The following is a 57,118-nucleotide window of genomic DNA, read 5'->3' as shown; positions in this document are numbered from 1 at the left end:
CCGCGGGGTCACGGTCGACGACCTCGAGTGGGCGGTGCCGTACCTGCCGATCGACCCCAAGGACGTCGGCCGCTCCTACGAGGCCGTCATCCGGGTCAACTCCCAGTCCGGCAAGGGCGGTATCTCCTACGTCCTGAAGAACGACCACAAGCTGGACCTGCCGCGCCGGATGCAGATCGAGTTCTCCAGGCTCATCCAGGCCAAGACAGACGCCGAGGGCGGCGAGATCACGCCGAAGGAGATCTGGGCGGTCTTCCAGGACGAGTACCTGCCGAACCCGGACAACCCCTGGGGCCGCATCCAGGTCCGGACGGGCCAGTCGACGACGGACACCGACGGGGTCGACACCCTGACGGTCGAGGCGACGGTGGACGGCGAGGACACGGTCCTGACCGGTACCGGCAACGGTCCGATCTCGGCCTTCTTCGACGCCCTGGAGTCCATCGGCATCGACGTACGCCTGCTGGACTACCAGGAGCACACGATGAGCGAGGGCGCCTCCGCGCAGGCCGCCTCCTACATCGAATGCGCGATCGACGGCAAGGTCCTGTGGGGGATCGGCATCGACGCGAACACGACGCGTGCATCGCTGAAGGCGGTCGTCTCGGCCGTCAACCGCGCGGCCCGCTGACCGCGCTGACCGGGAGTTTCGGGGCCCCGGCCGCCGTATACGGCGGCCGGGGCCCCGGCTGTTATCGGCCATGGGGCCGGTGAGGTCACAGAAAGGTCTCTTACGGGGTACTGACTCAGCCTTGGTGATGTGGCTAACATCACGCCAGCGCGGCGATGTTGCCGCGTCGTTACGGAGGTGCGACGTGCTGCCAGTACGGGGACGAGACGGCCGTGCCACCGGGGCTGCGCACATCCTGCGCGTCCGCACCGCGTGGACACCGGTCGGGGACGGCGAGTTCTACTGCCCCGGCTGCGGAGGCGACCGCAACTACCAGCGGCTCACCGGCCGCCGCCGACTCACCCTGCTCGGTGTGCCCCTGCTGCCGCGCGGCACCGCGGGCCCGGTCGTGGAGTGCGCCGCCTGCCGCCACCACTACGGCACCGACGTCCTCGACCATCCCACCACCCGCCGCTTCTCCGCGATGCTCCGCGACGCCGTGCACACCGTCGCCCTCGCCGTGCTCGCCGCGGGCGGCACCTCCTCTCGTACGGCCCTGGAGACGGCCGCCGGCGCCGTGCGCGCGGCCGGTTTCGACGGCTGCACGGAGGAACAGCTGGCCGCCCTGGTCGACGCGCTCGCCGCCGACACCGGCCGGGTCCTCGGCGCCGAGTGCGGCACCAGCCTGACCATAGAGCTCCACGAGGCCCTGGACCCGCTCGCCCCGCACCTCGCGCCCGCCGGCCGCGAGTCCCTCCTCCTCCAGGCCGCCCGCATCGCCCTCGCCGACGGCCCCTACACCCCCGCCGAACGCGACGCCCTCACCACGGTGGGCGCGGCCCTCACCATCTGCGCCCCCGACGTGACCCGCCTCCTGGCAGCGGCGCGCACGCCGTCCTGACGCCAGCGGGGGCCCTGGCGCGCCGCGGCCCGTACACCCGAGCCGAACGCGGTGCCCTCACCACGGTGGGCGCGGCCCTCACCATCTGCACCCCCGACGTGACCCGCCTCCTGGCAGCGGCGCGCACGCCATCCTGACGGGGGGCCCGTGAAGCCGGGGGGCGCGCTGCACGCGGGGCCGTAAGGCGGGCGTGGCCATGGTGTGCGGGCGGTGTGGGTCCGTGGTGCCTCGGCGTGCGGTGTTGGGGTGCGCGGGGCGCAGGGCGTGCGGCGCTGGTATGTGCGGGCGGTACTCCCCGGGGAGTAACCGGGCCGCCCAGTCACCCCGTGCAGTACCGCCGAACTCGCTCCCGCGTCCGACGATCGTCGCCCCTTTCGCCGGAAGTCTGGAAGCCGTGTCCAGACATCCACTGCGGAGGGGAGGCCCGATTTCCATGGGGGCCGCGAAAACACGGAGGAGCCGGGCGCTGCCCTGGCTGGTGCTCGGACTGTGGGCGGTGCTGCTGGCCGTCGTCGGACCGTTCGCCGCCAAGCTGGGCGACGTCCAGCACGACCGGGCCACCGACTACCTGCCGGCGTCCGCCGACTCCACCCGGGTCGCCAAGCTGGAAGACCGGCTGCCCGGCGGCGAGACCACCGGGCTGGTCCTCGTCTACCACCGGCCGGCCGGTCTCACCGCCGCCGACCGGACCACGGCACAGGCCCAGGTTGCCGAGATCGGCAGGCGGCACCAGCTGACCGGGGGCACCCCGCACGGCATCCCGTCCGCCGACGGCACCACCCTCATGTACCCCGTCACCAGCAACGAGCCCGGCACGGACGAGAACAAGGGGAACACCTTCGTCGACGACGTCCGCCAAGTCGCCCACGGCCAGGGCGGGTTGGCCGTGCGCGTCGGCGGTCCCGCCGCCCTCGCCACCGACGCCTCCGGCGTGTACGCCTCGCTCGGCGGCCCCCTGCTCTACACCACGGTCGCCGTCGTCGCGATCCTGCTCATCCTCATCTACCGCAGCCCCCTGCTGTGGCTGGTCCCGCTCGTCGTCGCCGGCCTCTCCGACTTCCTCGCCCGCGCCGCCGCCTACGGCCTCAACCAGGCCTTCGGCACCACCGTCTCCGGCCAGAGCGCCGGCATCATGACCATCCTCGTCTTCGGCGCCGGCACCGACTACGCCCTGCTCCTCGTCTCCCGCCACCGCGAGGAGCTACGGCGCCACGAGCGCCCGTACGACGCGATGCGCGCCGCCCTGCGCGGCTGTGGGCCCGCCGTCCTCGCCTCCTCCGGCACGGTCGCCGCCGGTCTGCTCTGCCTGCTCGCCGCCGACCTCAACTCCAGCCGGGGCATGGGCCCGCTCGGCACGGTCGGCGTGCTGTGCGCGCTCGCCGCGATGCTCACCCTGCTCCCCGCCGTCCTCGTCCTGCTCGGCCGCCCCGTCTTCTGGCCGCTCGTCCCGGCGTACGGCAGCGAGCCCAAGGTCCGCCGGTCCCTGTTCGCGGCGATGGGCTCCTCCGCCGGGCGCCGCCCGCTGACCGTCCTCGCCTCCGGCGCCGTCCTGCTCGGCGCGCTCGCGCTGGGCACCCTGAACCTGCCCGGCGCGATCAAGCAACTGGACACCTTCGTGGACCGGCCCGAGTCCGTGACCGCCATGGAAACCGTCGCCAAGGCCTACCCGGAGCGGTCCGCGCAGCCCATCGAGATCATGACCCCGGCCCGGCGGGCCGACGCCACCCTCGCCGCCGTCAAGGGCACCGAGGGAGTGGCGGACGCCCGCGAGGTCCGTACCGGCGGAGGCTGGACCGAGATCACCGTGACCGCCTCCGCCCCGCCCCAGTCCGCCGCCGAGACCGCCACCATCGAGGCGCTCCGGCACCGGCTGCCCGGCTCCCACGTCGGCGGGCCCAGCGCCCAGCAACTCGACCTGAAGGACACAAGCGCCCGCGACCGCCTGGTGGTCGTCCCGATCGTGCTCCTGTCCGTGCTGCTGATCCTGGTCGTCCTGCTGCGCTCCCTGGTCGCACCGCTGCTTCTCGTCGCCGCCGTCGTCGCCGTGTGGGGCGCCGCCCTCGGCCTCGGCGGGCTCGTCTTCGGGCCCCTGTTCGGCTTCCCCGGCACCGACCCCGGCCTCGGCCTGCTGTCCTTCGTCTTCCTGGTCGCCCTCGGCGTCGACTACGGCATCTTCCTGATGCACCGGATGCGGGAGGAATCGATCAAGGGCGCCGAACCGGCGGCAGCCGCCCTCACCGCCCTGCGCACCACCGGCGGGGTCATCGCCTCCGCCGGACTGGTGCTCGCGGCCACCTTCGCGGTGCTGACCAACATGGGCCTGGTGCCGCTGGTCGAGCTGGGCTTCGTCATCGCCGTCGGCGTCCTGCTGGACACCTTCCTCGTCCGCACCTACCTGGTGACCAGCGCGAGCGTGGCGCTCGGGCGCAGGGTGTGGTGGCCGGGCCGGCTGTCCCGCCCGGCGCCGGACGCCGACCGCACGCCGGAGCCGGTGAGCGCGTAGCGGAAGATGAATCCCGTGCAGGCAACCGTCACGAACCCCGTGCAGGCAACCATCACCGCGTCCCGGCCCGGCCGGACCCTCGCGGCCCTGGATCCCCTGCGGCAGGACGCCCTCCTGGCCGCCGCGCTCGCCGCGCTCGCCTCCGCCATCGCCGTCACCGTCGGCAGCGGCCGGCACCCGGACGCGCTCGGCTGGGCCCTGCTGCTCGGCCTGCACGTGCCGCTGGCCTGGCGCCGACGGGCCCCGCTCACCGTGCTGGCGGTCATGATCACGCTGATCGCGACCTACCACCAGCTGGACTACAACCACTCGGCGCCCACCGCCGCCTCGATGGTCGTCCTCTACACGGTGGCGGTGACCCACGGCCCCCGGCGCACGGCCTTCATCGGCGCCGCCGTCGTCACGCTGATGCTGCTCCTGAAGATCCGTCACGGCATGGCCGGGGTCCAGGTGAGCTTCCAGATCACCGGCTGGATCGTCTCCATGCTCGTCCTCGGCGGCTACCTCCGCGTCCACCGGGAGAACGCCGCCGCGGCCGTGGAACGCGCCGAACGCGCCGAACGCACCCGCGAGGAGGAGGCCCGCCGCCGGGTCGCCGAGGAACGCCTGCGCATCGCCCGCGACCTGCACGACCTGCTCGCCCACACCATCACCCTCATCGGAGTGCAGACCTCGGTCGCCGCGCACGTCCTGGCGGCCGACCCCGAGCGCCTGGACCGCACGGCCGTCGCGAAGGCCCTCGACGACATCGCCGAGACCTGCCGCACGGCCCGCGGAGAACTCCGTACGACCCTGGAGGTGCTGCGCGACCCCGGCGCCCCGGACGCCCGCGGCCCGCTGCCCGGCCTCGACGGCCTCGCCGAACTGGCGAAGTCGGCGGGGGCCCGGGTGGAGCTGGCCGTGCGCGCCGACGGGGTACCGCCCGCCGTCGGCGCCGCCGCCTACCGGATCGTGCAGGAGGCGCTCACCAACGCGGTACGGCACGGCGGCCGGGCCGACCTGACCGTGCGCGTGGGCGTGCACCACGAGGAGGGCGGCCTGCGCGTGCGGGTCACCGACGACGGGCTGGGCGACGCCGGTGACGGTCCGCCCGGGTTCGGGCTCGTCGGGATGCGGGAGCGGGCCCGCAGCGTCGGCGGCACGGTCGACGCCGGACCGCGGGCCGACGGCCGGGGCTTCGAGGTGAGCGCCGTACTGCCGCTGGGACCGGGGGAGCGGAGATGATCCGGGTACTGCTCGCCGACGACCAGACCCTGGTGCGGGCCGCATTCGCGATGCTCGTGGAGTCGGCGCCGGACATGGCGGTCGTCGGGCAGGCCGGCACCGGGCGCGAGGCCGTCGACCTGGCCCGCGCCGAGCGCGCCGACGTCGTCCTGATGGACATCCGCATGCCCGGTCTGGACGGCATCGAGGCGACCCGGCTGATCGCCGCCGACGAGGACCTCGCCGGGGTCAGGGTCCTGGTGCTCACCACCTACGACACCGACGAGCACGTGGTGGAGGCGCTGCGCGCCGGTGCCTCCGGATTCCTGGTGAAGGACACCCGTCCGGCCGACCTCCTCGACGCGATCCGCACGGTCGCGGCGGGCGAGGCACTGCTCTCGCCGGGGCCCACGGCACGCCTGATCGAGCGGTTCCTGCGCAGCCCTTCGGCGCCCGTGACCGGTGGCCCCGAGTGCCTTTCGGACCGGGAGCGGGAGGTGCTGACCCTGGTCGCGCGCGGCCTCAACAATGCCGAGATCGCCGAGGTATTGGGCCTCAGCCCGCTCACCGCCAAGACCCATGTCAGCCGGATCATGGGCAAGCTCGGCGCCCGGGACCGGGCCCAGCTGGTGATCGTCGGCTACGAGTCAGGACTGGTGATTCCGGGGAGCATGGGTGGGTGACACCGAAGAGCCGCACCCTGTTCACCGCCCTGGCGCTCCTCACCTCGCTCACCGCCGGCCTGCCCGCCCACCCCGCAGCGGCGCGGGCGCTGCCCGGCTGCGTCTCCTCGGTGCCGTACGTCGCCGGCCGCGGCGGCTACGCCGCCTACCGGATCCCCGCGATCGTGCAGACCGGGCATGGCACCGTGCTGGCCTTCGCCGAGGGGCGGCGGGACGGCGTCGGTGACACCGGTGACATCGATATCGTCCTGCGCCGCTCCACCGACGGCGGCTGCACCTGGGGCCCGCTGACGGTCGTGACCGCCGGACACGGGGACACCCGGGGCAACCCGGCGCCGGTCGTGGACCCGCTCACCGGTGCCGTCGTCCTGGTGACCTGCGCCAACAGCGGGAAGGCGGCGGAGGAGCAGATCCGGCGCGGGGTGGGGGAACGCCGGGTGTTCGTGCAGCACAGCTGGGACGACGGCCGGCACTTCACACCTCCGGCGGACATCACGGCCCAGGTGAAGCGGCCCGGCTGGCGTTGGTACGCCACCGGTCCCGGCCACGCCGTCGCCCTCACCCGGGGCCCGCACGCCGGCCGTCTGCTCGTCCCCGCCAACCACACCGTCGCCGCGCCCGCCACGTCCTTGGGCCCCGGCTCCCGGTACGACGGCGGGCACGCACTCTACAGCGACGACGGCGGCCGCACCTGGCGGCTCGGCTTCGTGACCGAAGCCCACGACGGCGTGACCAACGTCAACGAGACGACTGCCACCCAACTCCCGGACGGCAGGCTCTACTTCAACGCCCGCGATCAGTACGGCACCGCCCCCGGCAACCGCCTCGACACCTACTCCGGCGACGGCGGCACCACCCTGGACCGCCCCTACGCCGCCCAGCCCACCCTGACCGACGTACCGGTCGTCCAGGGCAGCGTCCTCCAGCTCCAAGGCCGTCAAGCCCCGTTGCTGTTCTCGGCCCCGTCCGTACCGACCGCCCGCCGCGCCCTGGCACTCTGGTCCAGCACGGACAGCGGCCGCACCTTCACCAGGCTCCGCACCCTCTCGGACCGCCCGGCCGCCTACTCCGACCTGGTCCAGCTCGGGCGCGACACGGTCGGCGTCCTGTATGAAACGGGCACCATCCACAGCTACGACACCGTGGAGTTCCGCAGACTGACCCTGCCCTGAGGCCCTGTCGTCAAATTCCCGCCTGCTCGGCGGCGTCTGGCACGCACGCTTGCCGCGTTGCCGAACCGCCCACGTGGCTCCGCCACGAGGGCGCTCCGCGCCTTGCGATCGCACGCACCAGACGCCGCCGAGCCCACCCTGCGGGCGGACGACGGGAATTTGACGACAGGGCCAAGGCCCTAGAGAAGTCCGGCCGCCGCCAAGAACTTCCCGACCCGCTCGGCCTCCTCGCCCGACAGCGGCACCTGCGGCTCGGCCGTCACCGGGCAGTCGATGACGCCCCGCAGATGCAGTGCGGCCTTGAACGCGCCCAGGGCCGACGAGCTGCCGCCCATCCGCGCCGGGTCCCCGACCGTGACCATCCCGAACAGCGCGCACAGCCGCTCCTGCTCCACCCGCGCCCCCTCCCAGTCCCCGGCACGGCACATCCGGTACAGCCGGACGTACCCGTGCGGGTCGACGTTGGCCAGCCCGGGCACCGCGCCGTCGGCACCCAGCGCCAGCGCGGAGTCCACGATCAGCTCCGAGCCGGTCAGCACGCTGAACCCGGGGTGCACACGGGCGCCCGTGGCGATCTCGCGGAAGGCGGCCAGGTCCCCGCTGGAGTCCTTGATCCCGGCCAGCACCCGGTCGGCGGCGAGACCCAGCACCACGTCGGCGGGGAGCTTGGTGTGCACGGCGCCGGGAATGTCGTAGGCGATGACCGGCACCTCGGACGCGGCGGCGATCCTGCGGTAGTGGTGGACGATCTCGGAGCGGTGGGTGCGGGCGTAGAAGGGCGCGGTGACGACCACCGCCTCCGCTCCGGCCGCCGTCACCGCCGAGACGTGGTCCAGGACGCGCGGCGTGGTCATGTCGATGGCGCCGGCCAGGACCGGCAGCTGACCGCCCACATGGGCCACGACCGCCTCCACGACCTGCCTGCGCTGCCGGTCCGTGAGGAACGCCGCCTCGGAGGTGGACCCGAGCAGGAACAGTCCGTGCACCCCTCCCTCCACCAGATGGTCGACCAGACCGAGCAGCGAGGGCACGTCCACCTCGCGCTCCGGCGTCAGGGGCGTGCAGACGGGCGGGACGACACCGGTGAGCGGGGTGGGGAAGGGCATGTCAGGGCTCCTGGCGTGCTGGGTCGCGGATCGGTTCCTCCTCCTCGACAGGATGGTGGCACCGATAGCGGTGTCCGGGGCTTGACGCGGCCGAGAAGTCCGGCATCGCCTCGGCACACAACCCGTCCGCCCTCCAGCAGCGGGTGCGGAACGGACAGCCGCTGGGCGGCCGGGTCGCCGAGGGCACCGGACCGGTCAGCGGGATCGGGTCGATGGGGTCCAGCAGGCCGGGCGTGGCGGAGAACAGGGCGCGGGTGTACGGGTGCCGGGCACCGTCGGTGACCCGGTCGGCCGGGGTCTCCTCCACGATCCGGCCCAGGTACATGGTGATCACCCGGTCGCTCATCCGCCGTACCGTCTGGATGTCGTGCGAGACGAACACCAGGGCCAGGCCGAGGCGCTCCTTCAGGTCCAGCAGGAGGTTCAGGATCTGGGCGCGCACCGAGACGTCCAGGGCGCTGGTCGGCTCGTCGGCGACGACCAGCGCCGGGTCCAGGGCGAGCGCGCGGGCGATGGCGACGCGCTGCCGCTGCCCGCCGGAGAGCTGCCCGGGCAGCGCGTCGGCCAGCGCCCGGGGGAGCCCCACCAATATCATCAACTCCTTTACCCGGTCCTCCCGTTCAACCCTGGTGCCGCGGTCGTGAACGTCCAGCGGGTCGCGCAGGATCCGCCGTACGGTCAGCCGCCGGTTGAGCGCGGTCGACGGGTCCTGGAAGACCATCCCGACGCCCGCACCGACCGTGGCCCGGCGCTCGGCGGGCGGCATCGTCCACAGGTCACGGCCCCGGAACGCCACCGTGCCGGAGTCCGGCCGCTGGATGCCGACCAGTACCCGCGCCAGCGTCGACTTCCCGCACCCCGACTCGCCGACCACGCCCACCGTCTCCCCGGCGGCCACGGTGAGGCCGGCGCCGGTCAGCGCGTACACCCGGTCCCGGCGCAGCAGCCCGCCGCTACGGGCCTTGTGCACCACATGGGCGTCCTGCACCTCGACGACAGCGGTCACTGCAGCGCCTCCTCGCTCTCCGCCGACGTGAGGTCCACCGCCGGGTGATGGCAGGCGGCCGTGTGGGTGGCCGTACCGGCGAGGACGGGGGCGTGCGCGTGGCACACCTCGCTCGCCAGTGGGCAGCGGTCGGCGAAGCGGCAGCCCGCCGGGAAGTCGGCAGGGGACGGTACGACCCCCCTGATCTGCGTCATCCGTTCCTCGGCCGACTCCAGCGACAGCACGCTGCCCAGCAGCCCGCGTGTGTAGTGGTGGGCCGGCGCCGCCACCAGGTCGGCGGTCACCCCGCTCTCCACGATCTGCCCGCCGTACATCACCACCACCCGGTCGGTGACATCGGCGACCAGCGCCAGATCGTGCGAGACCAGGATCAGCGCGAACCCCAGCTCTTCGCGCAGCCGCAGCAGCAGCTCCATCACCTGGGCCTGCACGGTGACGTCCAGGGCGGTCGTCGGCTCGTCGGCGACGATCAGCCGCGGCTCGCGGGACAGCGCCATAGCGATCAGCACGCGCTGCCGCTGCCCGCCGGACAGCTCGTGCGGGTAGCTGCGCAGGGTCCGCTCGGGGTCCAGGCCGACCAGCTCCAGCAGCTCGCGCGGGCTACGCCGGCCCCCGCGCCGGACGAGCTGTTTCAGCTGCGCGCGGATGGTCATCGCCGGGTTCAGCGAGGACAGGGCGTCCTGGTGGACCATCGCCATCTCGTGCCCCAGCAGTCGCCGCCTGGCCCGCATCGGCTCGGCGAGCAGGTCCCGCTGCCGGAACCGCACCTGGCCGCCGATCCGCGTGTCCCTCGGCTGGAGTCCCATGACGGTCAGCGCGGTCAGCGACTTCCCGCAGCCCGACTCGCCCACCAGACCGAGCACTTCACCCGGGTACACCTCGAAGCTGACCCCGGCGACGATGTCCACGCCCCGGTGCCGGTACGGGAAGCCGATGGTGAGGTTCTCCACGGCGAGCACCGGCTGCCCGCTCCGGTCGGGCAGCGGCCGGGCCCGGGACCGCAGCCGCCGGGCGGCCTCGGTCAGCCCGGGCAGGTGCGGCACCTCACCGGGCGCGGCCTTCTCCAACCGGTCCTCGGCGGTTTCCATGTCGCGGGCGGCCGGCGCCGCCCACGCGTCGGACACACCCTCGGAGAGGATGTTCAACGACAGCACGGTCAGCAGGATCAGCAGTCCGGGGAAGACGGTCGCCCACCAGCCCCCGGTCAGCACCATGTTCTTGCCGTCGGCGATGACACTGCCCCAGGACGGGTCCGGCGGCCGCACCCCGGCGCCGATGAAGGACAGCGACGCCTCGAACACGATCGCCTCGGCGACCTGCAGCGTGCAGAACACCAACACCGGGGCGGCACAGTTGACGGCCACGTGCCGCGCCACGATATGGGGCGTACGGGCGCCGATCACCCGTTCCGCGGTGACGTAGTCCTCGCCGTACTGATCGAGGACGTTGGCCCGTACGACCCTGGCCACGGGCGGCGTGAACAGGAAGGCGATGGCACAGATCAGCACGCCGATCCCGCCGCCGAAGACCGCGACCAGGACTGCGGCGAGCGCGATCCCGGGGAACGCCATCACCACGTCCAGGCAGCGCATCAGCGTCTCGTCGACCGCCTTGCGGGAGGTGGCCGCGACCGCCCCGATGACGGCACCCACGACCAGGGCGAGCGCGGTGGCTCCCAGCCCGATCGCCAGCGACCACCGGGCGCCGTACATCAGCCGGCTCAGGATGTCCCGGCCGAGGCTGTCCTGCCCCAGCCAGTGCGCGGCGGACGGATGCCCGCTGCCGCCGACCGGGTCCTGCTGGTCGAGCGGATCGTCGGGGGCGAGGAGCGGGGCGAGTACGGCGACGAGGATGACCAGGGTCAGGAAACAGACGGCGACCTTCGACAGCAGCGGCAGCCGGCGCCAGCCCCGCAGCCGCACGCCGCCGGGCCGGGAGAGCCGCTCGGCAAGACTCGCGCGCGTGACCATCAGCCCGCCCTCAGACGTGGGTTGACCAGCAGATACAGAATGTCGATCACGAGGTTGACGACGACGAACCCGGTGGCGGTCGTCAGCACCACCCCCTGCACCACCGCGGGGTCGCCGTTCTGCACGGCGTCGATCATCAGCTTGCCCATGCCGGGCAGCGAGAAGATCGTCTCGATGACCACGGCACCGCCGAGGAGATAGCCGACCCGCAGCCCGAGCACGGTCAGCGGATTGACCAGGGCGTTGCGCAGGACGTTCCGCCCGACGACGACCCACGGCGGCAGCCCGCTCCCGATCGCCGTCCGCACATAGTCCTTGTCCAGCTCCTCCACCACCGAGGTCCGCACGATCCTCGTCAGCTGCGCGGCCACCGGCAGGGAGAGGGCGCAGGCGGGCAGCGTCATGGTCCTCAGCCAGCCGGTGACCGAGTCGGCCGGGTTGATGTAGCCGCCGGTCGGGAACCAGCCCCGGTCCACCGCCAGGTACTGGATCATCAGCAGCGCCAGCCAGAAGCCGGGTGCGGCCACCCCGACGAGCGAGACCACCCGGATGACCTGGTCCGGGATCCGGTCCCGGTACACGGCCGCCGTCACCCCACCCGCCAGCGCCAGCACCACCGCGAGGGCGAGCCCGAGGAAGGTCAGCTGGAGGGTGAGCGGCAGCGCGGTGGTGACCTGGTCGACCACCGGCGCGCGGGTCAGGGCGCTGGTGCCGAGGTCGCCGTGGAGCAGATCGCCGACGAAGTGGACGTACCGGACGGGCAGCGGATCGAGCAGGCCGTTCCGCTCCCGGAAGTCATGCAACTGCTGCGGGGTCGGATCGGCGCCCTGGAAGAACGCGGACGCGGGATCGACGTCGGAGAACCGCATCACCAGGAACACGAACAGCACGATCCCGAGCATCAGCGGCACGAGCAGCGCGATACGGCGGAGCAGGATCCGTACGACGGCCGTCATGTCGTCAGACCCACTTGGCCTGGAGGACGTTGATGCCGGGGTAGGGCTGCGCCCTTATACCCGTGAGCTTCCGGGGATCCCAGGCGGTCATCAGCTCGTTGTGGACGACCGGGTACAGCACGGCCTGCTCGGCGACGACGTCGATGTAGTCCTGGATGATCGCCTTCTTCCTCTCCGGATCCGGCTCCCGGGTCGCCCGGTCCATGTCCTTGAAGAGCTGCCTGGCGACGGGGTTGTCGGCCCACCGGGTGTACCCCATCCACAGGTTCTGCGGCCCGTAGTTGTAGTGCATGATCAGATCGGCGTCGAGCCCGAACTGATTGGGGTTGGAGGCCGCGGCGACGACCTGATAGTCCTGCTTCTGGTCCATCTTGGTGAACACGGCCGTGGTCTCCTGCGGCGCCAGGGTGGTCTCCACGCCGATCGCGTCCCAGGAGGACTTGATGGTCGGCAGGCAGTCCACGATCCAACTGACGTTCACGGCAAGGATGTTGACCTTGAGGCCGCTGACCCCGGCGGCTTTCAGCAGGGCCTTCGCCTTGCCGGGGTCGTAGTCGTAGACGGTCTTGGCCCGCCGGTAGGCCGGGTTGCCCTCGTTGAGGAACGAGGAGGCCGGCCTGCCGTGCCCCTTGAGGGCGACCCGCACCATCTTCTCGGTGTCGATGGCGTAGTGCAGCGCCTGCCGCACCCGTACGTCGTCGAAGGGCTTGTGCTGGGTGTTGAACATCAGGAAGAGGTTGTTCATCCCGGCGCCACCGGCGACTCTCAGGCCCCCCTGCTGCAGCCGCGCGATGTTGGCGTAGGGGATGTTGTCGGCGATCTGCGCCCCCGCATCGCTCCCCGAGATCTTCGCGACGCGCGGAGCGGCATCCACGATGGTCAGCCAGTTCATGCGCTTGAAGGCAGGCGGGCGGGGCCCGTTGTAGGCGGCGAAGGCCTCGAAGGTGGTGTTGGACTTCGGGTGGTGCGCGGTCTGCCGGTACGGCCCCGAGCCGACGGCCAGCCCCTTGATGGCGTCGTCCCAGGCGCCGGGCTTGGAGAAGACGTGCTTCGGCATGATCTTGGCGAGGGTGAGGCGGGAAAGCCCGTCGGGGAAGGGGAACTTGAGGACGAGGTCGACGGTGCGCGAGTCGACTTTACGGACGCCGCTCAGCCAGCCGGCGAAGAACCCCTTGGCGAGCGTCTGGGTCTTCGGATCGAGGATCCGGTCGAAGACGAACACGACGTCGTCGGCGGTGACGGGCTTGCCGTCGTGGAAGGTCGCGCCCGAGCGGAGGGTGAACCGCCAGACGGTGGCCTTCGGGTCCTTCGGCACCTCGGTGGCGAGCGCCGGATAGGGCACCCGGGTGATCGGATCGGTGTCCAGCAGTCCCTCGTAGACATGGTTGTTGGCGGCCATGCAGAACGCCGACGCCGTCTGCGTCGGATCCCAGCTGCCGTCGTTGCCGTAGCCGATCACGGCGGTCAGCGTCCGGTTCTTGCCGCTGCCGCCGCTCCCGGTGTCGTTCGTGGACTGCGGTCCCGCGGAGCAACCCGCCAGCACGGGCGGAAGAACGGCGGCCGCGCCCAGCGCACCCGAGTACTTGAGGAACGACCGGCGGCGCGGTGCCGGTACGTCGGGGTTCACGTCGTCGCGCACGGGTCCTCCAGCAAGTCGTTGGGGGGAGGGGGAGGAGGAGGGGCGGGGCTGGGAGATACGACGTCCTACGTCCTACGTCCGGTCGGTAGCGCGACCATAGGAGCGGGCGTGGGGGCGGTCAAGGCGGCGCACACGAATGGGCGAGCCGCCAGAGGTTGCACCATTGGCGGTCGACCTGTGCCGGGCCCGAACACCGCGACGACGAACTCGGGAGTGCTCGGCGGCTGGACCACCGCGCGCTTGCCGGGCTCGACGCCGCGCAGCCGCAGGCCGGCCGCCATCCGGCTCACCCGGCGGTCCAGCGTGCAGCAGCTCGGGCAGGGGACGGCCCTGCCAGTAGGCCGGCGCGGCGGTAGGCGAGGGAGGCGTCCTCGGGCCATGGAGTGAAGCCGTCGAGCGGCACGGTCTGCACCTTCTTCCCACATCGTGTCGCTGCCCACCTTCAACATATTGTTTAACGGCATCGGCGGGGGAGCGCTTGGGCGAGAATGGTGTCCATGAGTCTGTTCCGCGACGACGGCATCGTGCTGCGCACCCAGAAGCTGGGTGAGGCGGACCGGATCATCACTTTGCTCACGCGCGGTCACGGGCGGGTCCGGGCCGTGGCCCGGGGCGTGCGGCGGACGAAGTCGAAGTTCGGGGCCCGGCTGGAGCCGTTCTCCCATGTCGACGTGCAGTTCTTCGCGCGCGGAAGCGAGCTGGTCGGGCGCGGGCTCCCGCTGTGTACGCAGAGTGAGACCATCGCGCCGTACGGCGGCGGGATCGTGACCGACTACGCCCGCTACACCGCCGGGACGGCGATGCTGGAGACCGCCGAGCGGTTCACCGATCACGAGGGGGAGCCGGCCGTCCAGCAGTATCTGCTGCTGGTCGGCGCGCTGCGGACGCTCGCCCGGGGTGAGCACGCGCCCCACCTCGTCCTCGACGCCTTCCTGCTCCGCTCCCTCGCCGTCAACGGGTACGCCCCGAGTTTCGGTGACTGCGCGAAGTGCGGGATGCCCGGTCCGAACCGTTTCTTCTCCGTGGCCTCGGGCGGTTCCGTCTGTGCCGACTGCCGGGTGCCCGGGAGTGTCGTACCGTCGCCCCAGACCCTGGTACTCCTCGGGGCGCTGCTTACGGGAGACTGGGAGACGGCGGACGCGTGCGAGGCGCGCTACGTCCGCGAGGGCAGCGGGCTGGTGTCCGCATACCTGCACTGGCATCTGGAGCGCGGGCTGCGTTCGCTCAGGTACGTCGAGAAGTAAGAGGGAGACGAGAAGCACATGGTCGTACGCGGGATCCTGGGGCGCCAGCGGCGCGAGTACAAGGCGCCGGAGCCGCACCCGTCCGGTGCCCGCGCGCCCAAGCTCCCCGGCGAGCTGGTCCCGAACCACGTGGCCATCGTCATGGACGGCAACGGGAGGTGGGCGAAGGAGCGGGGGCTGCCGCGGACCGAGGGGCACAAGGTCGGTGCCGAGCGCGTCCTCGACGTCCTCCAGGGTTCGATCGAGATCGGCGTCCGCAACATCTCCCTCTACGCCTTCTCCACCGAGAACTGGAAGCGTTCCCCCGACGAGGTCCGCTTCCTGATGAACTTCAACCGCGACTTCATCCGCAAGACGCGTGACCAGCTCGACGAGCTGGGCATCCGGGTGCGCTGGGTGGGCCGTATGCCCAGGCTGTGGAAGTCGGTCGCCAAGGAGCTGCAGGTCGCCCAGGAGCAGACCAAGGGCAACGACCTGCTCACGCTGTACTTCTGCATGAACTACGGCGGCCGGGCCGAGCTCGCCGACGCGGCGAAGGCGCTGGCCGAGGATGTCGCGGCGGGGCGGCTGGACCCGGCGAAGGTCAGCGAGAAGACCATCCAGAAGTACCTGTACTACCCGGACATGCCGGACGTGGACCTCTTCCTGCGGCCCAGCGGGGAGCAGCGCACCTCCAACTACCTGCTCTGGCAGAGCGCGTACGCCGAGATGGTCTTCCAGGACGTGCTGTGGCCCGACTTCGACCGCCGTGACCTGTGGCGGGCCTGTGTCGAATTCGCCTCCCGCGACCGGCGGTTCGGCGGCGCCGTCCCGAACGAGGAACTCCTCGCCATGGAGGCCGCCATGAAGGGCGACGAGTCCATCTCGTAGCCACCGGCGGTTCACGCGGGTCGCCGAGGATGCGGGGTTCATGAGACGTCTCACGCCTGTCCTCGCCCTCGGCGCCCTCCTGCTCACCGCGTTACCCGCGCACGCCGCCGACGGCCCCGCGCACCGCGAGAGTTACGGCACCAAGGCGCCGTACGAGCCCGAGCAGAGCGCGCACACCTACCAGCGGCCCCCGGCCGGTTACACCGCCGTCTTCACCGAGAGCGTCTCCCGGCACGGCTCCCGTGCGGCGACCGGCAGCGAGGACGGCGAGCTGATCCTCGGGCTGTGGGACAAGGCGCAGGCCGAAGGCCAACTCACCGGTACGGGTGAGGAGTTCGGGCCGACGGTGCGGGCGCTCACGGCCGCCATGGAGAAGGTGGGGTACGGCAACCTCAGCGGGCGCGGCCGGCAGGAGATGCGGGACACCGCGACGCGCATGGCACAGCGGCTGCCCAGCCTGTTCGAGGACATCGCCGACCGGGGCGAGAAGATCGACGTGGTCAGCTCCGGGCAGGGGCGGGCGGTGGACAGCGCGGGCGAGTACACCGGGGCCCTGGCCGCCGCCGACCCCGCGCTGAAGCCGCTGATCGGTCCCACCCGCACCGACAAGGACCTGCTGTACTTCCACAAGGCGGCGGGCGGGGCCGCCTACCGCGACTACATCGCGAACGACCGGCGCCTCAAGGACACGCTGAACGCGATCGCCGACCAGCCGAGGACGCACGAGGCCGCGCACGGTGTCCTGCGCCGGATCTTCAAGGAACCCTTCATCGCCGGCCTCACCGACCAGGTGGGCGCCGTACAGGCCGTCTACGACCTGTACGCCATCGCACCGGCGATGACCGAGGAGAGCCCCGACCCGGACGGCAGGGGCTGGGACATGGACCGCTACCTCTCGCACGCGGACGCGGCGTGGTTCGGCTACCTCTCCGACGCGGAGGACTTCTACGAGAAGGGTCCGGGGTTCTCCGACAGCGACATCACCTACAAGATGGCCGGCGTCCTCCTGGACGACTTCTTCCAGCAGGTCGAGGCCAAGCGCGCCGGCACCAGCGACCTCGGCGCAGAGTGCGCTTCACCCACGCCGAGGAGATCATCCCCTTGGCCGCGCTGATGGGCCTGCCGGGCAGCACGAGGCCGGCGACGCCGGGGGAGCCGTACACCTACGCCGACAACCCCTGGCGGGGGGCGTCGGTGGCGCCTCTGGGGGCGAACATCCAGTGGGACGTGTACGAGAAGGACGGCCGTTACCTCGTCCGCATGCTCTACGACGAGCGGGAGACGCCGTTCAGGGCGGGCTGCCGCCCGATCGCCGAGGGCAGCGCCTTCTACGACCTGGACGAACTGGAGCGCTGCTTCGGGCGGAACTGACCGACGGCACGGGCCTGTACGATCCCGCCTCATGGTCATGGACATGGGGCGGGGTGCCGTGCAGGACGTCGTGGAACTGAGATACCGGCCGGAGGTCAAGGACGTCACCTCGGCGCTGCGTGCGCGGCAGCGGGTGAGCCGGGTGGGGTGGATCTACCGGTGGTTGCCGTTCCTCTGGGGGTTCGGCGCCCTCGTGGAGATCGGGTCACTCGTGACCGGGAGCCGTAACTCCTCGCCCGGCCTCCTGGCGGGCTTCGTCATGGCCGCCGTGGTGATGGCGCTGTCTCCCTGGTTGCAGGCGCGTGCTTTCCAGCGGGTCGCCGTGGGGCGGGGCCTGTTCCGGGTGACGGTGACGGGGCAGGGCGTGACGGTGACGACCGACCACACCACGGCCTCGGTCGCCTGGGCCGTACAGCCCCGTTACCGGGAGACGCCGCGCGTGTTCGTGCTCCTCAGCGACGACAAGAACGCCCTCACCTTCACCATGCTGCCGAAGAGCGGCCTGGCCGACCCGGCGGACATCGACCGGCTGCGGGCGATCCTGGACCGGAACATCCGCCGGGTATAAGAACCTCAGTCGGCCTGCGTGGCGCAGTCCGCACACGTACCGAAGATCTCCACCGTGTGCGCCACGTTGACGTAACCATGCTCCGCGGCGATGGCCTCCGCCCACTTCTCCACGGCCGGCCCCTCCACCTCCACCGCCTTGCCGCAGGCGCGGCACACGAGGTGGTGATGGTGTTCACCGGTCGAGCAGCGGCGGTAGACGGACTCGCCGTCGGACGTGCGCAGGACGTCGACCTCGCCGGCGTCGGCGAGGGACTGGAGGGTGCGGTAGACCGTGGTCAGGCCGACCGAGTCGCCCTTGTGCTTGAGCATGTCGTGCAGTTCCTGCGCGCTGCGGAACTCCTCGACCTCGTCCAGGGCCGCCGCCACGGCTGCACGCTGGCGGGTCGCGCGGCCCTTCACGGGCGGTCCAGCGGTCGTCACCGTCGTCTCCTCACGTCTCGCTTCTGCCCGGGCGGCCATTGTGCCAGCCCGGGCCCTCGGGCGGTCAGACGATGATCTCGTCCCCGGCCGGCCGGGTGGCCGGAATCGTGCACTCTGCCGGATCCCCGGCGGGCTGTGCGGCGGCCGCCGCGCGGGCGCGTCGGCGGGCCAGCGGTGTGGCCAGGACCGTCAGCGCGACGAACGCGGCGATGGTCAGCAGCACGATCGTCGCGCCGGGCGGAACGTCCTGGTAGTACGAGGTGACCGTGCCGCTGACGGTCACGGCGACCCCGATGGCCACGGCGATCACGAACGTGGCGGTGAAGCTGCGGCTGAGCTGCTGCGCCGCCGCCACCGGCACCACCATCAGCGCGGACACCAGCAGCAGGCCGACCACGCGCATGGCCACCGTGACCGTGACCGCCGCCGTCACCGCCGTCAGGAGGTTGAGCGCGCGCACCGGCAGGCCCGTCACCCGGGCGAACTCCTCGTCCTGGCTGACCGCGAACAGCTGGCGGCGCAGGCCGAGGGTGACCAGCAGCACGAGGGCGGCGAGTGCGCAGATCGCGGTCACGTCGGACGGCGACACCGTGGAGAGGGAGCCGAACAGGTACGACGTCAGGTTCGCGGTGGAGCCGCCCGGCGCGAGGTTGATCAGCAGCACACCGCCGGCCATACCGCCGTAGAAGAGCATCGCGAGGGCGATGTCACCGCGGGTGCGGCCGTACCAGCGGATCAGTTCCATCAGGACCGCGCCGAGGACCGAGACGGCCGTCGCCATCCATATGGGGGACGTGGAGAGAAGGAAGCCGAGGCCGACGCCGGTCATGGCCACATGGCCGATGCCGTCGCCCAGCAGGGCCTGGCGGCGCTGGACCAGGTAGATGCCGATCGCGGGCGCGGTGACGCCGACCAGGACGGCGGCGAGCAGCGCCCGCTGCATGAAGTCGTAGTTCAGGAAGTCCATCAGCTCAGCAGCCCCGTCCGCGGAGATTCGGAACCCGCCGGTGCGTGCGGGTGTACGTGGTCGTGGCCGGGCAGCGCATGCTGGCCCACGGCCGGCGGTGGCGGGCCGTCATGGAGGACACAGCCGTCCCTGAGTACGACCGCCCGGCCGATCAGGGGCTCCAGGGGGCCCAGTTCGTGCAGCACGAGCAGGACCGTCGTACCGGCGTCGACCTGTTGCCTCAGTGTGCGGGCGAGCACTTCCTGGCTGGCCAGGTCGACGCCGGCCATCGGCTCGTCCATGATCAGCAGTTCGGGCTCGGCGACGAGGGCGCGGGCGATCAGGACGCGCTGGTGCTGGCCGCCGGACAGGGCGTTCACCGAGTCCTTGGCGCGGTCGGCCATCCCGACCAGCTCCAGGGCCCGGTGCACGGCTTCCCGGTCGCTCCGGCGGAAGACGCCGAAGCGGGTGCGGGAGAGGCGCCCGGACGACACGATCTCGGTCACGGTCGCGGGTACGCCGCCCGCGGCCGTCGTCCGCTGCGGTACGTAGCCCACCTGCGCCCAGTCGCGGAAGGCGCGGCGCGGGGTGCCGAACAGCTCGATCGCGCCGCCGCTGAGCGGGACCTGGCCGATGATCGTGCGGATCGCCGTGGACTTGCCGGAGCCGTTGGCGCCGAGCAGCGCGACGACCTCGCCGCGGTGGACCGTGAGGTCGATGCCCCGGAGCACGGGGCGGGCGCCGAGTTCGGCGGTGACCCCGCGCAGGGATATGACGGGTTCGCTGGTCATCTCGTGTCCCCTCACTTCGATCCGAGGGCCTGCTGGAGGGCCTTGAGGTTGGCCTCCTGGACGGAGAAGTAGTCCTTGCCGCGGGACTTGGCCGTGATGCCCTCGATCGGGTCCAGCACGTCGGTCTTCAGGCCCGCGTCGTGCGCGATGGTCTTCGCGGTCTTGTCGCTGACGAGCGTCTCGTAGAAGACGGTGGAGACGCCGTCGGCCTTGGCCATCGTCTCCAGGTCCTTCACTCGTGCGGCGCTGGGCTCGGACTCGGGGTCCAGGCCGTTGATGGCCTCCTCGGTCAGGCCGTAGCGCTCGGCGAGATAGCCGAAGGCGGCGTGGGTGGTGATGAAGACCTTGGTCCTCGTGTGCGCGAGGCCGCTCTTGAACTGCTGGTCCAGGTCGGTCAGCTGCTTGACGAGAGCCGCGGTGTTCTTCCGGTAGTCGGCCGCGTGTTTCGGGTCGGCCTTCTCGAATGCCTTGCCGACGCCCTCGGCGACCTGGGCGTAGCGCACCGGGTCGAGCCAGATGTGCGGGTCCTTGGCGCCTTTCTCCTCGCCCTGGTGGGTGTCGTGCGCGGCGGCGTGGCCGCCGACCTCGTTGCCGTGCTCCTCCAGCGTGGTCAGGGAGGCCGCGTCGATCTTCGTCCCGACCGGGGACTGGGCCACCGCGTCGTCGACGGAGGGCTGGAGGTTCTTCAGGTACAGGACCGCGTCGGAGTCCTGGAGCGAGGCGATCTGCTGGGGGCTGAGCTCCAGGTCGTGCGGCTCCTGGCCGGGGGAGGTGAGACTGGTGACGTGGACGTGGTCCCCGCCGATCCGGTCGGCGAGGAAGGCCATGGGGTAGAAGGACGCGACGACGTCGAACTTGCCGGTGTTCGCAGCCTCCGCCCTGTCGCCGGAGCAGGCCGTGAGGCTACCGAGGCCGAGGGCGGTCACGGCGGTGATCGCGGCGGCGGGTATCAGGCGTCGTCGTACGTTCATGACAGTCATTTTCAACAAACATGGAAACCGTTGTCAATAAGTGCCGGTAAGCGGCCGGTGAGAGCCCGGGGGAGCGGCTCGGGGAGGGGGCCGATTTGGTCCGGGGGGAGCCTGCGCCGGTAACCTGAATCATTCGCTGGAAGCATCTCGCTTCAACGCCCGTCGTCGTAATGAAGAGAGCACCGTGGCCGCCGACAAGATCGACACCATCGTCAGCCTGAGCAAGCGCCGTGGCTTCGTTTTCCCGTGCAGTGAGATCTACGGCGGACAGCGTGCCGCCTGGGACTACGGACCGCTGGGTGTCGAGCTCAAGGAGAACATCAAGCGCCAGTGGTGGCGCTACATGGTGACGTCGCGCGAGGACGTGGTCGGTATCGACTCGTCCGTCATCCTGGCCCCCGAGGTCTGGGTCGCCTCCGGCCACGTCGCCACCTTCACGGACCCGCTGACCGAGTGCACCTCGTGCCACAAGCGGTTCCGCGCCGACCACCTGGAAGAGGCGTACGAGGAGAAGAAGGGTCACGCCCCGGCGAACGGCCTGGCCGACATCAACTGCCCGAACTGCGGCAACAAGGGCCAGTTCACCGAGCCCAAGCAGTTCTCCGGCCTGCTGTCGACGCACCTCGGCCCGACCCAGGACAGCGGCTCGGTCGCCTACCTGCGCCCCGAGACCGCCCAGGGCATCTTCACCAACTTCGCCCAGGTGCAGGTCGCTTCGCGCAAGAAGCCGCCGTTCGGCATCGCCCAGATGGGCAAGTCCTTCCGCAACGAGATCACGCCCGGCAACTTCATCTTCCGCACCCGCGAGTTCGAGCAGATGGAGATGGAGTTCTTCGTCAAGCCGGGCGAGGACGAGCAGTGGCACGAGTACTGGATGGAGCAGCGCTGGAACTGGTACACCGGCCTGGGTCTGCGGACTGAGAACATGCGCTGGTACGAGCACCCGAAGGAGAAGCTCTCCCACTACTCCAAGCGCACCGCCGACATCGAGTACCGCTTCCAGTTCGGCGGCAGCGAGTGGGGCGAGCTGGAGGGTGTCGCCAACCGGACCGACTACGACCTCGGTGCCCACTCCAAGGCCTCCGGCCAGGACCTCGCCTACTACGACCAGGAGGCCCAGGAGCGCTGGACCCCGTACGTCATCGAGCCGGCGGCGGGTGTCGGCCGCACCATGCTGGCCTTCCTGCTCGACGCCTACGTCGAGGACGAGGCGCCGAACGCCAAGGGCAAGATGGAGAAGCGGACGGTACTGCGCCTGGACCACCGGCTGGCGCCGGTGAAGGCCGCCGTGCTGCCGCTGTCCCGCAACCCCGAGCTGTCCCCGAAGGCCAAGGGCCTCGCTCAGGCGCTGCGTCAGCACTGGAACATCGAGTTCGACGACGCCGGCGCGATCGGTCGCCGGTACCGGCGTCAGGACGAGATCGGTACGCCGTACTGCGTGACCGTCGACTTCGACACGCTTGACGACAATGCCGTCACGGTGCGTGAGCGCGACTCGATGAAGCAGGAGCGCGTGTCGCTGGACCAGATCGAGGGGTACCTGGCCCAGCGCCTCCTTGGCTGCTGAGGCCTGCGGCGCTTCGGCCGTTTTGCCCACCCACCCGCCCGAAACCATCGGCCGGGTGGGTGGGCCTTTTGCGTTCAGGCACCCCCGGACTGGCAGGCCGCGATCTACTCGAATGGCAAAGTTGAGCTGACAGATATTGAAATCTGTCAGCTGTCATGCAACAGTGAAGCCATGACGATGCGCACCCGGACCCTCGGAACCACCGGCCCCGACACTTCCGCCCTCGGCCTCGGCTGCATGGGCATGTCCGCCCTCTACGGCGACGCCGACCGCGCCGAGTCCATCGCGACCGTCCACGCCGCCCTGGAAGCGGGCGTCACCCTGCTGGACACCGGCGACTTCTACGCCATGGGGCACAACGAGATGCTGATCGGCGAGGCTCTGCGCACCGCCCCGGCCGCCCTGCGCGAGCAGGCCCTGACCAGCGTGAAGTTCGGCGCCCTGCGCGACCCGGAGGGAAACTGGAGCGGCTACGACGGCCGCCCCGCCGCCGTGAAGAACTTCGCCGCCTACTCCCTGCAGCGCCTCGGCGTCGACCACATCGACGTCTACCGGATCGCCCGCATCGACCCCGACGTGCCGATCGAGGAGACCGTCGGCGCGATCGCCGAACTGATCGAGAAGGGGTACGTCCAGCACGTCGGCCTGAGCGAGGTCGGCGCCGAGACCGTCCGCCGGGCCGCCGCCACCGCCCCGATCGCCGACCTGCAGATCGAGTACTCGCTGATCAGCCGGGGCATCGAGCGTGACATCCTGCCCACCACCCGTGAACTGGGCATCGGCATCACGGCGTACGGCGTGCTGTCCCGCGGCCTGATCTCCGGTCACTTCACCCGCGACCGGCAGCTGGCCGCGAACGACTTCCGCGCCCACTCGCCCCGCTTCCAGGGCGAGAACCTCCGGCACAACCTGAACCTGGTCGAGGCCCTGCGCAAGATCGCCGAGCAGAAGGGCGTCACGGTCGCGCAGATCGCCATCGCCTGGGTGCTCTCCCGCGGTGACGACATCGTGCCGCTGGTCGGCGCCCGCACCCGCGAGCGGCTGGGCGAGTCGCTGGGCGCGCTGGACGTCACCCTGGACGCGGCCGACCTGGCGGCGATCGAGGAGGCCGTGCCGGCGGACGCGGCGGCCGGCGACCGCTACCCGACCGCGCAGATGGCACACCTCGACAGCGAGCGCTGACCATGGCTCCAGGTACGGTCTAGGGCATGGCACCGCCCACCGAGACCCTGACCGCAGAGCGCATCCTCGAAGCGACCGAGGAGGTGCTGCGCCGCCACGGCCCGGCCAAGGCCACCGTGGTCGACGTGGCCCGCGCGCTCGGCGTCAGCCATGGCAGTGTCTACCGGCACTTCCGCACCAAGGCGGCGCTGCGCGAGGCCGTCACCAAGCGCTGGCTGGACCGGACGTCGGCGAAGCTCGCCGGGATCGCCGTGGCGGACGGCGCTCCCGAGGAGCGGCTGCGGGCCTGGCTCGCGGCGCTGTTCGAGGCCAAGCGGCACAAGGCGGGCGACGACCCCGAACTCTTCGCCACCTACACGGTGCTCGTCGACGAGAACGGCACGGCGGTCGGCGAGCACATCGCCGACCTGACCGGACAGCTGACCCGGATCATCGCGGACGGGGCCGGGTCGGGCACCTTCCCGGTGCCCGACCCGGCCGCCGCGGCACGAGCCGTCTTCCAGGCCACCGGCCGTTTCCACGACCCCTGTCACGCCCGGGAATGGACCGCTCCCGGTGTCGACGAGGAGTTCACGGCCGTCGTGGACCTGCTCATACGGGGACTCAGCTCACCCTCACGGTGACCGGCGAGGAGTGGAGCGTGCCGGACTTGGTCGCCACCCGCACATGGTGGGTGCCCTTGTCGGTGAACGTCCGCTTGATGGTGTAGGTGCCGTTCTTGTTGACGATCCCCGTGTACTTGAGCGAGATCCACTTGCCGTTGCGCAGGTGCTGCAGCACCAGCGTGGAGCCGGACTTCACGCCCCTGACCCGGCCGGTGAACACCACGGTGTTGCCGACCTTGACGGCCCGGTGGTTGGCCGCGACGGTGATCGAACCCATCGCGTTCGGCATCCGCGACGGCCGCATGGTCGGCATGCCGCTGCGGGTCATCGAGGGTCTGGCGGTCGGCATGCCGCTGCGGGTCATGGTGGGGGAGGGGGTGGGGCTCGGCGCGTGGGTCGCGGCGAAGGCTCCGGTCGTACCGCCGGAGAGCAGCGCCACGGAAAGGACGCCGGCTCCCAGCGTGCGGCCGTAGCGGTGGTGGCGGAGTACGGAGGTCATGTTCATCTCCTGTCGATCGCTCGATCGGACGTATCCCAGGCTGACCCGACTTCGCTCCGTCGGCCACTCGAGACGCTGTGTAACCGGCCCCCGGAGCAGGCATATGCGCAGGTCAGTGCGGATATTCGGAGACTTCGCCGACCCCCGTGCTCAACGGGAGGGCTGCCGGTCCGCCGCCGGATCGACCGTCGCCTGATGAGCCTCGGCCAGATGCTCCTCCGCCTTCAGCCAGGGCAGGAACTGGGCGCCTCTGCGCCAGCCGCACGTGTCGCATCTGATCGTGCGCTGCACCCCCGTGCGCTGGACCCGGACGACGTGCTCCCGGCCGTGCTGGTCCCAGCGGCTGACCTTGCTCGTGCTGTTGCCCTGCGGCATGACGCCTCACGTCTCCTCGGCTCCTGTGGCACACCCCGGCCGGGACAGGAGTGTGCAGCAAGACGAACATCAACAGGGGGAGCTTCACGTGGAGTTGTCCAAGCCGTGGCCGGAGTCGTCCCGGCCCGGCCCCGGCTCAGCCGACCTCGCGCGGCAGCCGCAGGCTGAGCAGCCCGGTCAGCACGACCCCGGCCAACTGCACCAGCAGCGTGATGACCAGCGCGTCCCGCATGCCCATGCTCGACGTGAGGGTGAGGAACAGGGTGCCGAGCGTGGCCACGCCGAGGGCGAGCGCGGACTGCTGCGTGGTGACCATCACACCACTGCCGACACCGGCCCGGGCCGGCGGCACCTCGGACATCACGATCCGGAAGACATTGGGCAGTTGGAGCGCCTGCCCGGCACCGGCCACGGCGGCGCCCGGCAGCAGCGAGCCGAAGTCCAGGTGCGGCCAGTCCCGCCAGGCGGCCAGCACGATCAGCAGCACGCCCACCCCCTGGATCACCGAGCCGGCGGTGACGACCCGGGTGCCGTGACGGGCCGTCAGCCGGGGCCCGGCGAGGGAGGTGAACAGGAACACCACGGCCATCGGCGCGAGCGCGAGCCCGGCCGCCACCGGACCGAGTCCCGCGCCCTTCTGCAGGGCCAGCGCGATGACGAACATGAACCCGCTGAAGCCGATCGAGAACGGCAGGATCAGGATCAGACCGCGCCGCAGCGAGGCCAGCGCCAGCAGGCTCGGCGGCACCAGCGGGGTCCGCCCCGCCCGGTCGGCCCGCCGTTCCACGGCCCAGAAGGCGCCGGCGGCGAACGGGAACGCGGCCAGCGACAGCCACGTCCACAGCGGCCAGCCCGCGGCGCGGCCCTCGGTGAGCGGGGCGAGCAGCGTCAGCAGGGACGCCGCCAGCAGGACCGTGCCGGGCCCGTCGACGGGCTCGGGGTGCTGCGACCGGGTCTCGGGTACGACCCGCACGGCGAGGAGCAGGCCGAGGCCGACCACGGGTACGTTGACGAGGAACACCGCGCGCCAGCCGGTGCCGGCGACATCGGCGGCGACGAGCACCCCGCCGAGTATCTGCCCGGCGACCATGGACAGTCCGGCGGTCGCCCCGTACAGGCTCATGGCCCTGGCGCGGCGCGCGCCGCGCGTGGTGGCCTGGATGGTGGCGAGCACCTGCGGCAGCATCGCGGCGGCCGAGGCGCCCTGCGCGACCCGCGCCGCGACCAGGCTCCAGGCGTCGGGCGCCAGCCCGCAGGCCAGCGAGGTCAGTCCGAACGCGGCCATTCCGCCGAGGAACAGCCGGCGCCGCCCGAACAGGTCGCCGAGCCGCCCGCCGAGCACCAGCAGCACGGCGTACGCGACGCCGTACCCGGCCACCACCAGCTCCAGCACGGCCTCGCTCGCGGCGAGGTCGGTGCCGATGGTCGGCAGGGCGACGTTGACGATGAAGAAATCGACGAGCGGCAGTGCCGCGGCCAGCAGTACGGTGAACAGCCCGGGCCCGCCGAGTGCGGGTGGTGCGGCCGTCGTTCGGACGGCCGGGATGGTGACGGTTTCACTCATGCCCCCGAGCCTGCGCCGCCGCACAGACTGGTACCAGAGTGTCCTCATCCTGGTACAAGAAGTACCTGGCAACAGGATGACGGGGCAGGCACCCTGGAACCATGACCACCATGGCCACGGACCGCAGGACGCCCGCCACTCAGCCGACGCTCCGCGGCTCGGAGATCCGGCGGCACGAGCTGGCCGCCTTCCTGCGCAGCCGCCGCGAGCGCATCGGCCCCGAGCAGGTGGGCCTGCCGCGCGGGGCCCGGCGCCGTACCCCGGGACTGCGCCGGGAGGAGGTCGCCCAGCTCTCCGCGGTCGGCGTCACCTGGTACACGTGGCTCGAACAGGCCCGTGACATCCAGGTCTCCGTGCAGGTCCTGGACGCCCTGGCCCGCACCCTGATGCTGGACGCCAGCGAACGCGCCCATCTCTTCCAGCTGGCCGGCGCCATCGATCCGACGCCCGCCGCGAGCTGCCCGAGCGTCACCCCGGCCCTGCGCGCGATGCTGCGCCAACTGGAGCCGATCCCGGCCTGCATCCAGAACAGCCGGTACGACATCCTCGCCTACAACCTCACCTACGGCCGCCTCCTCGGCGACCTGGACGCGATACCGGCGGAGGACCGCAACTGCATCCTCCTCACGTACACGAACAAGGACTGGCAGTCCTCGGTCGTCCACCTGGAGCAGACCCAGCGCCTGATGGCCGCCCGCCTGCGCGCGTCCATGGCCGGCCATCTCGGCGAGCCGGCCTGGAAGATGCTGCTGAAGCGCCTGCAGACGGAGTCCCCCGACTTCCGTGAGAACTGGGAGCGTTACGAGGTCGTCGCCGCCCGCACCAAGACCAAGGAGTTCCTCAACGCCCATGTGGGCCACCTCAAGTTGGAGCACACGGACCTGTGGCTCGGCCCCGAACAGGGCGCCCGCATGGTGACGTACACCCCCGCCGACGAGCAGACCCGCGAGCGCCTGGAGAGGCTCCACGACATCGCCCGCGGGGCCGTTGCCGGGGCCGCCAGAGCATCCTGAGGAGGCGGCCCTCCTTCGCCCCGAAGGGGCGCGGGGCCGTATCGATGTGCGGCTCCGCCGCGTGGGCGCGACCGGCCATAACGGCGCCGCACCCGAACGACGGCACAGCGCGGCCCTTCCAGCGGAGCGCTCAGGCTCCGACCGTCTGGCGGATCTCCGCGGACTCCAGGGTCTCGGCCGTGCGTTCCGCGGTGCGGTGGGCCCAGTGGCCGCTGGTGAGGAGGCCGAGGACGAGCACGGCCAGGCCACAGACAGTGAGGATCCACCAGCCGGGGCGGGCCGCCGAGACGAAGGCCTGCTTCATGGGCGACGAGCCGATACCGGAGGCCAGGACCGCGCCGACCACCGCGACGCCGAGCGTCTGGCCCAGCTGCCGGCTCGTGGAGGCGACCGCGGCGGCGACCCCGGCCTGGGCGCGCGGCATGCCGGAGACGGCCGTGTTGGTGATCGGCGCGTTCACGAAGCCGAAGCCGATGCCGAACAGGACGTAGCCGACGAGGAGGGTGGTGTTCGAGGTCTCCGCCTCGAAGGCCGCGAAGAGGACGCCGCTCGCCGTCATCGCCGTACCGGCGACCAGCAGGGGCAGGCGGGGCCCGCGGCTGCCCACCAGGCGGCCGGACAGCGGCGCGCACAGGAACGTCGGCGCCGCCATCGGCAGCATCCACAGGCCCGCGTGCAGGGCGTCGAGACCGCGGACGTTCTGCAGATAGAGCGTGGACAGGAAGAGGAAGCCGCCCAGCGCCGCGAACGCGCTGATCGCTATCACCGTGGCGCCACTGAACGGCGCCGAGCGGAAGAAGCGCAGGTCGATGAGGGGTTCGGTGCGCCGGGGCTCGTACCAGAGCAGGCCGAGCAGGGCCACGAAGGCGATCGCCATGAACGGGGCCACCGCGCTCAGGCCCGAGTCCGGGGCCTCGATGATGCCGTACGTCAGCGCGCCGAACAGGGCGATGACCAGCAGCTGGCCGACCGGATCGGGACGGCGGGCCTTGGGCGCGCGGGACTCGGGGACGAAGCGGAGGGTGAGCAGGAGCGCCGCGAGGCCGACCGGGAGGTTGATCCAGAAGATCGCGCGCCAGCTCACCGACTGCACCAGCAGACCGCCGACCAGCGGGCCGGCCGCCATGGAGATGCCGACCACCGCGCCCCAGACGCCGATCGCACGGGCCCGCTCCCGGGAGTCGGTGAAGGTGTTGGTGATGATCGACATGGCGACCGGGTTGAGCATCGAGCCGCCGATCGCCTGCACCATCCGGAACACCACCAGCAGCGACAGGCTCGGCGCGAGCGAGCACAGCAGCGAGCCGATGGAGAAGATCACCAGGCCGGACATGAATACCCGCTTGCGGCCGATCCGGTCGGCCGTCGAGCCCGCGAGCATCAGCAGCGAGGCGAGCACCAGGGTGTAGGCGTCGATCGTCCACTGCAGGCCGGAGGTGGTGGCGTGCAGATCGCGCTGCATGGACGGCAGCGCCACGTTCAGCACGGTGTTGTCCAGGCTCACGATCAGCAGGCTCATGCAGCAGATCGCGAGCACGAGGAGGCGACGGCGGTGGCTCAGCTCAGGCATGGCTTCAATCGTACGCGTATTTCGATAGTGCGTCTAACTAATAGTATGGCTAATTGATGGGCACTACACGATCATTCGAGCGCCCCTCCCAGCGGCTGCCCCAGTACCCGCGGCAGCCGAAGGTCAAGCACGCCCAGCCTCACGGTCGGCCGTAGACCGAGCTGCCCGCGGGGTGAGGGACAATGGGTGCTTGCCCTGTGCTGTACATCCGTCCCGGAGTCGTCTGATGACCACCCACCCGCTCTCCATCGGCCCGCACGCCGTGACGCCGCCCGTCGTGCTCGCACCCATGGCGGGGATCACCAACGCGCCCTTCCGCACCCTGTGCAGGGAGTTCAGCGACGGCAAGGGCCTGTTCGTCAGCGAGATGATCACGACCCGGGCGCTGGTCGAGCGCAACGAGAAGACCATGCAGCTGATCAGGTTCGACGCGAGCGAGACGCCGCGTTCGATCCAGCTGTACGGCGTCGACCCGGCGACCGTCGGCAAGGCCGTCCGCATGATCGCGGAGGAGGACCTGGCCGACCACATCGACCTGAACTTCGGCTGCCCGGTCCCCAAGGTGACCCGCAAGGGCGGCGGCTCGGCCCTGCCGTACAAGCGGAACCTGCTGCGGGCCATCCTGCGCGAGGCGGTCAGCGGCGCCGGGGACCTCCCGGTCACGATGAAGATGCGCAAGGGCATCGACGACGACCACATCACCTTCCTCGACGCCGGTCGCATCGCCGTCGAGGAGGGCGTCACGGCGATCGCCCTGCACGGCCGCACGGCCGCCCAGCACTACGGCGGCACGGCCGACTGGGACGCCATCGCCCGGCTGAAGGAGCACGTCCCGGAGATCCCCGTGCTCGGCAACGGCGACATCTGGTCGGCCGAGGACGCGCTGCGGATGGTGCGGGAGACGGGCTGCGACGGGGTCGTGGTCGGGCGCGGCTGCCTGGGGCGGCCGTGGCTGTTCGCCGACCTGGTCGCCGCCTTCGAGGGGCGTACGTCCTTCGCGCGGCCGACGCTCCGGGAAGTCGCCGACGTCATGGTCCGGCACGCCACCCTGCTCGGGGAGTGGATCGGCGACGAGTCCAAGGGCGTGGTGGACTTCCGCAAGCACGTCGCCTGGTACCTGAAGGGCTTCGCGGTCGGCTCCGAGATGCGGGGGCGGCTGGCGATCACGTCCTCGCTGCACGAACTGCGCGCCGGGCTGGACGAGTTGGACCTCGACCAGCCGTGGCCCACCGGCGCGGACGGGCCGCGCGGCCGTACGTCCGGCAACAACCGCGTGGTGCTGCCGGACGGCTGGCTGAAGGACCCGTACGACTGCGCGGGGGTCGGCGAGGACGCGGAGCTGGACACGTCGGGCGGCTGATCAGTTCTTCTTCGGATGCGGTGTCGAGCCGAAGGCCGACAGGAAGCGGTCGCGGAAGGCGCTCATCTTCCAGACCGGTGCGGTGTGCGCGGGGCGGAGGCCGTCGGTCCAGCCCCAGCCGGCGATCTTGTCGAGGACCGTGGGGTCCTTGGCGACGATCGAGACCGGCACGTCACGGCTGGCATGGTTGCCGCTGGCGTGGGCGTTCGGCTGGTGGTCGCCGAGGAAGACCAGCACGGTGTCCTTCGTGCCGTACCGCTCCAGCCACTCGGTCAGCGCCGTCACCGTGTACTGGACGGACTTGCCGTACTCCTCCTTGGTGTGCGTGTCGTCGGTGAGCGTGTAGGAGGACGGGTGGCCCGCCTTCTCGATGCCGTTGAAGATGGAGCCGTCGCCCAGCTGGTCCCAGCCGACCATCTTCGGGATCGGCGCCCAGGGCGTGTGGCTGGAGGTCAGGATGAGCAGCGACATCCGTGACTTGCCGGCGGCGGGCTGCTTGCTGTGCACCCGGTCCTGGAACTGCTGGAGCGTGTACTGGTCCGGCATGGTCGACCAGCTGAACTTCGGTCCCTTGTAGCCGAGTTGGAAGGCGTTGTAGACCTTGTCCAGGCCGTACCACTTCTGCTCCGGCCACGCCTTCTGCACACCCGGCATCACCCCGACCGTGTCGAAGGCGCCCGTCTTCTTGAACGCGTCGGTCAGGCTCATGTGGTCGCTCGCCATGACCGTGCGATAGCGCTGCTGGTTGCTGATCCACAGGCCCGACATGGTGGTGGAGTGCCCGAGCCAGCTGCTACCGCCGTAGGTCGCCGAGGTCAGCCATCCGCTCTTGGCGTGGAAGCCCGCCTTGGCCAGGGCCTTGGTGCGGGCGTCGAGGGTGGCGTCGACACCGGGCGCCATGATCGGGTCCTCGACGGCGCTGCGCCCGTAGCTCTCGATGAACGTGAAGACCATGTCCTTGCCCCGCAAATCCGGGACCAGCTGGCTGCCCGGTGTGTTCCCAAAGGCGTCGACCCTGGCCACCTTCCGGAACTCCGCCTCGTCCTTGAGCGTGTTCGAGATCCGGTGGACCTGGTCCTTCAGGGCGTTCGCGGTGCTGTCGGCGGCGAGCGGCACGCCGGACAGCTGGAGGCCGAGGGAGGAGCAGGTGATCCACACGACCCCGGCGACCAGCGTGCCCCGGGTCGCGGTGGCGGGGTGCCGGGCGAGCAGATTGCTCAGCCGGACCATCGACAGCGCCAGCAGGACGAAGACCGACAGCACGAGGACGATCACACCGGCTACGGCGACGAGGGTGGCCGTACGGCCGTAGGAGTCCTCCAGATACGACTCCGCGTCGCCGAACAGGCTCCAGTCGAGCACGACGTTGAAGCCACGGCCGAGGTACTGGTTGAACCCCGCATCGAGCAGGTTCAGCATGGCCATCGCGGCGAGCGCCACCCCGGACACCACGGCCAGCGCCACCCGCGGCCGCCGGGGCAGCGCGATCATCACCGCGGCCCCGATCACGGCCTCCGCCGGTATCCGCAAAAACCTGGAAGGGTGCAGGTCGGCCACGGAGCTGGGCATCACCAGCGCGGCGACGACGAGCATGGCGGCGACCACGGTGACCGTGGCGGACAGCGCCTGAGCACCGGCCGGATGCTCCGCCCGCCACCTTCCCGTCCACGTGGACCAGGCGGTCCAGGGACGCCGGAGCCGGGCAGTCCACGGGCGCCGGGCGGGCTGCGGGCCGGGTATGGGTTCGGGCGACGCCTCCGGCTCGGCCTCCTCGGCTTCTGCGGCGGCTGATTCGCGCGTGCTCATGTCCTGGGACAACCCGGCGTCCTTCCCTGCGAGACCCGATCTGCCGTCCCGTACGGCCACTTCGCCACGCCTGTTCACAAGCACCGGGCAAACACCTGGCAAACGGTCGGTGCGCCAGTCCGAGGGGCGCGGGGCTGTGTCGATATGCGGCTTCGCCGCGCGGGCGCGACAAGCCACAACGAACCCGCGGTCGACAACGGCGCTAGGCACCCCCGACCGCTGTCAACAGCGCGAGCGGCACCGCAGCCGACCGTGACTCCCGCACACACGCATGCGGATACGGCACCGGCTCCGGATGCGTGTCCCTCCCGTACCCGGCCAGCACCTCCGGCAGCCGATGCCCCGCAACCGACGCCGCGTCCATCAGCGCACGCGCCACCGCCCGGGCCTCGTCATGCAGTCCGTACCGCGCGAGCCCCAACGTGATCAGCGCGTTGTCATGCGGCCACACAGAACCCCGGTGATAGGACAGCGGGTGGTACGCCGCCTGCCCCGCGGCCAGCGTCCGCACACCCCACCCGGAGAAGAAGTCCGGCTCCAGCAGCCGCCGGCCCACCACCTCGCCGTACTCCTTGTCCAGCAGCCCGGACCACAGCAGATGCCCGGCGTCGGACGCCAGTGCGTCGATCCGGTGGCCCTCGCCGTCCAGCGCGAGCGCCGGGAAGGACTGCTCCCGCATCCAGAAGTCCCGCTGGAACCGGTCCCGCAGGTCGGCGGCGGCCTGCTCCAGCAGGGCGCCGTACGTCTCGTCGCCCCACGCCGTCCGCGCCAGCCACGCGGTGCGGCGCAGCGCGTCGTACGCGTAGCCCTGCGCGCCCGCCGCCATCACCGCGCCGGTCGGCCGGGTGCCGTCGGCGCAGCAGATCGCGCCGGGGGAGTCCTTCCAGTTCTGGTTGGCGAGGCCGCCCTCGTCGGCGCGGTAGACGAGGTAGCCGCGCGAGGTCAGGCCGCCGTGGTCCAGCATCCAGCCGACGGCGGCACGCGCGTGCGGCTCCAGCCGCCGGGCCGGGCCGGTGTCCCCGGTCTGCTCGACGTACGCGCCGAGCAGGATCAGGAACAGCGGGGTCGCGTCGACCGAGCCGTAGTACCGGCCGAACGGCACCTGCCCGAAGTGCGCCAGCTCGCCGTGCCGTACCTCGTGCACGATCTTGCCGGGCTGGGCGAGCGGGGACGGGCCGCTGCCGGTGGCCTGGGTCGCGGCGAGCGCGGGCAGCGTGGCGGCGGCCAGTTCGGGGCGGTACGGCAGTGCGAACAGGGAGGTGAGCAGGGCGTCCCGGGCCAGGAGGGCGAGGAACCAGGGGGCGCCGCCGGCCGGGACGCGCAGTTCCTCGCCGTCGGGCCCGCGCGCCGGCACCTGGAGCGCCGCCAGGTCGGCGAGGCCCCGCGCGCAGGCCGCCGCCAGTTCCGGCCAGCCGGTCGGGAAGGCCACGCCCTCCACGAACTCACCTTCCAGCACGCGGAGTTGCTCACGCACGGAGGCCGGGTCGCGGGGTACGCGCAGGGCGCGTTTCTCGCGGTGCGGGCGGGCGATCACGCGGAGCAGCAACTCGGTCGTGCCGTGCGGTGGCAGATCGAGGGTCCACACCAGGCGGCGGGCACCCGTGCCGGTCTCCTCCACGGCGTCGGGAGCCGGGTCGGCGGTGATGGTCGTACGGGACTGCCACTCGGCGCGCCGGTAGGTGAACTCGATGCCGTCGTCGAGGACTTCGCGGGAGCGCACGGCGCCGGGCTTGGCGTAGGTGCGGTGGTCGGAGCGGAGTTCGAACTGGTCGGTGAAGTCCGCGTCGGCGGTGAGGGCGAGCCGGACGGTGGTCGGCACCGGGCGGTTGCTGGTCACCCGCAGCGATTCGACGAACGAGCTGTCGCCGACGGCCTGTCGGCGGAAGAGGGTGTGCGCGGGAGGCTCCTGCCGGCCGCCGCGCGGGACCAGGACGCAGCGGGCCGCGTCACCGTCGGTCACCGGGGTCAGCACCTCGGGCACGGCGCCGTCGACGGTGAGCTGCCAGCGGCTGAGGTGCCGGGCGTCCCGTACGAACAACCCGTCCGGGGAGCCGCTGCCCCGGACCCCGCTGATGTCGCCCCGGTCGCCCACGGCGGCGAACGTCGCCCCGTGCACGAGCAGATGATGCCGGTCCGTCATGCCCGGTCGCCTCCTTCTTCACTTCTGTCGAACGTGCCGGTGGCCGCCTCGGACACGCCCTCGCGGGTGCCCTTGGGAAGGTCTTTGTGCAGCTCGTGGTGCAGGTCGAGGGCGAGCGCGGCGGTCCAGCCGAAGCCGGTCGCGCCGCAGGCCTCGCCGGTGTACGGGTCGACGTACTCCGCGAAACCGGTGGCTTCGGCGAGCTGCAGCACGGCCGCGCGCAGCGCGTCGGCCCGCTCCCGCTCGCCGTGCACGCGCAGGCCCCGCTCCAGCAGCCAGCTCGTGTTGAACCAGGCCGGCCCGCGCCAGTACCGGTGCGGATCGAAGGCCTCGCCGAGCAGGTCGTAACTGGGCACGAGCCGGGTCCGCCCGCCGAGCCCGAAGTGCGGCCCGCACAGGGTGCGCACGAGCGCGTCGACGACCTCGCGCGGCAGCCCGGGGAGGAGCAACGGCACCAGCCCGGAGACACTCCGCTCACGGATCGGTCCGTCGGCGTGCAGGTCCCGGCACAGGAACATCGCGGCCGCCGGGTCCCACAGCCGCTCCGCCAGCACCTCGGTCAGCCGTTCGGCGCGTGCGTGCCGGGCGGTGCCGGAGGCGCCGAGTTCCTCGGCGATCCTGGCCAGCGCGTGTTCGGAGGCGATGAGCAGGGCGTTGAACGCCGGGTCCTCCACGGCGAATTCACCGCCGCCGCCTCTGTTCCTCGCGCCCCCGTGCCTTCCGCCCGTCCCGTCCCCGTGCCTTCCGCCTGTCCCGTCCCTGTACCCCGCGTCCCGGTAGTCGGCGGCCAGCCGCACGTACCGTCCGTAGTCCAGATCCGTCGGCCGGTCCTCGGGCGACCCGTGGGCGAGGTCGGCGCGGCGGAAGGAGCGGGCCGGGGCGGGGGTGATCCGGGCGAGCGGGGCGTCCCAGCAGGGGCTGTTGTCCATGCCCTGCTCCCAGGGGTGGACCACGGACACCAGCCCCGCGCCGCCCAGGTCCCGACGGTGCAGCAGATAGCGGTGCCAGGCGGCCAGCCGCGGGTACACCCGGGCCAGGAAGCCGCGGGCGCGCGACAGCCCGGGGTCGGCGCGGTGCACCAGCCAGGCCGCGAGCGCGTGCACCGGTGGCTGCACGATCCCCGACGTCTGTACGGTGCGCGGAGCGCCCGCCGCGCGACCTGCGGTGGAGGAGCGCCAGAAGTCGGGGCTGGGGAAGTAGGCGTCGAGCGGTACGGAGGGGTTGAAGACGATGTGCGGGACGCGCCCGTCTGCCCACTGCGCGGCCAGCAGTGTCTCCAGCTCGGTCTGGGCCCGCAGCGGCGAGACATGCCGCAGGCCGATCGCGATGAAAGCCGAGTCCCAGGACCACTGGTGCGGATACAGGCTGCGGGAGGGGACCGTCGAGGCGCCCGTCCAGTTCGCGTCGAGCACCCGGGCCGCCCGGACGGGCAGGGAACAGCCGGAGAGCGGGGGATCACCCGCGGTCTCGTCCTTCGCGGGCTCCGCGGGACGGACGGTGAGCTGCGTGCTGAGATCCACTCGGGGCTCCCCGAAGACGAAGACACCCGGCCGGGCCGACCGGGTTTGGTGGTAACCGTCGTAGAGTTACGTCTATTTAACACGCAAAACTCAATATGTAATGCAGGCTTGGGAAACACAAGGGGGTGCGCATGACCGAACGTCCGGGAAGAAACGGGAAGACCGGCGCTCCGGCCGGCGCCGGCGAGCTGCTCGAACTCGTCCGCAGCGGACGGGCGGTGACGCGCGGTGCGCTCCAGCAGGCGACCGGACTGTCCCGCGCGACCGTCGGGCAGCGCCTGGACCGCCTCTTCCGGGCCGGCTGGCTGCGCGAGGGCGCCGGCGGCCCGGTCGACTCGCCGCTCGGCGGCCGTCCCTCCATCACCCTGGAGTTCGACGACTCCCACGCCGTCGTCCTCGCCGCCGACCTGGACACCCGGCACGCCCGCGCGGCCGTACTCTCCCTGACCGGCGAGATCCTCGCCGAGCACTCGGGGACGCTCGTGATCGGGGACGGCCCGGAGGCCGTACTGCCCGAACTGAGCCGCTGGTTCGGCGAGTTGCTGAAGAAGACCGGGCGTCCGCCGGCGGAGGTCTGCGGCATCGGGCTCGCCGTGCCCGGCCCGGTGGACACCGGGACCGGCCGGGTGGTGCAGCCGCCGATGATGCCGGGCTGGGACGGCTATGACCTGGCGGGCCGTCTCTCCCGCGCCTTCACCGAACACACCGGTGCCCCGGTGGTCCCCGTCCTGGTCGACAACGACGCGAACCTCATGGCGTACGGCGAACAGCGCGCCGGCCACCCCGACTGCGCGGCCTTCGTCCTGGTCAAGGTGTCCACCGGCATCGGCGCCGGGGTGGTCGTGGACGGCTCGATCTACCGGGGCATCGACGGCGGCGCCGGCGACATCGGGCACATCCGGGTCGGCGCGGACGCGCTGTGCCGCTGCGGTTCGCACGGCTGTCTCGCCGCCGTCGCGAGCGGGGGCGCCGTAGCCCGGCGGCTGGCCGAGAGCGGGGTGCCGGCCGCGTCCGGCGCGGACGTACGGGATCTGCTGGCCGCCGGGCATCCGGAGGCGGCGGCGCTGGCCCGGGAGGCGGGGCGGCGGGTCGGTGACGTACTGGCGACGGTGGTGACCCTGCTGAACCCCGGGGTGCTGATGATCGCGGGCGACCTGGCCGGGACCCCCTTCCTCACCGGCGTCCGGGAACTTCTCTACCAGCGGGCGCTGCCGCGCTCCACGGCGCACCTCCAGGTCGTGACCTCCCGGCTGGGGGAGCGGGCCGCGCTCATCGGAGCGGGGGCGCTGGTCGTGGAACACCTCTACGCGCCGGAGCGGGCGGAGGAGCGGCTGCGGGCACTGGGTGTCTGAGGCGGGCGTGTGACGTGGGTGTTTCCGGGTACCGGGAAGCGGTCCGCATGGTGAAATCCGGCGGGCTGTGGCAGCGTGATTCTCGCCACCCTTGATAAGGGTTGCGCTCAGATGAGCGGATCATGAGCGACTGCACTTCTCCAAGGGGTGGCACTGGGTGCCACCCCTTGATCGTTCATCGATCGAAATCAGACGTGCGGGATGCCCGCTCATCTGAGCGAAAAACCCAGCCTCTGGGCATACTTGCGTTCAAGAAGTGAAGACATCTGGCGGTGCTTGCTTGCCAAGCCTTGACTTTCGATCCGCTGGCGGACGAGTGGTTACGGGCTCATGACGCGCAAGTGGACGTACCCATGCGCCTTCGATCTGGGTATGTTCCTCGCCGTCAGGGCAGCCACCGTGGCCTCAAGGAGTCGAGACCCGTGTCGGAAAACAAAGAACCCCACGTAGTGAAGTTCGTTTACGACTTCACCGAGGGCAACAAGGACCTCAAGGACCTCCTCGGCGGCAAGGGCGCCAACCTCGCCGAGATGACCAACCTCGGTCTGCCGGTCCCTCCCGGCTTCACCATCACCACCGAGGCCTGCAAGGTCTACCTGGACAGCGGTGAGGAGCCCGCGGCGCTGCGTGACGAGGTGAGTGCGCACCTCGACGCCCTCGAGTCCCGCATGGGCAAGAAGCTCGGCCAGCCCGACAACCCTCTTCTGGTGTCGGTCCGTTCCGGCGCGAAGTTCTCCATGCCCGGCATGATGGACACGGTCCTGAACATCGGCCTGTCCGACAAGTCGGTGCAGGGCCTGGCCAAGCAGGCCGGCGACGACCGGTTCGCCTGGGACTCCTACCGGCGCCTGATCCAGATGTTCGGCAAGACCGTCCTCGGCGTCGACGGCGACCTCTTCGAGGAGGCCCTCGAGGCGGCCAAGGAGGCCAAGAAGGTCACGGTCGACACCGACCTGGAGGCCGCCGACCTGAAGAAGCTGGTCACCAAGTTCAAGAAGATCGTCAAGGCGGAGGCCGGCCGGGACTTCCCGCAGGACCCGCGCGAGCAGATGGACCTCGCCATCAAGGCGGTCTTCGATTCCTGGAACGGCGACCGCGCCAAGCTCTACCGCCGCCAGGAGCGCATCCCGCACGACCTCGGTACGGCCGTCAACGTCTGCTCCATGGTCTTCGGCAACCTCGGCCCCGACTCCGGCACGGGCGTCGCCTTCACCCGTGACCCCGCCTCCGGCCACCAGGGCGTCTACGGCGACTACCTGCAGAACGCCCAGGGCGAGGACGTCGTCGCCGGCATCCGCAACACCGTCCCGCTCGCGGAGCTGGAGTCGATCGACAAGAAGTCGTACGACCAGCTCATGCAGATCATGGAGACGCTGGAGAACCACTACAAGGACCTGTGCGACATCGAGTTCACGATCGAGCGCGGTCAGCTGTGGATGCTCCAGACCCGCGTGGGCAAGCGCACGGCGGGCGCCGCCTTCCGCATCGCGACCCAGCTGGTCGACCAGGGCCTGATCGACGAGACGGAGGCGCTCCAGCGCGTCACCGGCGCCCAGCTGGCCCAGCTGATGTTCCCGCGCTTCGACGAGCAGGCGAAGGTCGACAAGGTGGCGCGCGGCATCGCCGCATCACCCGGCGCCGCGGTGGGCCGGGCGGTCTTCGACTCCTACACGGCCGTCAAGTGGTCCCGCTCGGGCGAGAAGGTCATCCTGGTCCGCCGCGAGACGAACCCGGACGACCTGGACGGCATGATCGCGGCGGAGGGCATCCTGACGTCGCGCGGCGGCAAGACCTCCCACGCCGCCGTGGTGGCCCGTGGCATGGGCAAGACGTGTGTGTGCGGCGCGGAGGAGCTGGAGGTCGACACCAAGCGCCGTCGCATGACGGTCCCCGGCGGCCACGTCGTCGAGGAAGGCGACGTGATCTCCATCGACGGCTCCTCCGGCAAGGTCTACCTGGGCGAGGTCCCGGTGGTCCCGTCCCCCGTGGTCGAGTACTTCGAGGGCCGGATGCACCCGGGCGCCGACGACGCGGACGAGCTGGTCGAGGCGGTCCACCGCATGATGGCCTTCGCCGACCGCAAGCGCCGCCTGCGGGTGCGCGCCAACGCGGACAACGCGGAGGACGCGCTGCGCGCCCGCCGCTTCGGCGCCCAGGGCATCGGCCTGTGCCGCACGGAGCACATGTTCCTCGGCGAGCGCCGTGAGATGGTCGAGAAGCTGATCCTCGCGGACACGGAGGAGGAGCGCGAGGCGGCCCTGTCGGACCTGCTCCCCCTCCAGAAGTCGGACTTCGTCGAGCTCTTCGAGGCGATGGACGGCCTCCCGGTGACGATCCGTCTCCTGGACCCGCCGCTGCACGAGTTCCTCCCTGACATCACCGAGCTGTCGGTCCGCGTGGCCCTGGCCGAGTCCCGCCAGGAACCGCACGAGAACGAGCTCCGCCTGCTCCAGGCGGTACACCGCCTGCACGAGCAGAACCCGATGCTCGGCCTGCGCGGCGTCCGCCTCGGCCTGGTCATCCCCGGCCTGTTCACGATGCAGGTCCGCGCGATCGCCGAGGCGGCGGCGGAACGCAAGTCCGCGAAGGGCGACCCGCGCGCGGAGATCATGATCCCGCTCGTCGGCACGGTCCAGGAGCTGGAGATCGTCCGCGAGGAGGCCGACAAGGTCATCGCGGAGGTCGAGGCGGCGACGGGTACGGCGCTGAAGCTGGCGATCGGCACGATGATCGAACTCCCGCGAGCCGCCCTGACGGCGGGACAGATCGCCGAGGCGGCGGAGTTCTTCAGCTTCGGCACGAACGACCTGACGCAGACGGTGTGGGGCTTCAGCCGCGACGACGTCGAAGCCTCCTTCTTCACCGCGTACCTGGAGAAGGGCATCTTCGGCGTCAGCCCCTTCGAGACGATCGACAGGGACGGCGTCGGCTCCCTGGTGAAGTCGGCGGCGGAGGCGGGCCGGCGTACCCGCCCCGACCTGAAGCTCGGCGTCTGCGGCGAGCACGGCGGTGACCCCGAGTCCGTCCACTTCTTCCACGAGGTCGGCCTGGACTACGTCTCCTGCTCCCCCTTCCGCATCCCCGTGGCCCGCCTCGAGGCAGGCCGCGCGGCAACCCAGTCGGTGGGCAGCGACCACCGCTAGGCCCTCAGGGGCCCCGTGAACCCCGGAGCCGCCGCTGGTCCCCGACCCTCACCGATCGGCGGCGGCTCCGGCGCACGAAAGAGGAGAGGCGACACCCTGTGCGGGGGTGCCGCCTCTCCGTGCATCGTCTGTGGTCCGAAGCCGTGGTGCCCTCGTCGTGCCCTCCAGTCGGTTCTCCGGTCTAGGGTCGCCCGCATGGCTGAGCCCTCCTTCCTGACCGCCGTCCGTGAGTCGTACGACACGGTCGCCGCCGATTACGTCGAACGCGTCCCGCCTCCAGCCGAGATGGACCCGCTGTCACGCGCGATGCTGGCGGGGTTCGCCGAACTCGTGCGGACGGCCGGTCTGGGGCCGGTCGCGGACCTGGGGTGCGGCCCCGGACGCGTGACGGCGCACCTGGCCGGGCTGGGAGTGTCCGCCTTCGGCGTCGATCTGTCACCGAAGATGATCGGGCTGGCCCGGCACGCCTATCCGAACCTGCGGTTCACCGCGGGCTCGATGACCGCGCTGGAGATGAGGGACGACGACCTCGGCGGCATCCTGGCCTGGTACTCCACCCACCACACGCCCCCGCAGTGGCTGCCGGCGGTGTTCGCCGAGTTCCACCGCACGCTCGCGCCCGGCGGCTACCTGCTCTGGGGAGACTATGTCGGCGATGAACGGCTGCAGCCCACCCAGGGCTATGGCCGTCCGGTGTCCTACGAGTCGTATCTCGTGCCCCTGAACCGCGTGATCGGCCTGCTGGAGCAGGCCGGACTCGTCGTCACCGCGAGGCTGGAGCAGGAGCCTGGCGGACGGGTGAGCAGACCGCACGCCTGCCTGCTGGCCCGCAAGCCCGAAAAGCCCGGTGACCTTTGGCGGTTGTCAAAGGGAATGCCGGCAGAGGCGACGTTTCTATCGGAGCAGCGAGAGGCAAGGTAGGTCGCTATTTGCGGGAATGGGTAGCCGCTACGTGCGGGGCGCTTATGGCTTTAAAGGCGCGTCACCGCATACCAGGCCAAGGCTTACGGCCCGTCAGCCATTGCACAACAGGATCCCGGCCCGATTACGGCGGGCCGGGATCCTGTATTGTGCGCCTAGCCGGAGGGCGCCGGCCCGATTCCGGTGGGCCGGCGTTCTCCAGCATGTGCATCAGGCAGCTGCTGGCATTATTTGCCGAATCCGCCGCCCTCGCCGAATCCGCCGCCTTCGCCGAATCCGCCGCCCTCGCCATGGCGACAGATGACGCGGAAGCTGGCGATGACTCCGTTCTTTACCTTCACGCCGTCCTCGTCCTCGTGGTGTTCACCCTTCTCGTGGTGCTCGCCCTTCTCGTGGCGTTCACCCTTCTCGTCGTGCTCGCCCTTCTCGCGGTGTTCACCCTTCTCGTCGTGCTCGCCCTTCTCGCGGTGTTCACCCTTCTCGTGGTGCTCGCCCTTCTCGTGGTGCTCGCGCTCCTCGCAGTTCTCGTTCTCGTGCTCGCGCTCGCGCTCGTCCTCGTCCCTGAACTTCGGGCAGACACCGTTGGCGTCGCTGTGGGGGCCGACGATGGCGATGGGGGCGCCGTTGTCGCAGACGGCCCCGCGGAAGACCTCGACCACGTTGCGGCTGTCGTTGCGGATGTTGAGAGTCTTGGCACCCAGGCCGCTGACGACGGTGATGCAGCCGTCGGGGCGGCCGGAGTATTCGCGCTCGTTGATGAAGACCCTGCCCTCGAAGTGGGGGCGGAACTCCCTTCCTCCTCTTCTTTCGTTGCCCTTGCCTTCGGTGTTGGGGGTGCTGGGGCCGCCGAGCGGTGCCGCCATGGCAGCCGCCGGGGCGGACTGGGGAACCGGCGGTGAGGCGGCCGAGGCGTAGGTGATACCAGTCGCGGTCAGGGCCGCGGCGGCTGCGACGGCCGTGGCGATCGCGTGGGAACGGTTCATGGACATGCCGCTTGTTCTCCTTCTGAGACCGAGAGGGAAGCGCCCGCTGTGGCAGACGGTGCGTGATTGAACGTACTAACACCTCTTATTGCTGTCATATCGAGCAAATCGGGATCTCGGTTTCGTGGGACTGATCGGGTATACGGAGGCCCTCCATCCCGCTCCGAAGCAGAGCTGATGAGCCAGCAACCTCCGTGCCAATAGGCGGAGTTGAGCGGCAGTTAGCCCTTGCGGGTGATCTTCTGACATCTAGTCACCCGCAATGGTGGTGGGTCGCCGGGAAGCATCGGCGAGTCGCTGCTTGACATGCGGCCCGGTGCTGATCCGGCGGGACTGAGAGGGGGGAGTCGCTCGGGGCGGTACCTGGTGTGGGTGCCGCCCCTTCGGCTCTTCCGCCCCCTCTCAGAAGGTGCCCGCGACGTTCACCGGCCCGATCTGGAAGACGCCCGAACAGGTCGTCCAGGAGGCCGGGACCAGGATCGCGGTGCGAGAGGCCGGTGGGTAGACCCGCAGGTAGGCGCCGGCGCGCAGGCAGGGGCCGCCCACCGGGCCGTTGGTGGTGCGGGCTATCGCCGACGCCGAATGGGCGGGGGCGAGGGTGACCGTGCCGTACGAGCGGCCGCTGCGGGTGGCGGCCGGGCCAATCTGGTGGTGCGCGGTGTCCAGGACGCTGGCGCCCGGGTAGCCGCGCAGGGCGCAGCTGGTCGTGCTGGTGTTGGTGAACCGGATGGGCCAGTACAGCGAGCCCGCCGCGCCTTCCTTGCGGCCCATGGAGAGGTAGAGGTCGCTGACGGCGCAGGTCCGGACGGTGGCCGAGGTCCGTGCCGCCGCCGGGGTCGCGCTCCACGCGGCTCCCGCGGCCGTGAGGCCGAGGAGCGCGGCGGTCAGTGCGGCCGCCGGGCCGCGCCTGGGGAGTGTCCGGGGCGTCCGGAGTGCCCGGAGGGCTCTCCGAGGGCGAGGGCTCGGATGATCGGGGAAATTCAGATACGGAAACATGACACATCCGCCTCCATCGGGCGAACGGGTGGATGCAGGTCACTGGGTTGGATGCACCCTGGGGCGGAAAAGTTGTGCATCGCCGCCCCGAGACGGCCCGCCGCCCACCGCCTGCGGCCCGCCGCCTGCGGTCGGACATGCGTTCCAGGTGCCCGCGGCCAGCACATGCGTTCCGGGTGCCCCCCGCCCCCGCTGACACACGGCCGCAACACGCTTCGGAGTCCTGTCCTTCCCCGCGGCGAGGGCCTTGCCGCGCTGTTCCTCGAGCAGCCGGACGGTCTCCGCCGACGGCTCGGGCCGCCGTCCGGCGACGACGACCCGGGCTCCCTCGGCGGCGAGCGCGAGGGCAAGGATCCGGCCGATGCCGGATCCCGCGCCGGTGACGAGGGCCGTCCGGCTGGAGAAGCGAGGCATGAGGACCTGCTTTTGTGGAACGATCGGTTCAGTATGAGGCCGGGAAAAGCGCCCTCCGGGGGAGGGTGTCCGTCTAGTCGAGCAGTGCCAGCGCCTGCTCCGCCGCGTCCCGGACGCGGGCCGGGTCCGCCGACGCCTTGCCGACGACCCGCAGGCCCTGCATCAGCACCAGCAGGGTGCGGGACAGCGCGAGCGGATCGCGGCCGGCCGGCAACTCGCCCTGGCTCTGGGCACGGGCCAGCGCGGAGTGCAGCAGTGTCTCCAGATGGTCCCAGTTGCGCTCGACGCGCCGGGCCGCGGCCGGGTCGTGCGGGGCCAGTTCGGCGGCCGTGTTGGTGATCAGGCAGCCGTTCAGCCTCAGCCGCTCGTCGGCCGCCTCCGCCGCGTACCGTCGTACGACCGCCCGTACGGCCGGCAGGGCGGCCCCCGGCTGGGACAGCTCCCGCACGATCCGGGTGAGCCCCGACCGCTCGTAGCGCTCCAGCGCCTTGAGGTACAGCTCGTGCTTGCTCCCGAAGGTCGCGTACAGGCTCGCCCTGCCGATGCCGAGGTGCTCGACCAGCTCGGCCATCGACGTCGCCTCGTAGCCGCGCCGCCAGAACAGCTCCAGGGCTGCCTGCAGGGCGGCGTCGGGATCGAATTCCTTCGTCCTGGCCATGCGGGCAGCCTAGGGCTTACTGAAACGGTCGAGATCCAGAGAGGTCGAGGCCCGTGTCAGGCGGCCCGCACCTCGTACGCGGCCACCCGCACCTCCTCGTCGTCCAGGCACTCCCCGCTGGCCAGGTCGAAGCGCTGCTTGAGCAGGGGGGAGGCGACGAACGGGCGGTCCCGGTGGGTGCCGGTCAGGCCGCGGGAGAGGACCGCCGCGCCGGTGAAGGGGTCACGGTTGTCGACGGCGTACAGGCGGTCGGCGCGGTCGCGGAACAGGGCCACCTGGCGGCCGTCCGGCAGCAGGGCGGCCACCCCGCGGCCCGGGGTGAGCGCGCTCAGGTCGCAGGCCGTGAACCAGCCGTCGGCGAGCCGGAGTTGGACCTTCAGGTCGGTGGTCTCGACAGCCAGGGTCATCGGGCGCTTCCTTCCAGGATGTCGTCGGCGGGCCGCAGGCCGATGTTCAGCAGCGGCAGGTCGGGCTTGATCTGGTCGCGCTCGGGGACGAAGGCGACGACCGGGTCCGGGGTGTCCGGGGCGTTCACGAAGGACACGAACCGGGCGAGCTTCTCGGGGTCGTTGATGGTCTCCGCCCACTCGTCGCGGTAGTGGGCGACATGCGCCCGCATCAGCCGCTCCAGCTCGTCGCAGATGCCGAGCGAGTCGTGCACCACCACGTCCCGTACGTGGTCCAGGCCGCCCGGGATCCGCTCCAGCCAGGTCGAGGTGCGCTCCAGGCGGTCGGCCGTGCGGATGTAGAACATCAGGAAACGGTCGATCAGGCGGACCAGTTCGGCGTCGGACAGGTCCTGGGCCAGCAGGTCCGCGTGGCGCGGGGTGGCACCGCCGTTGCCGCCGACGTACAGGTTCCAGCCGTTGGCCGTGGCGATCACACCGAAGTCCTTCGACTGGGCCTCGGCGCACTCGCGCTGGCAGCCGGAGACCGCCGACTTCAGCTTGTGCGGGGAGCGCAGGCCCCGGTAGCGCAGCTCCAGGTCGATCGCCATCCGGACCGAGTCCTGGACACCGTAACGGCACCAGGTGGAGCCGACGCAGGACTTCACGGTGCGCAGCGCCTTGCCGTACGCGTGGCCCGACTCGAAGCCGGCGTCCACCAAGCGGGCCCAGATCAGCGGGAGCTGCTCCACCCGCGCGCCGAACATGTCGATCCGCTGGCCGCCGGTGATCTTCGTGTAGAGGCCGAAGTCCCGGGCGATCTCGCCGATCACGATCAGCTTCTCGGGCGCGATCTCGCCGCCGGGGATGCGCGGCACGACCGAGTACGAGCCGTTCTTCTGCAGGTTGGCGAGGAAGTGGTCGTTGGTGTCCTGCAGGGCCGCCTGCTCGCCGTCCAGGACATAGCCGCTCGCGCCGATCGTCGGGGCGAGGGAGGCGATGATCGAGCCGACCGCCGGCTTGCAGACCTCACAGCCGTCGCCGCCCCGGGCGCCCGCACGGCCGTACCGGTCCAGCAGGTCCTGGTACGACGTGATGCGCAGCGCGAGGACGATCTCGTACAGCTCCTCGCGGGTCTGGGCGAAGCAGCCGCACAGGCCCTTGTCGACCTCGACGCCGGACGCCTCCAGCTCGGCGTTGACGAGCTGGCCGAGCACCTTGACGCAACTTCCGCAGCCGGTACCGGCCTTGGTGCACTTCTTCACATCGGGCACGGTGGTGCACCTGTGCTCCGTGACCGCGCCGCGGATCGTGCCCTTGCTGACGTTGTGGCAGGAGCAGATGACCGCCTCGTCCGGCAGGGCGGACGGGCCGAGCTGGGCCCCCGAGCCCGCTCCGGCGGGCAGGACGAGCGACTCGGGGGAAACAGGGGGCACCGAACCGGTCAGCGCGCGCAGGGTGCCGTACGCCTCCGCGTCACCGACCAGGATGCCGCCGAGCAGTGTGCCGTCCGGGCCGATGACCAGCCTCTTGTACAGGCCGGCGCGGGAGTCGGAGTAGACGACGTCCAGGCAGTCCTCGGTGGTGCCGTGCGCGTCGCCGAAGGACGCCACGTCCACGCCGAGCAGCTTCAGCTTGGTGGACAGGTCGGCGCCGGCGAAAGCGGCTTCGTCGGAGGCGATCGTCGCCGCGGCCGTCTGCGCCTGCTCGTAGCCGGGGGCCACCAGGCCGTACACCCGCCCGTCCGCCGCCAGCGCGCACTCGCCGATCGCGAAGACGTGCGGATCGCTGACCGTACGGCACTGCTCGTCGACCGTGATGCCGCCGCGCTCGCCGACCGCGAGGCCGCAGTCGCGGGCCAGCTGGTCGCGGGGCCGCACGCCCGCGCTGAACACCACCATGTCGGCGGCGAGTTCGGAACCGTCGGACAGCTTCATGCCGCTGACCGAGCCGTCCGCACAGGTGAGGATCTCCTGCGTGCCCACACCCGTGTGCACGGTCAGGCCCATGCCCTCGATGGTCCGCAGCAGCGCCGCGCCACCGCCCTCGTCGACCTGTACGGGCATCAGCCGCGGCGCGAACTCCACGATGTGCGTGGTCAGTCCGAGGCCCTTCAGCGCGCCGGCCGCCTCAAGGCCGAGCAGTCCGCCGCCGACCACGGCGCCGGTCGTCGCCCGCGTCCTCGCGTACTCCTCGATGGCGAGCAGGTCCTCGATCGTGCGGTAGGCGAAACAGCCCTCGGCGTCCTTGTTCGGGACCGGCGGCACGAACGGGTACGAGCCGGTGGCCAGGACGAGGGTGTCGTACCCGAAGACCCGGCCGGACCCGGCCGTGACCGTCCTCGCCTCGCGGTCGATCGTCTGAGCCGGGTCGCCGACGTACAGCTCGATGCCGTGGTCCTTGATGAACCCCATGTCGGTCATGGAGAGGTCCTCGGGGGTCTTGCCCGAGAAGTACGAGGTGAGCTGCACGCGGTCGTACGCCGGTCGCGGCTCCTCGCACAGCACGACCACGCGGTGCGTGGCGGTCAGGCCGCGCTCGGCCAGCGCTTCGAGGAAGCGCTGGCCGACCATGCCGTGGCCGACGAGCACGATCGTGGGGGTGGTGTCCGTGGACATCAGGAGCCTCCGTCGTTGGTGAGCAGGTGGAGCAGCGGGCCGCCGTCGGTCGGGAGCGGCTCTGCTCCCTCCCAGGCGCGGGCTAGCGCGCCGACGGTGCCGAGTTCGCCGACGAGGACCCCGCCGACCAGCCGGTCGTCGCGGACGACGACCTTGCGGTACGTGCCGCGGGTGGCGTCGGCGAGCCGTACGACGTCGTCGCCGGGGCGCGCCTCGGTCTCGCCGAACGCGGCCAGGTCGAAGGGGGAGCCCGGTCCGGTGAGGGTCAGCCGGGTCAGGGAGCGGGTGCCGCAATAGCGCGCGTCCGGGTCTCCGGCGAGCAACTCGGCGAGAGCGTCCGCCTGTTCCAGCGCCGGGACCGCCAGGCCGTAGACCGTGCCGTCGTGCTGGACGCAGTCGCCGACCGCGTGGATGTGCGGGTCGGAGGTGCGCAGTTCGTCGTCGACGAGGATGCCCTTGTGCACGGCGAGACCGGCCTGTTCGGCGAGTGAGGCGCGCGGGCGCACCCCGCAGGCGACCACGACGAGGTCGGCGTCCAGGGCGTATCCGTCGGCCATCTCCACCGAGCGGACCGCCCCCGCGACCGAGCGCACGTCCCGCACCCGGCACTCGGTGTGCACCTCGACGCCCAGGTCGGTGAGGTGCCGCAGCACCAGCCGCGAGGCGTCCGGGTCGAGCTGGCGCTCCATGAGACGCTCGGCCTGCTGGGCGAGGACGACCTGGGCGCCGCGCACGGCGAGCGCGCGGGCGGCGGACACGCCGAGCAGCCCGCCCCCGATGACGACCGCGCGCACACCCGGCCGGACCGCCTTGGCCAGCCCCAGGCAGTCGTCCATCGTCCGGAACGCGTGGACGCCCTCGGGGAGTTGGTGATCCGGGGTGAACAGACCGCGCAGCGGCGGCAGCACCGGATTGGATCCGGTGGCGAGAACCAGCGTGTCGTATGCGATCGAGGAGCCGTCGGCGCACTCGACGCTCCGGGCGGCCCGGTCGATACCGGTGACCCGGGCGCGCAGCAGGCCCTCGGGCGCCGGCAGGCCGATCACCTCGGGGGCGTACCGGCCGGCCAGCACCTCGGCGAGCAGCACCCGGTTGTACGGCGGGTGCTCCTCCTCGCCGACGAGCAGCGCGGGCGTGCCCAGCTCGCCGAGCCGCTGGGCGAGCCGTACGCCCGCGAGGCCGGCGCCGATCACCACCACACGCGTATTCGAGGTCATGCCCTTGAGCGTGCGGTCCGGACGTTACCCGGTCGCATCACGTCTGTTTCCCGTGAGGAACGCTGCCCTCAGCGGGGGCGGCCGGGGGGTGTGAGGGGTCCGTGCGCGGGCGGGGGAGGGCTGTGAGGAGGCGCGGGCCGGTTCCCGGCGGGGCAGCAGGTTCACCAGCCGGTGGTGTCCGGCGGTCGCCGCTCGCCGGGGCGCGCTGCTGAACGAGGTGCCGGCGCCGCTCGGGGTGCGGGGGAGGGAGCATGCCCTCGGCGGTGAACCGGCACACTAGTGTGCCGAAGGGGCGCGGCTCCCGGTCAGGTGTGCGAAGACCACCACGTTGCCCTGGTAGCCGGTGGTCCTGGAGTAGCCGCCGCCGCAGGTGATGACGCGGAGTTCGGGGCGGGGCGCCGCGCCGTAGACCTTCTCGTCGGGGAAGTTGCTCGCCGCGTAGACCTCCACCGCGTCCACGGTGAACACGGCCACGGAGCGGTCCCGGCGATCCACCTCGATGCGGGCGCCCCGTTTCAGCGCGCCCAGGTCGTAGAAGACGGCGGGGCCCTCGGTGTTGTCGACATGACCGGCGACGATCGCGGTGCCCGTCTCGCCGGGTATGGTGCCGGCCTCGTACCAGCCGGCCAGGTTCTTGTTCTGGGCCGGGGGGACGTCCAGGCTGCCGGACCGGGTGAGGGCGAGGCCCATCAGCGGGGCGTTCACGCGTATCTCGGGTATGCGGATGCGGGTCGGCGGGGACGGGGCGAGGGCGGGTGCCGCGAGCCGGTCACCCCCCGGTTCCGGGCGCCCCTCGACCGCGGCGGGCTGCGGCGGCGCGTGCGTCCCGGAGCCACCTCCGAGCAGCCACACCCCGGAGCCGAGGGCCACGACGGTGACCGCGGCTATCGCGGTGTCGCCGAGCCTGTCGCGCGTGGTTCTGGTGCGCATACGAACACCTCTCCCGGAGGCGGGGGCCTCCGTGGGCCGGTGGGCGGACCTCCGTGGGCTTGGAGGCCGGACCTCGGTGGGCCGGTGGGCGGACCCTGCGTGGGCCTGGAGGCCGGGACCTCCATGGAGCGGAGGCCTGGCCGTGCGCCGTGGCTGGACCCCGGAAGGCCCGGAGTCTGGCCTCCGTGGGCTGGAGGTTGGACCCCGGAAGGACCTGGGGGCCGGGCCTCCGTGGGCCGGAGGCCGGAACCCCGAGGACCGGGAGTCCGGATCTCCGTGGGTCGGAGGTTGGACCCCGGAAGGGCCGGGCGGCCTGGCCTCCGTGGGTTGGAGGCCCCATCGGCCCCCTCCCCCTCCGGGCCGCGAGGGGCGTCGGACCCGGAGGGGGCGGGCTGTGCGGTACCGGCTGACGGACAGCGGAGGGTGTCCGTCAGATCCCGTCGCCTCTCGCCCGGCGATGCAGGAGCCAGGTACCGCCCGCGGCGGCGACGGCCAGCGCCGCCACACCCGCCGCGGTCTGCACGGGGCCGGCGCCGAGTGCGCCGCCGACCCCCGTCTTCACACTTCCCCGCGGCTGCACCTGCTCGTGCGCCGCGCTCAACGCCACCACCAGGTCGCCGGTGACCTGCCGGGTGCCCTCGGAACACTTGGCGACGATCTCGTACGTCCCCGGCTGCGCGCTCTCGGGCACCTGGAACTGCCCGATCGCCTCGCCCTTGTGCGAGCTGGGCGCCAGCGTGAAGGTGCCGGCGCCGACCGCGCCGGCGTCCCCGATCGCCGAGCCCTTGTCGCCGCACGCGGCCGTGTTGACCGTGACCTGGCCGCCGGGCACCACGTTGGAGGGGTACACGTCCAGGCTGCCGGTGCCGGCCCAGGCGGGTGCGGCGGCCGCCATGACGAGCGCGGCACCCGACAGCAGGCGAGCGGTGCGTCGCATGGTGGCTCCCAGGGCTCTCGTCTCGGTCTCTTCGTTTCCGAGGTAAGCCGCAGTCCGGGATTTCCGCTCCCTGATGATTCGTCAGAAATACGGTGAACGGGTGTCGCCCCCGACCCCCACATGGTCTACCCCCGCCGCGTTCTGGCAGGTCACAGGCGCATCCCGCGACCAGAAGAGCAACAAGTATGAAAAGAACACGAATGGAGCGGCGTCTGCCGTTGAGCGGGCGACGGCAGTACCCGTCCTTCGCCGGGCTCGTCGAGCTCAAGGCCGCGGTCGCCCAGTGGTACGCGACGCACCACGGCGTCGAGCTGGACCCCGAGACCGAGGTCGCGATCCTGTTCGGCGCGAAGGCAGGCCTGGTGGAGATCCGCCAGTGCTTCCTGAACCCCGGGCCCGCGCCCGGATGCACCCGCTCCCGCTCCTGCGGGAGAACGGTTTCCTGCCCGACTACGACGCCCTGGACCCGGCCGTGCGCGAGCGGGCCAAGCTGACCAGGCGGCGGAACGCACCGCCGCCCAGGTCGGGCGTGAGGTGCCGGAACTGCGGGAGTGGCGCTACGGCCGCAACGTGTCCCCGCGAGACATCGCCTACGACTTCCTCGTCGAGGGCCTCCTGGACGACATGGACATGGTCGACCGCTATCTGGTCCACCCCTTCCACCAGCTGGCCATCCACCAGTGGCGGGAGATCAGCGACTGGGTCGTGGTCGACGTCGAGGCGTGACGAGCGGACCGCGGCCGCCCCGGCATCGTCACCGGGGCGGCCGCGGCCTGGCGTACTCGATGCGGGGCTCAGTTCACGTTGACGGCGCTCCAGGCCGCGGCCACCGCGTTGTACTCGGTGCTGCCCGCGCCGTACAGGTCCTTGGCGGCGTTCAGGGTCGCCGTGCGGGCCCCCGCGTAGTTCGTCGAGGAGGTCATGTAGACCGTCAGCGCCCGGTACCAGATCTTGCCGACCTTGTCCCGGCCGATGCCGGTGACCGTGGAGCCGTTGTACGTCGGCGAGTCGTAGCTGACGCCGTTGATGGTCTTCGGGCCGCTGCCCTCCGCCAGCAGATAGGCGAAGTGGTTGGCGACACCGGAGGAGTAGTGGACGTCGAGATTCCCGACCGACGAACTCCAGTAGTCCGCCGAGTTGCCGTCCTTCGACGGCTTGTCCATGTAGCGCAGGGCGGTGTGGCCGAAGCCGGACTTCACGATCTTCTCGCCGATGAGGTAGTCACCGGGGTCGGAGGGGTTGTTGGCGTACCACTCCACCATCGTGCCGAGGATGTCCGAGGTGGCCTCGTTGAGCCCGCCGGACTCGCCGGAGTAGGTCAGCGCGGCGGTCTTCGACGTCACCCCGTGGGTCATCTCGTGCCCGGCCACGTCGAGGGCGACCAGCGGCCCGAACGTGGTCCCGTCACCGTCGCCGTACGTCATGCAGAAGCAACTGTCGTCCCAGAAGGCGTTGTTGTAGTTGCTGCCGTAGTGGACACGGTTGTACGAGCCCTTGCCGTCGCCCGCGATGCCGCTGCGCCCCTGGACGTTCTTGTAGTAGTCCCAGGTCATGTTCGTGCCGTACTGGGCGTCGACGGCGGCCGAGGCGCGGTCGGAGGTGGTGCCGGTGCCCCAGTGGTTGTCGGCGTCCGTGAACAGGTCCGCGGGTGCCCGGCTGAAGCAGATGCCGAAGAAGCACAGGTCCGTCTTGCCCTCGGCGTCGCCGGTGTAGGTGTTGCCGCGCGTCGGGTCCTTGAGCTGGTACGACGATCCCGACTGGGTCGTTTCCAGCGGCACCGTCCCGCTGTACAGCGACTTGCCGTCGCCGGCGGCGGTCTCGATGCTGTCCCAGGCGTCGATCTGCCGGCCCGTGCGGGCGTCGGTCAGCACGGTCCGGGCGACCGGGTTGCCGAGCGAGTCCAGGCCGGCCGCGTTCGTGCGCCAGGCGAGCCTCGGGGTGCCGTGCAGGGCGTCGACGATCAACTCGGGCTTGGCCTTGACCTGCTTCAGGGTGTTGCCGAGGTGGACGGCGCGCAGGGCGTTCACGGCGAGGTCGGCGGCCTGGGGCGCGGAGATCTTCGGGAGGATCGAGGTGAGGGATATCGTGCCGCGGGTGGCCCGGTTCGCACTGCGATAGGCGCCGTCCGGGGTCAGGTGGACCACGAAGTCGCCGCCCAGCACGGGCAGTCCGTGGTAGCTGCGGTCGTAGCGGACGTGCTGGGTGCCGTCCTTGTCCACGATCACATCGCGGACGGTGGTGCCCTCGGCGGAGGTCAGGCCGAGGCTCGCGGCGTGGGCCAGGAGCGCCGACGCGGCGTTCTGGATCGCGGTGGCCCTGGTCGGTCTGGCGTCGGCGTGGGCGGCGGGGGAGAGGGCCAGGGACAGCAGGGTCGCGGTGGTGACGGCGACGCCGGCGGTGGTGGCGAGACGACGGGATCCTCGGACGTGCTGGCGTATCCGGCTCATGGATCTCCTCGGGGAAGCGCCCGTCAAGGCGTGGGGGCGGCGCTGATGTCTTCAGTGATTTAAGGGGCCTTGATATGTCATGTCCATAGCCCCTTCATGGAGATGTGTGAGGAGCCGAGGGGGGTAGAGAATCGTTTCCGTGATCACCGAGGAGAACGAGAAGGCCCCTGAGGAGGCCGGCACCCCCCTGCCCTTCTTCGTCTACGGCACCCTGCGTCCCGGCGAGGCCAACCACGACCTGTTCCTGCGGGGCCGCACCGTGTCGGAGGAACCGGCCCGCCTGCGGGACGCCGCGCTGTACGACGGCCCCGGCTACCCCTACGCCGTGGACCGGCCGGGCGGCGAGATCCGGGGCGAACTGGTCACCGCCCGCCCGGAGTCGTACACCGAGCTGCTCGCCGCCCTGGACCGCCTGGAGGAGTACACCCCGGGAGACCCCCGCAACCTCTACGAACGCGCCGCCCGCGAGGTCGTACGCGCCGACGGCACCACCATCCCCGCCTGGGTCTACCTGGCCGCCCCGCGCGTGGCGGCCCGGCTGCGAAACCAGGGCAGGCCGATCGACGGCGGGGACTGGCGCGGGCGCTGATCAGAGGCGAGGTACTGGCAGGCCGAGTCCTCGCTGATCGTCACCGACCTCCACCCGCACCGCGCACGACTTGAACTCCGGCATCCGGGACGTCGGGTCGAGGGCCGGATTGGTCAGGGTGTTGGCGCGGCCCTCGCCGGGCCAGTGGAAGGGCATGAAGACGGTGTCCGGGCGGATGGCGGAGGTGATCCGGGCGGGGGCGGTCGCCCGGCCCCGGCGGGAGGTCACGGTCACCGGATCCCCCTCGGCCGCGCCGATCCGGGACGCGAGGCGGGGGTGGAGCTCCACGAAGGGGCCGGGGGCGGCGGCGTTCAGCTCGGTGACCCGCCGGGTCTGCGCCCCCGACTGGTACTGCGACACCACCCGGCCGGTGGTCAGCAGCAGCGGATACTCGGCATCCGGTTCCTCCGCCGTCGGGCGGTGGGTCACGGGGGCGAACCGGGCCCGGCCGTCCGGCGTGGCGAAACGGTCCAGGAAGAGGCGCGGGGTGCCCGGGTGAGCCACCTCGCCTTCCGGATCCGCGTCCGCGTTCTGCGGGCACGGCCAGAACACCCCGTTCTCCTCCGCCAGCCGCCCGTAGCTGATCCCCGAGTAGTCCGCCGGACCGCCCGCGCTCGCCCGGCGCAGCTCCTGGAAGACCTCCTCCGCGTCTGTCGGGAAGCCCTTCTCCACCCCCAGCCGGGCCGCCAGCTCGTGCAGGACGTACAGGTCGCTGCGGACCCCGGGCGGCGGGGTGACCGCCTGGCGGCGCAGCAGGACCCTGCCCTCCAGGCTGGTCGTCGTGCCCGTCTCCTCCGCCCACTGCGTCACCGGCAGCACCACGTCCGCCAGCTCGGCCGTCTCCGACCGCACGACGTCACAAACCGCCAGGAAATCAAGGGACTCGAGACGCTCCTCGACATGCGCCGCGTGCGGCGCCGACACCACCGGGTTGGAGCCCATCAGCAGCAGCGCCCGGATGTCCGTGCCGAGGGCGTCGAGCAGCTCGTACGCGCTGCGCCCGGGGCCGGGCAGCGCATCCGGGTCCACGCCCCACACCCCGGCCACATGCGCCCGCGCCGCCGGGTCGTCCAGCTTGCGGTAGCCGGGCAACTGGTCGGCCTTCTGGCCGTGTTCGCGGCCGCCCTGCCCGTTGCCCTGCCCGGTCAGACAGCCGTAACCGCTCAACGGCCGCCCCGCGCGCCCCGTCGCCAGGCACAGGTTGATCCACGCGCCGACCGTGTCCGTGCCCTTGGACTGCTGCTCCGGCCCGCGTGCGGTGAGCACCATCGCCGACTCCGGCTCGCAGAACAGCCGTACCGCCTCCCGGAGCTGTGGAACGGACACCCCCGTGATCCGCTCCACCTGTTCCGGCCAGTGCGCCATCGCCACCGCGCGCGCCTGCTCCCAGCCCGTCGTCCGCTCCCGGATGTACTCCTCGTCCGTCCGCTCCTCCGCCACCACCAGGTGCAGCAGGCCGAGCGCCAGGGCGAGATCGGTGCCGGGCCGGGGGGCCAGGTGCAGGTCCGCCTGCTCGGCCGTCCTCGTCCGGCGCGGGTCGACGACGATCAACGTGCCGCCGTTCTCCCGCAGTTCGCTGAAGAAGCGCAGGGAGGGCGGCATGGTCTCCGCGAGGTTCGACCCGACGAGGATCACGCACCCGGTCTTCGGTATGTCCTCCAGGGGGAAGGGGAGGCCCCGGTCGAGCCCGAACGCCTTCGTGCCCGCAGCCGCCGCCGACGACATGCAGAAGCGGCCGTTGTAGTCGATCTGCGAGGTCCCCAGCACCACCCGGGCGAACTTCCCCAGCGCGTACGCCTTCTCGTTCGTCAGCCCGCCCCCGCCGAACACGCCCAGCGCGTCCGCGCCGTACTCCTCCCGCGTGTTCCCGAGCCGCTCGGCGATCCGGTCCAGGGCCTCGTCCCAGCCCGCCTCGACCAGCCGGCCCCCGGACCGCACCAGCGGCGAGGTCAGCCGTACCGCGGGCGAGAGCACCTCGGCCGCCGTACGGCCCTTGCCGCACAGCGCACCCCGGTTCACCGGGAAGTCCGTCCGCTCGGTCACCTCGACGCCCCCCTGCGGCAGGGGCGTGACGTTCATCCCGCACTGCAAGGCGCAGTACGGGCAGTGGGTGGGCGTCGAGGCGATCGGTTCCATGCCGCCAGCGTGCGGCGGGCGTGTTACGGCCCCGACCGCCTCCCGTTACACGCCCGGCACGGCGACCTCCCCGCCGGGCCGGTGACGCCGTGAGGTCCCTACTGCCGGCTCAGCGAGCGGCTGACGCCCGCCGCGATCGTCGTCGCCAGCACCCAGCCGGTGACGATCAGCAGATACGACAGCCACTGGTACCACCCGCGCGGCGCGTACGCCCCCTCCTGGCCGAAGTCGATGATCGGCAGCAACAGGTCGAGGGTGTAGAAGAGCGGGTTGAACGCGGGCGCCTCGGACGGCTTGAGCGCGGGCGGATGGTGCAGGGCGAAGACGAGCGTGCCGGTGCACAGCAGGAGCAGCAGCCAGCCCGCGGCCCGCATCGGCCGGAAGCCGTAGCCGACGGCCGCGTCCTGGAGGAAGCCCCACAGCTGGGCGTACGGCGGCAGGGTACGGCGGTGGCGACGGAGCTTGGCCAGCTGGACGGTGCGCGCGGCGGCATCGTCGCCGACCGTGCGGTATGCGGTGGTGAGCTGCTCGTAGGGGTGGGGGAGATAGCCGTCCGGCTCGCGTTCCAGCAGCGGAAGACGTTGCTCGGCCGGGAGGTGCGGGGTCAGGACGCGATAGCCGAGCCCGTCGAGCTGCACGCGCTCGGGCCACACCTCGGGCGGCACGTGCAGCAGGTCGAGCTGGGCGCGACGCAGATTGACGGCACCCTCGACGGGCGCGGCGTCGCGCAGCCACAGTTCGCCGATGACACTGCTGCTGGCGCGCAGGGCCTGACCGCCGGGATTGGACAGACGGGCGTGGGCGAGGTTGAGCTGACGGGGAATCCTGGCACCGGCCAGATTGACCCGGCCGTGCGTCCGCAGCCGCATGGCGTGCAGGTCGGTGCCGACCGTCAGGACCTCGGCGTGCAGGGCGGAGCCGCCGGGGGCGTTCAGCTCGGCGTCGTTGAGATTGACCTGTCCGCCGACGACCGCCCCGTTCAGGTGCACCTTTCCGTGCGCGACCAGCCCGGGGGCCCACACGTCGGTGGCCACCTCGGCGTGGTTGAGCTGGAGCACGGGCTCCTCGGGGACCTCGCCGGGACTGCCGAGCCGCGCACCGCCGGCGAACAACGCTCCGGACAGCTTCGCCCCCTGGAGCCGTACCGGCCCCGTGATCCGGCAGCAGCTGATCCGCACGACGCCTTCGGCGCGCAGGTTCCCGGCCGTCAGCCCCGGCAGCACCGAGTCGCTCAGGACCAGCACGACGACCCGCGCCC

Annotated in this window: 46 protein-coding genes and 3 pseudogenes (2 of these 49 running past the window's edge); 21 read left to right on the top strand and 28 right to left on the bottom strand. The window is 71.4% G+C overall.

The window, feature by feature from the left end; all coding sequences use genetic code 11:
* The 6 genes from leuA to ACFYOH_RS07530 form a co-directional block, all read left to right on the top strand.
* Positions 1-631, top strand: the 3' portion of a protein-coding gene (gene leuA / locus ACFYOH_RS07555; protein WP_388622149.1) for a 2-isopropylmalate synthase. Its footprint begins 1,091 nt before the window's first position; 631 of the gene's 1,722 nt are visible here — the last part of the coding sequence; its start codon lies beyond the left edge, outside the window; its stop codon occupies positions 629-631.
* Between the two features lie 184 nt (positions 632-815).
* The gene (locus tag ACFYOH_RS07550) at positions 816-1,511 is read left to right on the top strand and encodes a TerB family tellurite resistance protein (protein WP_388622147.1); all 696 of its coding nucleotides are present in this window, start codon (positions 816-818) and stop codon (positions 1,509-1,511) included.
* Positions 1,512-1,944: 433 nt separating this feature from the next.
* Positions 1,945-4,014, top strand: coding sequence for an MMPL family transporter (locus tag ACFYOH_RS07545; protein WP_388622145.1), 2,070 nt, complete (start codon positions 1,945-1,947; stop codon positions 4,012-4,014).
* A gap of 15 nt (positions 4,015-4,029) precedes the next feature.
* Entirely contained in the window at positions 4,030-5,238 is a 1,209-nt protein-coding gene (locus ACFYOH_RS07540) for a sensor histidine kinase (RefSeq protein ID WP_388622143.1), read from the top strand.
* Positions 5,235-5,900, top strand: coding sequence for a response regulator (locus ACFYOH_RS07535; protein WP_388622141.1), 666 nt, complete (start codon positions 5,235-5,237; stop codon positions 5,898-5,900). The genes ACFYOH_RS07540 and ACFYOH_RS07535 overlap by 4 nt, the downstream gene beginning before the upstream one ends.
* Positions 5,897-7,072 carry an exo-alpha-sialidase gene (locus ACFYOH_RS07530; RefSeq protein WP_388622139.1) on the top strand — a complete coding sequence of 392 codons (1,176 nt, stop codon included), beginning with the start codon at positions 5,897-5,899 and terminating at the stop codon, positions 7,070-7,072. The genes ACFYOH_RS07535 and ACFYOH_RS07530 overlap by 4 nt, the downstream gene beginning before the upstream one ends.
* Positions 7,073-7,251: 179 nt before the next feature.
* Here the strand turns inward: ACFYOH_RS07530 and ACFYOH_RS07525 are convergent, their stop codons facing one another.
* From ACFYOH_RS07525 to ACFYOH_RS07505, 5 genes are read right to left on the bottom strand one after another with little or no spacing between them, the layout of a single operon-like run.
* Positions 7,252-8,178, bottom strand: a complete 927-nt coding sequence (locus tag ACFYOH_RS07525; protein WP_388622138.1) for a dihydrodipicolinate synthase family protein — start codon at positions 8,176-8,178, stop codon at positions 7,252-7,254.
* A 1-nt stretch (position 8,179) separates the two neighbouring features.
* A complete protein-coding gene (locus ACFYOH_RS07520) occupies positions 8,180-9,184 on the bottom strand; it encodes an oligopeptide/dipeptide ABC transporter ATP-binding protein (RefSeq protein WP_388622136.1) in 1,005 nt (334 codons plus the stop codon).
* The gene (locus ACFYOH_RS07515) at positions 9,181-11,154 is read right to left on the bottom strand and encodes a dipeptide/oligopeptide/nickel ABC transporter permease/ATP-binding protein (protein WP_388622134.1); all 1,974 of its coding nucleotides are present in this window, start codon (positions 11,152-11,154) and stop codon (positions 9,181-9,183) included. Before ACFYOH_RS07515 ends, ACFYOH_RS07520 begins: the two co-directional genes overlap by 4 nt.
* Entirely contained in the window at positions 11,154-12,110 is a 957-nt protein-coding gene (locus tag ACFYOH_RS07510) for an ABC transporter permease (RefSeq protein ID WP_388622132.1), read from the bottom strand. The genes ACFYOH_RS07515 and ACFYOH_RS07510 overlap by 1 nt, the downstream gene beginning before the upstream one ends.
* A 4-nt stretch (positions 12,111-12,114) precedes the next feature.
* Positions 12,115-13,749 carry an ABC transporter substrate-binding protein gene (locus ACFYOH_RS07505; protein ID WP_388622130.1) on the bottom strand — a complete coding sequence of 545 codons (1,635 nt, stop codon included), beginning with the start codon at positions 13,747-13,749 and terminating at the stop codon, positions 12,115-12,117.
* 497 nt (positions 13,750-14,246) lie between these two features.
* Between ACFYOH_RS07505 and recO the strand changes: the two genes are divergently transcribed.
* The 4 genes and pseudogenes from recO to ACFYOH_RS07485 all read left to right on the top strand — a co-directional run bounded on the left by recO (position 14,247) and on the right by ACFYOH_RS07485 (position 17,802).
* A complete protein-coding gene (gene recO, locus ACFYOH_RS07500) occupies positions 14,247-14,993 on the top strand; it encodes a DNA repair protein RecO (RefSeq protein WP_132783564.1) in 747 nt (248 codons plus the stop codon).
* 18 nt (positions 14,994-15,011) lie between these two features.
* The gene (locus tag ACFYOH_RS07495; RefSeq protein WP_388622128.1) at positions 15,012-15,863 is read left to right on the top strand and encodes an isoprenyl transferase; all 852 of its coding nucleotides are present in this window, start codon (positions 15,012-15,014) and stop codon (positions 15,861-15,863) included.
* Between the two features lie 40 nt (positions 15,864-15,903).
* Positions 15,904-17,234, top strand: a pseudogene (locus ACFYOH_RS07490) (histidine-type phosphatase).
* 31 nt (positions 17,235-17,265) lie between these two features.
* Complete coding sequence (locus ACFYOH_RS07485) at positions 17,266-17,802, top strand: YcxB family protein (protein ID WP_388622126.1); 537 nt, start codon at positions 17,266-17,268, stop codon at positions 17,800-17,802.
* A gap of 5 nt (positions 17,803-17,807) precedes the next feature.
* On the opposite strand, the gene ACFYOH_RS07480 is transcribed toward ACFYOH_RS07485, so the two are convergent.
* The 4 genes from ACFYOH_RS07480 to ACFYOH_RS07465 all read right to left on the bottom strand — a co-directional run bounded on the left by ACFYOH_RS07480 (position 17,808) and on the right by ACFYOH_RS07465 (position 20,932).
* Entirely contained in the window at positions 17,808-18,224 is a 417-nt protein-coding gene (locus ACFYOH_RS07480) for a Fur family transcriptional regulator (protein ID WP_388622124.1), read from the bottom strand.
* A 64-nt stretch (positions 18,225-18,288) separates the two neighbouring features.
* Positions 18,289-19,191: a metal ABC transporter permease gene (locus ACFYOH_RS07475; protein ID WP_388622122.1), complete on the bottom strand. Its 903-nt coding sequence runs from the start codon at positions 19,189-19,191 to the stop codon at positions 18,289-18,291.
* Positions 19,191-19,961, bottom strand: a complete 771-nt coding sequence (locus ACFYOH_RS07470) for a metal ABC transporter ATP-binding protein (RefSeq protein ID WP_388622120.1) — start codon at positions 19,959-19,961, stop codon at positions 19,191-19,193. Before ACFYOH_RS07470 ends, ACFYOH_RS07475 begins: the two co-directional genes overlap by 1 nt.
* Before the next feature lie 11 nt (positions 19,962-19,972).
* Entirely contained in the window at positions 19,973-20,932 is a 960-nt protein-coding gene (locus ACFYOH_RS07465; RefSeq protein WP_388622118.1) for a metal ABC transporter substrate-binding protein, read from the bottom strand.
* Positions 20,933-21,116: 184 nt separating this feature from the next.
* Between ACFYOH_RS07465 and ACFYOH_RS07460 the strand changes: the two genes are divergently transcribed.
* The 3 genes from ACFYOH_RS07460 to ACFYOH_RS07450 all read left to right on the top strand — a co-directional run bounded on the left by ACFYOH_RS07460 (position 21,117) and on the right by ACFYOH_RS07450 (position 24,304).
* Positions 21,117-22,499 (top strand): glycine--tRNA ligase, encoded by a 1,383-nt coding sequence (locus ACFYOH_RS07460; RefSeq protein ID WP_388622116.1) that lies wholly within the window; start codon positions 21,117-21,119, stop codon positions 22,497-22,499.
* 171 nt (positions 22,500-22,670) lie between these two features.
* Positions 22,671-23,681 (top strand): aldo/keto reductase, encoded by a 1,011-nt coding sequence (locus tag ACFYOH_RS07455; protein WP_388622115.1) that lies wholly within the window; start codon positions 22,671-22,673, stop codon positions 23,679-23,681.
* Between the two features lie 26 nt (positions 23,682-23,707).
* Positions 23,708-24,304, top strand: coding sequence for a TetR family transcriptional regulator (locus ACFYOH_RS07450; protein WP_388622113.1), 597 nt, complete (start codon positions 23,708-23,710; stop codon positions 24,302-24,304).
* On the opposite strand, the gene ACFYOH_RS07445 is transcribed toward ACFYOH_RS07450, so the two are convergent.
* The 3 genes from ACFYOH_RS07445 to ACFYOH_RS07435 all read right to left on the bottom strand — a co-directional run bounded on the left by ACFYOH_RS07445 (position 24,285) and on the right by ACFYOH_RS07435 (position 26,724).
* Complete coding sequence (locus ACFYOH_RS07445; RefSeq protein WP_388622111.1) at positions 24,285-24,785, bottom strand: hypothetical protein; 501 nt, start codon at positions 24,783-24,785, stop codon at positions 24,285-24,287. The two genes, ACFYOH_RS07450 and ACFYOH_RS07445, sit on opposite strands and share 20 nt — an antisense overlap.
* Positions 24,786-24,935: 150 nt before the next feature.
* Positions 24,936-25,160 (bottom strand): hypothetical protein, encoded by a 225-nt coding sequence (locus ACFYOH_RS07440; protein ID WP_228620312.1) that lies wholly within the window; start codon positions 25,158-25,160, stop codon positions 24,936-24,938.
* A 136-nt stretch (positions 25,161-25,296) separates the two neighbouring features.
* A complete protein-coding gene (locus tag ACFYOH_RS07435) occupies positions 25,297-26,724 on the bottom strand; it encodes an MFS transporter (protein ID WP_388622108.1) in 1,428 nt (475 codons plus the stop codon).
* A 101-nt stretch (positions 26,725-26,825) separates the two neighbouring features.
* On the opposite strand from ACFYOH_RS07435, the gene ACFYOH_RS07430 reads away from it, so the two are divergent.
* Entirely contained in the window at positions 26,826-27,737 is a 912-nt protein-coding gene (locus tag ACFYOH_RS07430) for a helix-turn-helix transcriptional regulator (RefSeq protein ID WP_388622106.1), read from the top strand.
* A gap of 130 nt (positions 27,738-27,867) precedes the next feature.
* Here the strand turns inward: ACFYOH_RS07430 and ACFYOH_RS07425 are convergent, their stop codons facing one another.
* Positions 27,868-29,307: an MFS transporter gene (locus ACFYOH_RS07425; RefSeq protein ID WP_388622104.1), complete on the bottom strand. Its 1,440-nt coding sequence runs from the start codon at positions 29,305-29,307 to the stop codon at positions 27,868-27,870.
* 226 nt (positions 29,308-29,533) lie between these two features.
* On the opposite strand from ACFYOH_RS07425, the gene dusB reads away from it, so the two are divergent.
* The gene (gene dusB / locus ACFYOH_RS07420; RefSeq protein WP_388622102.1) at positions 29,534-30,667 is read left to right on the top strand and encodes a tRNA dihydrouridine synthase DusB; all 1,134 of its coding nucleotides are present in this window, start codon (positions 29,534-29,536) and stop codon (positions 30,665-30,667) included.
* On the opposite strand, the gene ACFYOH_RS07415 is transcribed toward dusB, so the two are convergent.
* The 3 genes from ACFYOH_RS07415 to ACFYOH_RS07405 form a co-directional block, all read right to left on the bottom strand.
* Positions 30,668-32,473: a CDP-alcohol phosphatidyltransferase gene (locus ACFYOH_RS07415; RefSeq protein WP_388622101.1), complete on the bottom strand. Its 1,806-nt coding sequence runs from the start codon at positions 32,471-32,473 to the stop codon at positions 30,668-30,670.
* A 202-nt stretch (positions 32,474-32,675) separates the two neighbouring features.
* A complete protein-coding gene (locus tag ACFYOH_RS07410) occupies positions 32,676-34,613 on the bottom strand; it encodes a glycogen debranching N-terminal domain-containing protein (RefSeq protein WP_388622099.1) in 1,938 nt (645 codons plus the stop codon).
* Entirely contained in the window at positions 34,610-36,133 is a 1,524-nt protein-coding gene (locus ACFYOH_RS07405) for a hypothetical protein (protein ID WP_388622098.1), read from the bottom strand. Before ACFYOH_RS07405 ends, ACFYOH_RS07410 begins: the two co-directional genes overlap by 4 nt.
* A 131-nt stretch (positions 36,134-36,264) precedes the next feature.
* Here ACFYOH_RS07405 and ACFYOH_RS07400 point away from each other — a divergent pair, with 131 nt between their 5' ends.
* The 3 genes from ACFYOH_RS07400 (at position 36,265) to ACFYOH_RS07390 (ending at position 41,549) form a co-directional block, all read left to right on the top strand.
* Positions 36,265-37,485, top strand: a complete 1,221-nt coding sequence (locus ACFYOH_RS07400) for an ROK family protein (protein WP_388622096.1) — start codon at positions 36,265-36,267, stop codon at positions 37,483-37,485.
* 422 nt (positions 37,486-37,907) lie between these two features.
* A complete protein-coding gene (gene ppdK / locus ACFYOH_RS07395) occupies positions 37,908-40,628 on the top strand; it encodes a pyruvate, phosphate dikinase (RefSeq protein ID WP_388622095.1) in 2,721 nt (906 codons plus the stop codon).
* 195 nt (positions 40,629-40,823) lie between these two features.
* A complete protein-coding gene (locus ACFYOH_RS07390) occupies positions 40,824-41,549 on the top strand; it encodes a class I SAM-dependent methyltransferase (RefSeq protein WP_388622093.1) in 726 nt (241 codons plus the stop codon).
* A gap of 227 nt (positions 41,550-41,776) precedes the next feature.
* Here ACFYOH_RS07390 and ACFYOH_RS07385 read toward each other — a convergent pair whose 3' ends face one another.
* The 9 genes and pseudogenes from ACFYOH_RS07385 to ACFYOH_RS07345 form a co-directional block, all read right to left on the bottom strand.
* Positions 41,777-42,538, bottom strand: coding sequence for a hypothetical protein (locus ACFYOH_RS07385; protein ID WP_388622091.1), 762 nt, complete (start codon positions 42,536-42,538; stop codon positions 41,777-41,779).
* Between the two features lie 396 nt (positions 42,539-42,934).
* Positions 42,935-43,528: a DUF4232 domain-containing protein gene (locus ACFYOH_RS07380; protein WP_388622089.1), complete on the bottom strand. Its 594-nt coding sequence runs from the start codon at positions 43,526-43,528 to the stop codon at positions 42,935-42,937.
* 225 nt (positions 43,529-43,753) lie between these two features.
* Positions 43,754-43,942, bottom strand: a pseudogene (locus ACFYOH_RS07375) (SDR family NAD(P)-dependent oxidoreductase); the annotation flags it as partial.
* A 73-nt stretch (positions 43,943-44,015) separates the two neighbouring features.
* Positions 44,016-44,600, bottom strand: coding sequence for a TetR/AcrR family transcriptional regulator (locus ACFYOH_RS07370; RefSeq protein ID WP_388622087.1), 585 nt, complete (start codon positions 44,598-44,600; stop codon positions 44,016-44,018).
* Between the two features lie 56 nt (positions 44,601-44,656).
* Entirely contained in the window at positions 44,657-45,007 is a 351-nt protein-coding gene (gene nirD / locus ACFYOH_RS07365) for a nitrite reductase small subunit NirD (protein ID WP_388622085.1), read from the bottom strand.
* Positions 45,004-47,604: a nitrite reductase large subunit NirB gene (gene nirB / locus ACFYOH_RS07360; protein ID WP_388622084.1), complete on the bottom strand. Its 2,601-nt coding sequence runs from the start codon at positions 47,602-47,604 to the stop codon at positions 45,004-45,006. The genes nirD and nirB overlap by 4 nt, the downstream gene beginning before the upstream one ends.
* A complete protein-coding gene (locus ACFYOH_RS07355; protein WP_388622082.1) occupies positions 47,604-48,821 on the bottom strand; it encodes an NAD(P)/FAD-dependent oxidoreductase in 1,218 nt (405 codons plus the stop codon). The genes nirB and ACFYOH_RS07355 overlap by 1 nt, the downstream gene beginning before the upstream one ends.
* A gap of 276 nt (positions 48,822-49,097) precedes the next feature.
* The gene (locus tag ACFYOH_RS07350) at positions 49,098-49,751 is read right to left on the bottom strand and encodes a class F sortase (RefSeq protein WP_388622080.1); all 654 of its coding nucleotides are present in this window, start codon (positions 49,749-49,751) and stop codon (positions 49,098-49,100) included.
* A gap of 430 nt (positions 49,752-50,181) precedes the next feature.
* Complete coding sequence (locus tag ACFYOH_RS07345) at positions 50,182-50,688, bottom strand: hypothetical protein (RefSeq protein WP_388622078.1); 507 nt, start codon at positions 50,686-50,688, stop codon at positions 50,182-50,184.
* Between the two features lie 185 nt (positions 50,689-50,873).
* On the opposite strand from ACFYOH_RS07345, the gene ACFYOH_RS07340 reads away from it, so the two are divergent.
* Positions 50,874-51,182 carry an aminotransferase class I/II-fold pyridoxal phosphate-dependent enzyme gene (locus ACFYOH_RS07340; protein ID WP_388622076.1) on the top strand — a complete coding sequence of 103 codons (309 nt, stop codon included), beginning with the start codon at positions 50,874-50,876 and terminating at the stop codon, positions 51,180-51,182.
* A 22-nt stretch (positions 51,183-51,204) separates the two neighbouring features.
* Positions 51,205-51,414, top strand: a pseudogene (locus ACFYOH_RS07335) (Dabb family protein); the annotation flags it as partial.
* 68 nt (positions 51,415-51,482) lie between these two features.
* Here ACFYOH_RS07335 and ACFYOH_RS07330 read toward each other — a convergent pair.
* Positions 51,483-53,135, bottom strand: a complete 1,653-nt coding sequence (locus tag ACFYOH_RS07330; protein WP_388622074.1) for a M4 family metallopeptidase — start codon at positions 53,133-53,135, stop codon at positions 51,483-51,485.
* Between the two features lie 139 nt (positions 53,136-53,274).
* Here ACFYOH_RS07330 and ACFYOH_RS07325 point away from each other — a divergent pair, with 139 nt between their 5' ends.
* Positions 53,275-53,724, top strand: coding sequence for a gamma-glutamylcyclotransferase family protein (locus ACFYOH_RS07325; RefSeq protein ID WP_388622072.1), 450 nt, complete (start codon positions 53,275-53,277; stop codon positions 53,722-53,724).
* On the opposite strand, the gene ACFYOH_RS07320 is transcribed toward ACFYOH_RS07325, so the two are convergent.
* Both ACFYOH_RS07320 and ACFYOH_RS07315 read right to left on the bottom strand, forming a co-directional pair.
* The gene (locus ACFYOH_RS07320) at positions 53,725-55,860 is read right to left on the bottom strand and encodes a molybdopterin oxidoreductase family protein (protein ID WP_388622071.1); all 2,136 of its coding nucleotides are present in this window, start codon (positions 55,858-55,860) and stop codon (positions 53,725-53,727) included.
* 98 nt (positions 55,861-55,958) lie between these two features.
* On the bottom strand, positions 55,959-57,118 hold the 3' portion of the coding sequence (locus tag ACFYOH_RS07315) for a membrane-associated oxidoreductase (RefSeq protein ID WP_388622069.1). Its footprint extends 310 nt past the window's final position; the window shows 1,160 of its 1,470 coding nt (coding positions 311-1,470); its start codon lies off the right edge, out of view; it ends in the stop codon at positions 55,959-55,961.

Origin of the sequence: Streptomyces sp. NPDC007856 (assembly GCF_042868225.1) — a bacterium.
Taxonomy (GTDB): Bacteria; Actinomycetota; Actinomycetes; order Streptomycetales; family Streptomycetaceae; genus Streptomyces.
This window is presented reverse-complemented; position numbering and strand designations above follow the sequence as displayed.

Excerpts from the sequence above, each read along its gene's own strand:
- ACFYOH_RS07545 (WP_388622145.1), top strand. The coding sequence starts at position 1,945 with ATGGGGGCCGCGAAAACACGGAGGAGCCGGGCGCTGCCCTGGCTGGTG.
- ACFYOH_RS07535 (WP_388622141.1), top strand. The coding sequence starts at position 5,235 with ATGATCCGGGTACTGCTCGCCGACGACCAGACCCTGGTGCGGGCCGCA.
- ACFYOH_RS07525 (WP_388622138.1), bottom strand. The coding sequence starts at position 8,178 with ATGCCCTTCCCCACCCCGCTCACCGGTGTCGTCCCGCCCGTCTGCACG.
- ACFYOH_RS07515 (WP_388622134.1), bottom strand. The coding sequence starts at position 11,154 with ATGGTCACGCGCGCGAGTCTTGCCGAGCGGCTCTCCCGGCCCGGCGGC.
- ACFYOH_RS07510 (WP_388622132.1), bottom strand. The coding sequence starts at position 12,110 with ATGACGGCCGTCGTACGGATCCTGCTCCGCCGTATCGCGCTGCTCGTG.
- recO (WP_132783564.1), top strand. The coding sequence starts at position 14,247 with ATGAGTCTGTTCCGCGACGACGGCATCGTGCTGCGCACCCAGAAGCTG.
- ACFYOH_RS07495 (WP_388622128.1), top strand. The coding sequence starts at position 15,012 with ATGGTCGTACGCGGGATCCTGGGGCGCCAGCGGCGCGAGTACAAGGCG.
- ACFYOH_RS07485 (WP_388622126.1), top strand. The coding sequence starts at position 17,266 with ATGGTCATGGACATGGGGCGGGGTGCCGTGCAGGACGTCGTGGAACTG.
- ACFYOH_RS07475 (WP_388622122.1), bottom strand. The coding sequence starts at position 19,191 with ATGGACTTCCTGAACTACGACTTCATGCAGCGGGCGCTGCTCGCCGCC.
- ACFYOH_RS07470 (WP_388622120.1), bottom strand. The coding sequence starts at position 19,961 with ATGACCAGCGAACCCGTCATATCCCTGCGCGGGGTCACCGCCGAACTC.
- ACFYOH_RS07465 (WP_388622118.1), bottom strand. The coding sequence starts at position 20,932 with ATGAACGTACGACGACGCCTGATACCCGCCGCCGCGATCACCGCCGTG.
- ACFYOH_RS07455 (WP_388622115.1), top strand. The coding sequence starts at position 22,671 with ATGACGATGCGCACCCGGACCCTCGGAACCACCGGCCCCGACACTTCC.
- ACFYOH_RS07450 (WP_388622113.1), top strand. The coding sequence starts at position 23,708 with ATGGCACCGCCCACCGAGACCCTGACCGCAGAGCGCATCCTCGAAGCG.
- ACFYOH_RS07445 (WP_388622111.1), bottom strand. The coding sequence starts at position 24,785 with ATGACCTCCGTACTCCGCCACCACCGCTACGGCCGCACGCTGGGAGCC.
- ACFYOH_RS07440 (WP_228620312.1), bottom strand. The coding sequence starts at position 25,160 with ATGCCGCAGGGCAACAGCACGAGCAAGGTCAGCCGCTGGGACCAGCAC.
- ACFYOH_RS07435 (WP_388622108.1), bottom strand. The coding sequence starts at position 26,724 with ATGAGTGAAACCGTCACCATCCCGGCCGTCCGAACGACGGCCGCACCA.
- ACFYOH_RS07430 (WP_388622106.1), top strand. The coding sequence starts at position 26,826 with ATGACCACCATGGCCACGGACCGCAGGACGCCCGCCACTCAGCCGACG.
- ACFYOH_RS07425 (WP_388622104.1), bottom strand. The coding sequence starts at position 29,307 with ATGCCTGAGCTGAGCCACCGCCGTCGCCTCCTCGTGCTCGCGATCTGC.
- dusB (WP_388622102.1), top strand. The coding sequence starts at position 29,534 with ATGACCACCCACCCGCTCTCCATCGGCCCGCACGCCGTGACGCCGCCC.
- ACFYOH_RS07415 (WP_388622101.1), bottom strand. The coding sequence starts at position 32,473 with ATGAGCACGCGCGAATCAGCCGCCGCAGAAGCCGAGGAGGCCGAGCCG.
- ACFYOH_RS07410 (WP_388622099.1), bottom strand. The coding sequence starts at position 34,613 with ATGACGGACCGGCATCATCTGCTCGTGCACGGGGCGACGTTCGCCGCC.
- ACFYOH_RS07400 (WP_388622096.1), top strand. The coding sequence starts at position 36,265 with ATGACCGAACGTCCGGGAAGAAACGGGAAGACCGGCGCTCCGGCCGGC.
- ACFYOH_RS07390 (WP_388622093.1), top strand. The coding sequence starts at position 40,824 with ATGGCTGAGCCCTCCTTCCTGACCGCCGTCCGTGAGTCGTACGACACG.
- ACFYOH_RS07385 (WP_388622091.1), bottom strand. The coding sequence starts at position 42,538 with ATGTCCATGAACCGTTCCCACGCGATCGCCACGGCCGTCGCAGCCGCC.
- ACFYOH_RS07380 (WP_388622089.1), bottom strand. The coding sequence starts at position 43,528 with ATGTTTCCGTATCTGAATTTCCCCGATCATCCGAGCCCTCGCCCTCGG.
- ACFYOH_RS07370 (WP_388622087.1), bottom strand. The coding sequence starts at position 44,600 with ATGGCCAGGACGAAGGAATTCGATCCCGACGCCGCCCTGCAGGCAGCC.
- nirD (WP_388622085.1), bottom strand. The coding sequence starts at position 45,007 with ATGACCCTGGCTGTCGAGACCACCGACCTGAAGGTCCAACTCCGGCTC.
- nirB (WP_388622084.1), bottom strand. The coding sequence starts at position 47,604 with ATGTCCACGGACACCACCCCCACGATCGTGCTCGTCGGCCACGGCATG.
- ACFYOH_RS07355 (WP_388622082.1), bottom strand. The coding sequence starts at position 48,821 with ATGACCTCGAATACGCGTGTGGTGGTGATCGGCGCCGGCCTCGCGGGC.
- ACFYOH_RS07350 (WP_388622080.1), bottom strand. The coding sequence starts at position 49,751 with ATGCGCACCAGAACCACGCGCGACAGGCTCGGCGACACCGCGATAGCC.
- ACFYOH_RS07345 (WP_388622078.1), bottom strand. The coding sequence starts at position 50,688 with ATGCGACGCACCGCTCGCCTGCTGTCGGGTGCCGCGCTCGTCATGGCG.
- ACFYOH_RS07340 (WP_388622076.1), top strand. The coding sequence starts at position 50,874 with ATGAAAAGAACACGAATGGAGCGGCGTCTGCCGTTGAGCGGGCGACGG.
- ACFYOH_RS07330 (WP_388622074.1), bottom strand. The coding sequence starts at position 53,135 with ATGAGCCGGATACGCCAGCACGTCCGAGGATCCCGTCGTCTCGCCACC.
- ACFYOH_RS07320 (WP_388622071.1), bottom strand. The coding sequence starts at position 55,860 with ATGGAACCGATCGCCTCGACGCCCACCCACTGCCCGTACTGCGCCTTG.